Consider the following 57,389-nt stretch of genomic DNA (forward strand, 5'->3'; position numbering starts at 1 on the left):
ATCGAGACCAAGGGCGGCATCATGACCAAGCTGATCGAGCGCAACACCACGATCCCGACGAAGCGTTCGGAGATCTTCACCACGGCCGAGGACAACCAGCCGTCCGTGCAGATCCAGGTCTACCAGGGCGAGCGCGAGATCGCGGCGTACAACAAGAAGCTCGGGATGTTCGAGCTGACCGGTCTGCCGCCGGCGCCGCGCGGCGTCCCGCAGATCGAGGTCTCCTTCGACATCGACGCCAACGGCATCATGCACGTGACCGCCAAGGACCTGGGCACGGGCAAGGAGCAGAAGATGACCGTCACCGGCGGCTCCTCGCTGCCGAAGGACGAGGTCGACCGGATGCGTGAGGAGGCCGAGCGGTACGCGGAGGAGGACCACAAGCGCCGCGAGGCCGCCGAGACCCGCAACCAGGGCGAGCAGCTGGTCTACCAGACCGAGAAGTTCCTCAAGGACAACGAGGACAAGGTGCCCGCCGAGGTCAAGACCGAGGTCGAGACCGCCGTCGGCGAGCTGAAGGAGAAGCTCAAGGGCGAGGACACCGCCGAGATCCGCACCGCGTCGGAGAAGGTCGCGGCCGTCTCGCAGAAGCTGGGCCAGGCCATGTACGCCGACGCCCAGGCCGCCCAGGGCGCGGCCGGCGGCGAGGGCGCGCAGGCCGGCGGCCAGCAGCCCAAGGCCGAGGACGACGTCGTCGACGCCGAGATCGTCGACGACGAGAAGCCCAAGAAGGACGGTGCGGCGTGACGGAGGAGACCCCGGGCTTCGAGGAGAAGCCCGACGTCCCTTCCGATGCCGCTTCCGAAGACGCGGCACGGGCCGAGTCCGCCGACACGGCGGGCTCGGCCCCGGCCGGGGACGTCCAGGACGTAGCGCTCCAGGCCCAGCTGGACCAGGTGCGCACCGCGCTCAACGAGCGCACCGCCGACCTCCAGCGGCTCCAGGCGGAGTACCAGAACTACCGCCGCCGGGTGGAGCGCGACCGCGTGACGGTCAAGGAGGTCGCGGTCGCCAACCTGCTCTCCGAGCTGCTGCCGGTGCTCGACGACATCGGCCGGGCCCGGGAGCACGGCGAACTGGTCGGCGGCTTCAAGTCGGTCGGCGAGTCGCTGGAGACCGTGGTCGCCAAGCTCGGCCTGCAGCAGTTCGGCAAGGAGGGCGAGCCCTTCGACCCGACGATCCACGAAGCGCTGATGCACTCGTACGCGCCGGACGTCACGGAGACGACATGCGTCGCCATCCTGCAGCCCGGGTATCGCATCGGTGAGCGCACGATCCGCCCCGCGCGGGTCGCGGTCGCCGAGCCGCAGCCGGGCGCGCAGGGCGCCAAGTCCGCCTCCGACGAGGACGCCAAGGGTGCCAAGGGCGGCAAGGGAGCCAAGGGTGCCAAGGCTGCGGACAAGGAGAACGGTGGCCCGGACGAGGGCTGATGTACGGGCCGACGTGACGACCGCCCGGAAGGAGGGACGTCGGGGATGAGCACCAAGGACTTCGTCGAGAAGGACTACTACAAGGTCCTCGGCGTCCCGAAGGACGCCACCGAGGCGGAGATCAAGAAGGCGTACCGCAAGCTGGCCCGGGAGAACCACCCGGACGCCAACAAGGGCGACGCCAAGGCCGAGGAGCGCTTCAAGGAGATCTCCGAGGCCAACGACGTACTCGGCGACGCCAAGCGCCGCAAGGAGTACGACGAGGCCCGGGCGCTGTTCGGCAACGGCGGCTTCCGGGCCGGCCCCGGCGGGGGCGGGAGCTTCAACTTCGACCTCGGCGACCTCTTCGGGGGCGCCGGGGGCGCGGGCGGCTCCGGCGGTTTCGGCGGCGGGCTCGGGGACGTCTTCGGCGGCCTGTTCAACCGCGGCGGCGGCGCCGGCACCCGTACGCAGCCGCGCCGAGGCCAGGACATCGAGTCCGAGGTGACGCTCAGCTTCACCGAGGCGGTCGACGGGGCCACGGTCCCGCTGCGGATGTCCAGCCAGGCGCCCTGCAAGGCGTGCTCCGGCACCGGCGACAAAAACGGTACGCCTCGGGTCTGCCCGACCTGTGTCGGCACCGGCCAGGTCAGCCGGGGCGCGGGCGGCGGCTTCTCGCTCACCGACCCGTGCGCCGACTGCAAGGGCCGCGGCCTGATCGCCCAGGAGCCCTGCGAGGTCTGCAAGGGCAGCGGGCGCGCGTCCAGCGCCCGCACGATGCAGGTCCGCATCCCCGCGGGCGTCTCGGACGGGCAGCGCATCCGGCTGCGCGGCAAGGGCGGCCCCGGCGAGCACGGCGGTCCGGCCGGTGATCTGTACGTGGTCGTCCATGTGGGCGCCCACCCGGTCTTCGGCCGCAAGGGCGACAACCTCACCGTCACGGTGCCGGTCACCTTCCCGGAGGCCGCGCTCGGCGGCGAGATCAAGGTGCCGACGCTGGGCGGCCCGGCGGTCACGCTCAAGCTGCCGGCCGGCACGCCCAACGGACGCACGATGCGGGCCCGCGGCAAGGGCGCGGCCCGCAAGGACGGCACCCGCGGTGATCTGCTGGTCACCATAGAGGTCGTCGTTCCCGGGGACCTCGGCGACAAGGCGAAGGAAGCGCTGGAGTCCTATCGCGAGGCGACCGCGGGCCCCGACCCGCGGGCGGAGCTGTTCCAGGCCGCGAAGGGAGCATGAGATGGACAGCCGGGGCGGGCAGCGTCGTAACCCCTTTGAACTGACCGACGAATCGCCGGTGTACGTCATCTCCGTCGCGGCCCAGCTCTCCGGCCTGCACCCGCAGACCCTGCGGCAGTACGACCGCCTGGGCCTGGTCTCGCCCGACCGCACGGCCGGGCGGGGCCGGCGCTACTCCGCCCGCGACATCGAACTGCTGCGTACCGTCCAGCAGTTGTCGCAGGAGGAGGGCATCAACCTCGCCGGCATCAAGCGCATCATCGAGCTGGAGAACCAGGTCGCGGCCCTCCAGCAGCGGGTCGCCGAGCTGCAGGGCGCCCTGGAGGGCGCGGCCAGCGCGATGCGGCAGCGGGAGGCGGCGGTGCACGCCTCCTACCGTCGCGACCTGGTGCCGTATCAGGACGTGCAGCAGTCCAGTGCGCTGGTGGTCTGGCGGCCCAAGCGGTCCTCCGAGTAGGGCCGTTGCGGACGCGACGAAGGGCCGGGGTGGGCACACCACCCCGGCCCTTCGCCGTGCCGCCGGCGGTCAGCAGCCGTTGTACCCCGCTGTCGGCATCGACAGCCGCCGGTGCACCTGCGACTTCATCGCCAGGGTGTAGACCGGTTCGTCCAGGTCGGCGGTCTCCAGCCGGACCCCCGCGGCCGCGCACCGCGCGCCGAACTCCTCGGCGCCGTCGATGGCGTACTCCAGCGCCCGCCGGTTGGGCGTGACGAACACATCGACCAGGCCCTCTTCGACGTCGTGCCACAGCGCGCCGTGGTCGGCGCGCAGCTGGTGCAGGCTGAGCTGGCAGGTCAGGCGGTAGTCACGGGCCGCCGCCCACTGTTTGCACATGGCGTGCTGGCTGCGGTCGTCGACCAGGAACGGATCCTCGTCCAGTTCGGACAGCGGCATCAGGCAGGCGATCGCCGTCACTCGGACCGAGTTCATCGTGCCCTCCGGGGCGTGGCGACTGTGGGGGCGACGATACCCCCGCCGGAGGCCCGGGGTGGAGGGGCGACGCCGGGCGGCGAGGCATATCCGCAGGCGTGGCAGATCTTCCAGCCGTCCTGGTTCACGGCCAACTGGCCGCCGCAGCGGGGGCAGTTCTCCGCGGACGGGCGGGGGCGGACCGTCCGCCTGCGGGGGCGACGGCGCGGAACGGTCGTCGTGGTGCTGCCCAATGCCGACGCCATGCGGCCTCCAGCTGCCGTCTTTGTGCCCGGGACAGGTCCGTTGCCGCTCGTCGTTGCGCGGAGGTGTTCGGTTCCTGTCGTTCTTGAGTACCAGGTGGGCGCGCGTCGGCGGATCCACGGGGTCCGGTTTCGGCCAGGTCCGGACCTGGCCACGGCGGCGGGGAGTACGGGGCGTACGAGCTTTACGGGGCGGGGTGTCGGCAGAAGGGGCCGTGGCGGGCCTTCAGACCCGGCCGAGCGCCTTGGTCACCGCGATCTCGATCATGACGCGGTCGGGGTTGGGCTCCGGGGTCCGGCCGTACCGCTCGGCGTACCGGCGCACCGCGTCGGCCACCGTCACGGCGTCCGTCCGCACCCGGGCGACGCCCTCCAGGGTCGCCCAGCGGCCGCGGTCCACCTGGCAGACCGCCACCCGCGCCCCGTCGGCGCCGGCCGCGAGGATGTTCCTGACCTTGGTGCTGTCCTTGCGCGTGATGATCCGCGCGATCCGCTGCCCGGCGTCGTAGGTCACACCGACCGGGACGACGTGTGGGGTGCCGTCGGTCCGCAGGGTCGTGAGGGTCGGCATCTGGTACTCGCCCCAGAAGGCGAGGTACTCGGGGGAGAGGGCGGAGAGGTCGTGGGCCATGGGGGCCAGGGTAGTTGGCACGGTGCCCGGCCGGTCATGGCATCACAGGAAGTCGGCCGTCTCCAGGTCGAAGGAGAAGGGGGCGGGGAGGGGGAGGGGTGTGCCGAAGCGGACGGAGTGCCGCACCAGATAGTCGCCGTCGGACGGCCGGCTGTGGAGCGTGGCGGTGGCCCGTTCGCGGTCGATCAGCAGATAGAGCGGGACGGCCCCGAGGGCGTAGCTGCGGCACTTGGCGATCCGGTCGAGCTCCGGCCGGTCGCCGGTGATCTCGGCGACCATCCTGAGTTCTCCGTCTGGGCGCCACCACGGTGGTGCGCCCCGGAATTCCCGGCGGCCCACGACCGTCAGGTCAGGGATCAGGTGGTTGTCCGGGTGCGGGCCGTGCGAGGGCAGGACCAGGCCCTTGCGGGCGGAGATGCTGATCTCGGGGCACTCCCGTACCAGTTGCCTGGTGAGTTCGCTCCAGCAGTGCTCATGCCTGCCTTCCTGGGCCGTTGTCACCACCATCTCCCCCTCGACCAGCTGGGCCCTGATGACCTCCGGTGCTGCCGCGTCCAGCTCGTGGAAGATCTCCAGCAGGATGGCGGACTGCTGGTCGACGTCGTACGCCGTGCGCTCTGCGGTCATGAGCGTCAGCGTGCCGCGCGGCCGCCTGCCCTGCGGCGAAAGCGGCAAGGTTCACCCGCGGGAGAACCGGCATCCGAAAAGACATTGAGTGGAATAGACTCAACTTATCGCACGTTGGCAACGTCAGGATTGGATAGGGAGGCGCACCGAGCGCCGGATCGCACGAGGAGGAAAAGGCAGAGTGGACGCCGAGCTGACCAACAAGAGCCGGGAGGCGCTGAGCGCCGCCAGTGAGCGGGCGGTCGCCGCCGGGCACGCGGACATGACGTCCGCGCACCTGCTGCTCGCGCTGCTCGCCGGGCAGGACAACGAGAACGTCATGGACCTGCTGGCGGCCGTCGAGGCGGACGCCGCCCAGCTGCGGTCCGGTGCCGAGCGGCAGCTCGCCGGGCTGCCCAGCGTCCAGGGCTCGACCGTGGCCCCGCCGCAGCCGGACCGCGAGCTGCTCGCCGTCATCGCCGACGCCGCGCAGCGCGCCAAGGAGCTGGGCGACGCCTACATCTCCACCGAGCATCTGCTCGTCGGCATCGCCGCCAAGGGCGGCCGCACCGGTGAGCTGCTGGAGCAGCAGGGCGCCACCGCCAAGAAGCTGCTGGCCGCCTTCGAGGCGAGCCGCGGCACCCAGCGGGTGACCACCCCGGACCCGGAGGGCACGTACAAGGCGCTGGAGAAGTTCGGCACGGACTTCACCGCGGCGGCCCGCGAGGGCAAGCTCGACCCGGTCATCGGCCGGGACCAGGAGATCCGCCGCGTGGTGCAGGTGCTCTCCCGCCGGACCAAGAACAACCCCGTGCTGATCGGCGAGCCGGGCGTCGGCAAGACGGCCGTCGTCGAGGGGCTGGCCCAGCGGATCGTCAAGGGCGACGTCCCCGAGTCGCTGCGCGACAAGCGGCTGGTCGCCCTCGACCTGGGCGCGATGGTCGCCGGCGCGAAGTACCGCGGCGAGTTCGAGGAGCGGCTGAAGACCGTCCTGGCCGAGATCAAGGCCAGTGAGGGGCAGATCATCACGTTCATCGACGAGCTGCACACGGTCGTCGGCGCGGGCGCCGGCGGCGACTCGGCCATGGACGCGGGCAACATGCTCAAGCCGATGCTGGCCCGCGGCGAGCTGCGGATGGTCGGCGCGACCACCCTCGACGAGTACCGCGAGCGGATCGAGAAGGACCCGGCGCTGGAGCGGCGCTTCCAGCAGGTGCTGGTCGCCGAGCCGACCGTCGAGGACACGGTGGCGATCCTGCGCGGCCTCAAGGGGCGCTACGAGGCGCACCACAAGGTCCAGATCGCCGACTCCGCGCTGGTCGCCGCGGCCACCCTCTCCGACCGCTACATCACCTCCCGCTTCCTCCCCGACAAGGCCATCGACCTGGTCGACGAGGCGGCCTCCCGGCTCCGGATGGAGATCGACTCCTCCCCCGTCGAGATCGACGAGCTCCAGCGCGCCGTGGACCGCCTGAAGATGGAGGAGCTGGCGCTGCGCAATGAGACCGACGCCGGCTCGGTGGCGCGGCTGGAGAAGCTGCGCAAGGACCTCGCCGACAAGGAGGAGGAGCTGCGCGGCCTGACCGCTCGCTGGGAGAAGGAGAAGCAGAGCCTCAACCGCGTCGGCGAGCTCAAGGAGCGCCTCGACGACCTGCGCGGCCAGGCCGAGCGCGCCCAGCGCGACGGCGACTTCGACACCGCCTCCAAGCTGCTGTACGGGGAGATCCCGTCCCTGGAGCGGGAGCTGGAGGAGGCCGCCCGGGCGGAGGCCGAGCAGGAGGCGGCCAAGGGCACCGGCGCCGCCAAGGAGTCGATGGTCAAGGAGGAGGTCGGCCCGGACGACATCGCGGACGTGGTCGGCTCCTGGACGGGCATCCCGGCCGGGCGCCTGCTGGAGGGCGAGACCCAGAAGCTGCTGCGCATGGAGGAGGAGCTCGGCAAGCGGCTGGTCGGCCAGAGCGAGGCGGTCGCCGCCGTCTCCGACGCGGTGCGCCGCACCCGCGCCGGCATCGCCGACCCGGACCGGCCCACGGGTTCGTTCCTCTTCCTCGGCCCGACCGGCGTCGGCAAGACGGAGCTGGCCAAGGCGCTGGCGGACTTCCTCTTCGACGACGAGCGGGCGATGGTCCGGATCGACATGTCGGAGTACGGCGAGAAGCACAGCGTGGCCCGGCTGGTCGGCGCGCCCCCCGGTTACGTCGGCTACGAGGAGGGCGGCCAGCTCACCGAGGCGGTGCGCCGCCGCCCGTACAGCGTCGTGCTGCTCGACGAGGTGGAGAAGGCGCACCACGAGGTCTTCGACATCCTGCTGCAGGTGCTCGACGACGGCCGGCTCACCGACGGCCAGGGCCGCACCGTCGACTTCCGCAACACCATCCTCATCCTCACCTCCAACCTCGGCTCGAACTTCCTGATGGACCCGCTGCTGAAGGAGGAGCAGAAGAAGGAGAAGGTGCTTCAGACGGTCCGGTCCGCCTTCCGCCCCGAGTTCCTCAACCGCCTGGACGACCTGGTCGTCTTCCACCCGCTCGGCACCGAGCAGCTGCAGCGGATCGCCCGGATCCAGCTGGACCACCTCCAGCGCCGCCTGGGCGACCGCCGGCTCACCCTGGACGTCACCGACCGGGCGCTGGCCTGGCTCGCCTGGCTGGGAACGGAACCGGTCGTGGACGCGCCCGCCCCGGACCTCTCCTACGGCGCCCGTCCGCTGCGCCGCCTGATCCAGACGGCCATCGGCGACCAGCTGGCCCGCGCCATCCTGGCGGGCGACGTGCTCGACGGGGACACGGTCCGGGTGGACGTGGACACCGCCGGCGACGGCGAGCGCCTGTCGGTCGCGGCGGTCCGCGCCGCGGCCTGACGGCCTGACGGCCGGACGCCGCGCCGCCGCCCCCGCCTCCCCCCGTATGCGCCGCTCCGCCGTCCCGGGGTTGCCAGGACCGGGCGCGTATGGGGGAGGATGGCAGAGACCATACGAAGGGAATTCCACGGTGAGCATCGACCCGTCCTCGATTCCGAATTTCGGGGGCCAGCCCGAACCTCAGCCGTCGGGGCCTGAGGGTCCCGTCGTCCCCGACCAGGACCTGGTCAAGCAGCTCCTTGAGCAGATGGAGCTGAAGTACGTCGTCGACGAGGAGGGTGACCTCGCCGCCCCGTGGGAGCAGTTCCGCACGTACTTCATGTTCCGCGGTGAGGCGGAGCAGGAGATCTTCTCCGTCCGTACGTTCTACGACCGTGTCCACGGCATCGAAGAGAAGCTGAAGCTGCTGGAGGCGATCGACGACTGGAACCGTCGGACGCTCTGGCCGAAGGTGTACACCCACACCCACGACGACGGCAGTGTCCGTCTGATCGGTGAGGCATCGATGCTGGTCGGCACCGGTGTCTCGCTCGAACACTTTGTGTCGAGCACGGTCAGCTGGGTGCGTGCCTCGATCGAATTCGACAGGTGGCTCGTCGAGCAGCTCGGTCTGGAGGCCGAGATCGAAGGCGACGCCGACAAGCCGGGCGACGACGAGGACTGACTCCGTCCCGCACCCGGCTGCGCGGGCCCCGGTACCGATCCTTTCGGCACCGGGGCCCGCGTGTGGGTGCGGGCGGGGGCGGGCAGGGGCGACTGTTTCGCAGCTGAACGAGGTTTGATCGTCTTCTATCAGGCGCGGAACCATTGCGGCGCGTTTCTCGTCCGTATGCATGCGCATGTGCATGGCGGGCGCATGCGGAGCATGAGGGGGAGACCGGCCGGTGTCGATCGAGCTGCCTGGCGAACTTGTCTGGATCATGGACCTGATGGGTCTGGAATGGCCCGATATCGACGAGGACGAGCTACGTGCCTGGGCGGGCCATGTCCGCGAATTCGGCCAGGGGCTGAAGGAGAGCCACGACGGCACGGACTCCTTGGTGAAGGAGTTGTCGGAGGCGTACGAGGGCGCTTCCTACGAGGCGCTGCTCAGCCGTTGGGGACAGGCGTCCACCGGGCACATGACCGTGCTCACCAACGGCTGCGAGGTGCTGGCGACCGCCCTGGAGGCCGCGGCCGTGGGGGTCGTCGTGGCCAAGGGGGTCGTGATCGCCCAGCTGGTGGTCACGGCGGTCGAGATGATCGCGGCGGCCGAGGCGGCGGTGGCGACGCTGGGCATAGCCGCCGCCGCGGAGGCCGGGATCATCGAGGTCGGGAAGCGGCTCGTCCGCGCGGCCATCCAGGAGATCGAGGACCTGGTCATCGGCGAACTCGTCGCCACGGCCGTCGAACCACTGCAAACCGCTATCGAGGAGGCGGTGTCCGGCCTCGTCTTCAAGGGAGTCGAGGCGGCGCTGGGTCAGGGGGGCACGGCATGAGCGGGGGGTTCCGGGCGCACCCGGAGAAGCTGGCGAGCGCGGCCAAGCGCGCGCACGGGCATGCCGAGCAGGTGGAGCACCACTCGCGCAACCTCGATGCGCGTACACGGGGAAAGATGCTCGGCCGGGGGAAGTTCGGCCAGATCATCCAGCGCGCGGTCCGGCCGGTGATCGACTCGATGATCACCGACATGTCGAAGGCGATGGCCAAGGGGCACCGGTCGATCGGCCACGGCCTGGAGATCACCAGCAAGAACCTCGATGACGCCGAGCGGGCTGTCATGCGGAGCATGAAAAACCGCGGCACCTCGCTGGGAGAGCACGGGGTGGACCTCAAGCCGGGCCAGTCCGTTCCCGGGAGGAAAGGGCTGCGCGGCCTGTACCAGCGGCGAGTGGACGAACGGGTCCAGGAACTGGACCGACAGGGCCACGGTGTCGGCCGTCACCTGAATGTGACGGACCAGCAGCTCAAGGACCGGCTCGGAACACCGGTCATGCAGGGGCCTGCGCACGCGCAGACGGTGGGCAAGGACCGCCTTGGCTATGTGCAGGGAACCGGCAAGATCGACCCGCTGCACGGCCCTGACGCACGGAACAGACTGAGTCCGCCGGACCTCTACTACGACGCGGAGAAGGGGCCTCCGAACAGGCACAAGTGCGATGCGCACGCCACCGCTTTCAGCGACGGCGAGTCATTCATGTACGCCGAACAGCATGCGCGCAGCAGACTCGACCCGTCGAATCCGGGTCAACAGGTCATTGAATTCTCCCCGAGTGAGGCGTGGGGGCCTGGTTCACATGCCGGCCGGTTCCGTGGGTTTTATATCGACCCGGATAACCCGATGCGGCACGACGGTGCCATCAACTATCGGGAAGTCAATTTCAAAGACGCGACCATCAAGGCCATCTACAGGCCGGACGGGAATGGCGGTCATCGACTGCATACCATGTTCCCGGAAGCGTCCTACAAGCACAATCGCTCCAGGCATCAAGGTATATGATGGCTTGGGGCGTTCAACGGGGAGCGGAATGTGGTGACCGCGGTGCGCTGGACGGCATGGCAGATTCCTGGATGGCGTGAGGACGAGAGGCTGCGGACTTTCTATAAGAATGCCTTTCATCCTGAGCTGATCAATGACATCGACGGCTGGAAGGGCGGCGCGACGGACGGCAGTGAACACGCGCGGCGGCTGCGGGCCAGCCTGGAGTATCTGCTGGAACAGCAGCCTGCTGACGTCGGGACCTGGCAGAGCATGACCAGGTACGCGTTCCATTCGGAGGGCGAGCTGTACGGCTATCTCCTCGCGCTGTACGAGTTCTTCTACGGCGACCGCAGAGAACCGCCCGTAGCGCCAGATTGATGTCTTCGTTCCGAGAGGAATCTCCGTATATGCCCACCAGAGACGAACTTCCGCCCCGTACCGGCCCATGGGCCACCCGGTTCGATTCCGAAGAGGCGCTGATCCAGGCCGAGGACGCCCTGCGCCAGGCCGCCCTGGAAAACCATGACCTCGCGCCGATTCTGCCGTTCGAGGATGTTTACGGGCCCTGGGACAACTGCTTGGGGAAGGCGACCGCGATCGCCATTGATCCGCGTGAGCCATACGGTCCCGACGGGGAAATCAACTACGTCCACGGTGACTTTCTCACGCAAGGGCTGTTGTACGGCGTCTACCGGCCCGCCGCCGGCGTCGGCGAGGACGGGCCGTCGAGCGCCGACGAGCTGTGGAACACCACGCTCTATCCGTACCCGGGCGGCTATCCGTACCCGGACGGCGGCCCCATCGCGCCCACCGAGGTCCCGCTGGCCGACCTCGGCCTGGACGCTCCGGGCGTGGACCGGCGCTTTGTGCATTTCTGTGCCGGGATGCTCGGTGCGGAGGCGGTGGACGATCTCGGAATGCTGCGGGACACCTTCGACTCCGCATGGCCGGACTACCGCGAGACGATCAGTGCGGGGTTGCTCCACGTCGTACGGAACCGCCCGTTGTCGGTGGACAGTTGGTATGCGCTGACTTATGTGACGTTCCCCGATCAGCAGGAACTGACGTCCTATCTCGCACAGGTCTACGCGTACCTCTTCGACGAGTTCGACGCCATGCCGGTCGCTCCCCGGTAAGCCCGCGCAGTGAGCCCGCGCACGGGGCGGACGGCCCCGGCCGTACAGCCGGGCCGGGGCCGGGAGCACGACCGCTCCGGGTCAGAGCCGCTTCAGCCGGCTCGCCGCCTCCTCCAGGACGGCGGTGCTCTTGCAGAAGGCGAAGCGCACGAAGGGGGCGCCCTCGTCCTGGTGGTCGTAGAAGACGGCGTTGGGGATGGCGACGACGCCGGCGCGCTCGGGGAGGCTGCGGCAGAAGGCGAAACCGTCCCCCTCGTGGGACCGCGCGGCTCCCAGGGGGCGGATGTCGGTGGTGATGAAGTACGTGCCGGCCGGCCGGAAGACCCCGAAGCCGGCGTCGGCGAGGCCGGCGGCGAGGATGTCGCGCTTGGCGCGCAGATCGTCGCGGAGCCCGGTGAAGTAGGAGTCGGGCAGCGCCAGCGCCTCGGCCACGGCGTACTGGAACGGGCCGGCCGAGACGTAGGTGAGGAACTGCTTGGCCGAGCGGACGGCGCTGATCAGCGCGGGCGGCGCGGTGACCCAGCCGACCTTCCAGCCGGTGAACGAGAAGGTCTTGCCGGCCGAGCCGATGGTGACGGTCCGCTCCCGCATGCCGGGGAACGACGCGAGCGGCAGATGCTCGCCCTCGAAGACCAGGTGCTCGTAGACCTCGTCGGTGATCACCAGCAGGTCGTGCTCGACGGCCAGGGCGGCGATGGTGGCCAGCTCGTCCCGGGACAGGACGGTGCCGGTGGGGTTGTGCGGGGTGTTGAGGAGGATGAGGCGGGTGTCGTCGGTGATGGCGTCGCGCAGCTCGTCCAGATCGAGGCGGTAGGTGCCGGTCTCCGCCGACGGGCGCAGCGTGACCGGGACGCGCCGGCCGCCCGCCATCGCGATGCAGGCGGCGTACGAGTCGTAGTACGGCTCCAGCGCGATCACCTGGTCACCCGGTTCGAGGAGGGCGAGCAGCGACGCGGCGATGGCCTCGGTGGCGCCGGCGGTGACCAGGACCTCGGTGTCGGGGTCGTAGGAGACCCCCAGGTGCCCGTAGAAGCGCTGCTGGTGGGCGGCGACGGCGGTGCGCAGTTCCGGGACGCCGGGGGCGGGCGGGTACTGGTTGCCGCGGCCGTCCCGGAGGGCGCGCACCGCGGCCTCCCGGACCTCCTCCGGGCCGTCGGCGTCCGGGAAGCCCTGGCCGAGGTTGATCGAGCCGGTGCGTTGGGCGAGTGCCGACATCTCGGCGAAGATCGTGGTGCCGAAGGCGGCGAGGCGGCGGTTGAGCAGCGGTCGGTCCATGGGCGCCATCCTCCGCCGAACCTCTGGAGTTCCTCAACTGTGCTTTTGAGTCGGCGCGGTCCGGGCAGGAGCCCCGCAGCAAGGACGAGGACGGCCGCCGACCAGGGCGGCCGCGCGGCGCGGGACGGCGCCGCGGTGGCGTACGGGGCGATGCTCCTCCACTGCCTGAAGGGCGTGCGAGGCGCCCCCGCGCTTCGGGGGAAGGAAAGGAGTGTGCGGCAGTGCACATGGGGTTGGCGATGTTCGCGTTGATCGCGGTGGTCGTGCTGGCGGTGCTGGGAGTGGGGGCCGTGGTCGCGCGGGGCGGCAGCCGCAAGGGGAGCGGTGCGCGCGGGGGATACGGGCGCTCGCGCAGCACCAGTGGCGGCGGGGGCAGTTGGTGGGTGGCCGGCGGCGGCGACGCAGGTTCCGGTGCGGGCGGCGGACACCACCATCACCACTCGTGCGGCGGGGGCGGCGGCCACCACGGCGGCCACCACGGCGGGCACTCCTGCGGCGGGGGCTCCTCCTGCGGCGGCGGAGGCGGCTGCGGCGGAGGTTCCTGAGCGCGCGCCCGGGGCCGCCGAGCCGCCCCACCGGCACGCGTACGCCTGTGCCCACGACCGCGGGACGCACCCGCCCGCGGTCGTGGGCACCGCGCTTTTCACCGCTGCCCCGACCCGCTTTGCACGCTTTTCGGCGCCCCCGCGCGGCCACACATGCGGGTAGCTCATGCGGCCTTGCATATGCGCCCGGCGTGTGGCGTGAAACCGCCCAACAACCTTTGTGCGATGGGGTGTTGAACAGGTGAACTGCATGGCCCTCTAGGGATGGAAACCAGGGCGAAGATGGGTAAAAACGCTGTGTGCGCCACGCCATCCGTGATTCTCTCTCCCTTGAGAATCCCCCAGTTCTCGGACCTTCGCGTGGGCACGAGCCGGCAGGCAGTCATGCATCCCTGATCCCCATCTCGGGCGGGCCGGCCCACCATCCACTGCGTGCTTGCGGAGCCGACCCATGCTCACCACCTTGAAGACGGCTTACACCGATACCCGAGCATCCGACCTGGCCTGGGCCCTGGGCAGGGAACCCCTGCCGGCGCTGGCCGTACTGGACCTTCAACTCGACGACGCCCAGGTGCAGTTGAGGCTGCTCGGGGCTTCTCATCAGGTGCTGCTCGAAGAGGAGCACGGCACGTGTTCGGAGACCGTGGCCTGTATGCCGGGCAGCAGCACCCCGTTGCCGCTGGGCGTGGCCAAACGGCTGGGCGACTGGGAGTACGAGTTCGCCGCGCACGTCGAGACGCTCTCCCGCGGCTCGTTCGCGGGGCGCGCTCAGGAGCTGCTCGCCCTGGTCGCCGAGCATCCGCACGGCCTGGCCGGCACCTTCCCGGGCTCGCCGCACGCCTTCACCGCGATGCTGGCGCAGCGCCGGCAGGGGCAGGTGCGCTGGCGCACCTGGCACGCGTATCCGCAGGAAGGGCGGCTGGTGGCGACCCGTACGCGGGTGGGGGTGCGGGCGGCGGTCGCCGTCTGACGGCGGGCCCGCCGGACCTCTGCGCACCCCGGTCGTGACCGCTTCAACTGATGCGTACGGCACGCAGACTGCACTCGTGTGGGTGACATAGGGGCACCGAATCGTCACGTAGCGTTCATGTCATGATCGACCCGCCAGAGCCTCTCGTCGCCGGCTCGCCCGGGCCGTCGGAGGCCCTGACTCCGGCGCGGCTGCCGGTGCCGTCCGCGCTCGGCCGGCTGCTGGTGCTCGCCGCGGTCTTCGTCTGCGCCGCCTGCGGCCTGGTCTACGAGCTCGAACTGGTCGCGCTGGCCAGCTACTTGATCGGCGACTCGGTCACCCAGGCGTCGGTCGTGCTGTCCTTCATGGTCTTCGCGATGGGCGTCGGGGCGCTGCTGGCCAAGCGGCTGCGCTGCCGCGCCGCGATCGGCTTCGGCGCGGTGGAGGCCGTGCTGGCGCTGGTCGGCGGCGGCTCCGCGATGGCGCTCTACGCCTGCTTCGCCTGGCTGGGCCAGTCCCGTTCCGCGCTGGTCGGCTTCTCGCTCGGCATCGGTGTGCTGATCGGCGCCGAGATACCGCTGCTGATGACGCTGATCCAGCGGGTGCGCCGGCAGGACGCCGGCGGCGCGGTGGCCGACCTTTTCGCCGCGGACTATGTGGGCGCGCTCGTCGGCGGCCTGGCCTTCCCCTTCCTTCTGCTGCCCTGCCTGGGGCAGTTGACGGGCGCGCTGGTCACCGGCGCGGTCAATCTCCTCGCCGGCGCGGTGCTGGTGCTGTGGCTCTTCGGCCGCGATCTGACGACCCGTGCGCGGTGGGCGCTGGGCGCGGTCAATGTGCTGGTGCTCGCGCTGCTGGGCGCGGGCGTGGTGCTGGCCGGACCCTTCGAGCAGGCCGCGCGCCGGGCGGTGTACGGCGCGCCGGCCCGGATCGCGGAGCAGACCGGCGTCCAGGAGGTGGTGCTCACCGGTGGCATGGGCGGTGCGCCCGGGGGCGGGGCGGGCTCGGGGCGGGGGAGGAAAGGTTCCGGCAGTCCGCTGGAGCTGTTCCTCGACGGGCGGTTGAAGGTCGACTCGGGCGACGAGCGCGTCTACCACCAGGCGCTGGTGGGCCCCGCGATGGCCGGCGGCGCGCACGGCCGGGTGCTGGTCCTGGGCGGCGGTGACGGCCTGGCCGTGCGCGAACTGCTGCGCTACCGCTCCCTCCGGTCGGTGACGGTCGTCGAGATCGACCCGGAAGTGGTGCGGCTGGCGCGCACGGACCCGGGGCTGTCCGCCCTGAACCGCCATGCGCTCGGCGACCCCCGGGTGCGGGTGGTGACCGCCGACGCCTTCAACTGGCTGCGCGGGCAGGGGCGTTCGGCCGGCCGCCGGCCGGTGCGCTACGACGTGATCGTCTCCGACCTCCCCGACCCCGGGATCACCGCCAGCACCAAGCTCTACTCCCAGGAGTTCTACGGCCTCGCCGCGCGGATGCTGGCCCCCGGCGGACGGCTGGTGGTGCACGCCGGGCCCCCGCAGGCCCGGCCGCGGACGTACTGGACGGTGGAGGCGACGCTGCGCTCGGTGGGCCTGCGGACTCTGCCGTACCGGATCCCCATCCCCGGGCGCCGCTCGGGCTTCTCGGCCGGCCCGGACCGCTCGGCCGCCTCCTTCGCCCCGCCGAACGGGCCCGGTCCGGCCGCGCTCTCCGGCACACCGCAGTACTGGGGCTTCGTCCTCACCGCTCGCCGGCCGCCCTCCCTCGGCACCGCCCCGGACGCCCCGCCCACCGCTCTCTCCCTGGGCGCCCTGCGGACCGGCCGGCGAGACGAGGCCCGGGAGCGGATCCCCGGACTGCCGCCCTCGACGCTGATGCATCCGCGCTATCTCCAGTGAGCGCCGGGCCGCGCCCCGCGCCGGTCGGCCGGGGCGGGGAGCCGCATCCCGCACACCACGGACACCGACCGGGGGTCCCCGCGGTGCTGGTGAAGGAATTAGGCTCCCATGCCATGGAGCATGAGGTGTACGTGCCGTTTCCCGTCGGGACCGTGCGACAGGCGCTCACCGAACCGGAGCGGGTGGCGCGCTGCGTCCCAGGAGTCCAGCTCGACGCCGATGCCGCCCCGCACCGCCCCGAGGGCCGGCTGCGGCTGCGCATCGGAGGCTCCACCATCACCTATCGCGGCGCGCTGACGGTCGGCGGCGGTCCGGACGACGGCCGGGGGGACGGCGCGGCGGTCGCCCCGGTGACCATCGAGGCGAACGGCACCGAGACCCGGGGCGACGGGACCGTGGCGCTGACGCTGACCGTCCGGCCGACCCCGGCCGCCGAGCCCGGTCCCGGGACGACGCTGGTGTGCACCGGCACGGTCCGCAGCGAGGGACGGCTGGCCGCCGCCGACGGCCGGTCCGCCGCGGCCGCCGGCCGGCGCCTGCTGGACCGTTTCGCGGAGAACCTCGCGGCGGATCTGACGGACCGCCCGGTCACGGAGGCGCCGGAGGAGGCCCCCGGGCCGGTGGCGCCGGGCCTCTTCGACACCGAGGTCCCGCCCTCGTCCCTCGATCCGCTCGCCGACGTCGACGACGCCCTGGAGGAGGCCGCGTTCGGCGCCGAAGACGTCGAAGACGTCGAAGACGAGGACGGGCCGGGTGCCACCGGCGATCCGGAGGAGCTGTCCGGCGTCGTGCCCGCGGAGGCCGCGCACGCCCGCCGGACGATGATCGGGCGCAGCGCGGAGGAGGTGGACCACGCGCCGCCGCGCGGCCGGTACGCGCCGGTGCCCGCGCCGGAGCCCGGCGGCAGCTCGGTGCCGCTGCGCTGGGCGGCGCCCGCCGCCGCGGTGGTGCTGGCCTCGGCCGTGGTGGTCGGCCGGGTGCTGCGGCGGCGCCGCTGACGCGGCGGTCCGCCCACCGTCCGGATACCGGCGTGCGGCCGGGCACACCATTAGGGTCGCTTCCGTGAGCACCGAGAACACCACGCAGAGCGCGGCGCGGGAGCGCGGCGCGGACGGCGTACTCCTGTCCGCCGGGGACGCCGAACTGACCGTTCACCCGGACAACGGCTGCCGGATCGGCAGCCTGCGCGTCGGCGGCACGGAACTGCTGCGGCAGGGCGACAAGTACGGCTGCTTCCCGATGGTCCCGTGGTGCGGCCGGATCGACCAGGGACGGTTCCGCAACGGCGGCGAGCTGCACCAGATGCCGGTCAACTCCTCGCCGCACGCCATCCACGGCACCGGCCGCGACCTCCGCTGGCGCACCGCGCGCGCCGACGACACCGGGGCCGCCTTCACCTACGACCTGGCCGACCCCGCGGCCCCCTGGCCGTATCCGGGGACCGTCACCCAGGTCGTCGAGCTGGCCGAGGACGGCGGTTCGCTCACGCTGAGCATGGGCGTCGAGGCGGCCGGCGACTCCTTCCCGGCGCAGGCCGGCTGGCACCCGTGGTTCCTGCGCAACCTCGGCGAGGGCGGCGACGTCCGCATCGACTTCGCCCCCGAGTGGCAGGAGGAGCGGGGGCAGGACCACCTCCCGACCGGTCGTCGGATCACGCCGAAGCCCGGCCCCTGGGACGACTGCTTCGGGATGCCGCGCGGCGTCGAGGTGACGCTGACCTGGCCGGACCGGCTGGAGCTGACGGTCTCCAGCCGCGCCGAATGGGTCGTGGTCTACGACGAGCAGGAGGCGGCGGTCTGCGTGGAGCCGCAGTCCGGCCCGCCGAACGGGCTGAACACCGCCCCGCGCCTGGTCACCCCGATCGATCCGCTGGAGATCTCCACGACCTGGAGCTGGCGTGCCCTGTAGCCGCGGACGCCGTGGTGAGGGCGCTGTCCTAAGCTCGTGCGCATGACTGACGACGTGCGCGGCGAGCTGCTGCAGCAGATCAAGGACAAGGCCGTGGTGCACGGCAAGGTGACGCTCTCCTCCGGCAAGGAGGCCGACTACTACATCGACCTGCGCCGGATCACCCTCGACAGCCAGGCGGCGCCGCTGGTCGGTCAGCTGATGCTCGACCTCACCGCCGAGCTGGACTTCGACGCGGTCGGCGGTCTGACGCTCGGTGCCGACCCGGTGGCGACGTCGATGCTGCACGCCGCCGCCGCCCGCGGCCGCCGGCTGGACGCCTTCGTCGTCCGCAAGGCGCAGAAGGCCCACGGCATGCAGCGCCGGATCGAGGGCCCGGACATCACGGGCCGCCGGGTCCTGGTCGTCGAGGACACCTCCACCACCGGCGGCTCGCCGCTGACCGCCGTCGAGGCGGCGCGGGAGGCCGGCGCCGAGGTCGTTGCGGTGGCGACGATCGTCGACCGGGGCGCCGCCTCGGCCATCGCCGACGCCGGGCTCCCCTACCTCACCGGCTACCAGCTCGGCGACCTCGGCCTGGGCTGACGACCCGATCGGGTCGTTCTCGCCGATCTGTGGCATTGCCCACGGCCCGGTGTTTCACGTGAAACAGGGCAGTGTTTCACGTGAAACGCCGTCTGCCGTGGCACGGCACACCGCGTCCCGTACCCGGCCGGCGGCCGCACGGGCGATGTGGAGCAATCCAGTGAGTCTGGGAAGATGTGCCACGGCGAAGTCGTCGCCCCCTGGTCAGGGCCAAGAACGCACACCCCGCACACACAAGGAGCGGACAGATGCCCATCGCAACCCCTGAGGTCTACAACGAGATGCTGGACCGGGCGAAGGCAGGCAAGTTCGCCTACCCGGCCATCAACGTGACCTCCTCGCAGACCCTGCACGCTGCGCTGCGCGGTTTCGCCGAGGCCGAGAGCGACGGCATCATCCAGATTTCCACCGGTGGTGCGGAGTTCCTGGGCGGCCAGTACAGCAAGGACATGGTCACCGGTGCGGTGGCGCTGGCCGAGTTCGCGCACGTGGTCGCCGAGAAGTACGGCGTCAACATCGCCCTGCACACCGACCACTGCCCCAAGGACAAGCTGGACGGCTACGTCCGCCCGCTGATCGCGATCTCCGAGGAGCGCGTCAAGGCCGGCCGCAACCCGCTCTTCCAGTCGCACATGTGGGACGGCTCCGCCGAGACCCTCGTCGACAACCTCGCCATCGCGCAGGAGCTGCTGCCCCGCGCCGCCGCCGCCAAGATCATTCTTGAGGTCGAGATCACCCCGACCGGTGGCGAGGAGGACGGCGTCACCCACGAGATCAACGACGAGCTCTACACCACGGTCGAGGACGCGCTGCGCACCGCCGAGGCGCTGGGCCTGGGCGAGCAGGGCCGCTACCTCCTCGCCGCCTCCTTCGGCAACGTCCACGGCGTCTACAAGCCGGGCAACGTCGTGCTCCGCCCCGAGCTGCTGAAGGACCTCCAGGAGGGCGTCGGCGCGAAGTACGGCAAGGCGTCGCCGTTCGACTTCGTCTTCCACGGCGGCTCCGGCTCCACCGAGGAGGAGATCGCCACCGCGCTGGAGAACGGCGTGGTCAAGATGAACCTCGACACCGACACCCAGTACGCCTTCACCCGCCCGGTCGCGGACCACATGTTCCGCAACTACGACGGTGTGCTGAAGGTCGACGGCGAGGTCGGCAACAAGAAGACCTACGACCCGCGCACCTGGGGCAAGCAGGCCGAGGCCGGTATGGCCAAGCGCGTCACCGAGGCGTGCGCCAACCTGCGCTCCACGGGCACCAAGCTGAAGTAGCCGCCCGGCGGCTTCCCGGGCCCCGCAGCCGTACCGGTTTGCGGGGCCCTTCGCCGTCCGTGGGGCGGGCGCCCTTGGAACGGGGCATGCTCGCCGTATGGAGCAACCCGTCAGGAGTGAGCCGGGGCCGGTGCGGCTGGCCTCGCCGCAGGGCCGCTGGGTACTGACCACGACCGTCCTCGGCTCGGGCATGGCGATGCTCGACAGCACGGTCGTCAATGTCGCGCTGCCCCGGATCGGCGCGGACCTCAACGCGGACCTCGCGGTCCTCCAGTGGACCGTCACCGCCTACATGCTCACCCTCTCCTCGCTGATCCTGCTGGGCGGCTCACTGGGCGACCGGTACGGCCGGCGCCGGATCTTCGTCATCGGCGTCGTCTGGTTCGCGGTGGCCTCGCTGCTGTGCGGGCTGGCCCCGAACGCCGGGATGCTGGTCGCCTCCCGCGCGCTCCAGGGGATCGGCGGCGCCCTGCTCACCCCCGGCTCGCTCGCCCTCATCCAGGCCGTCTTCCACCACGACGACCGGGCCCGCGCCGTCGGCGCCTGGTCCGGCCTGGGCGGGGTGGCCGCGGCCGTCGGCCCGTTCGTCGGGGGCTGGCTGGTGGACGGCGCGGGCTGGCGCTGGGTGTTCTTCCTCAACGTGCCGCTGGCGGCGGCCTGCGTCCCGATCGCGCTGCGGCACGTCCCCGAGACCCGCGAGCGGCACACCGGCCGGGCCCGTGGCTTCGACGTCCCCGGGGCGGTCCTGGGCGCGCTGGCGCTGGCCGGCGTCAGTTACGCACTGATCGAGGCGCCGGGCCGCGGCGCCTCGCCCGCGGTGATCGTGCCCGCCGTGGTCGGTGTCCTGCTCGGCGCGGTCTTCCTCCACGTGGAACGGCGGCGCCCCGACCCGATGCTGCCCCCGGCGATCTTCACGATCCGCCAGTTCACCGCCGTCAACGCCGTGACCGTCTGCGTCTACGCCGCGTTCGGCGGCTTCTTCTTCCTCTCCGTGCTCCAGCTTCAGGTCGTCGTCGGCTACTCGGCCCTCCAGGCCGGCACCGCGCTGCTGCCCACGACGGTGCTGATGCTGCTGCTGTCGGCCCGCTCCGGCGAACTGGGCCAGCGGATCGGCCCGCGCATCCCGCTCACCGTCGGCCCGGTGCTCTGCGCGGCCGGCATGCTGCTGATGACCCGGGTCGGCCCGGGCGCCTCCTACCTCGCCGACGTGCTGCCCGCCCTGGTGGTCCTCGGCGCCGGCATGGTGACGCTGGTCGCCCCGCTCACCGCCACCGTACTGGCGTCCGTCGACGTCGACCGGGCCGGCCTGGCCAGCGGCATCAACAACGCCGCCGCCCGCGCCGCCGGCCTGGTCGCGGTGGCCGCCCTCCCCCTGCTCGCCGGCATGGGCCCCGAGACCTACCGCTCGTCCCCCGCCTTCGCCGCCGCCTTCCGCCGCGCCATGCCGCTGTCCGCCGCGATCCTGCTGGCCGGCGCCCTGATCGCCTGGCTGACCGTCCGCCGCGACATCCTCCATCCCGCGCAACCGGAAACCCCCGAACCCTGCCACGCCGAATGCACCTACCACTGCGGCGTGAACGCCCCACCCCTGGACCCCGGCACCCAGGACACCCTGACCCGCACCCGCCCCCGACGCGCATCCCCACCGCCCTCCAACCACCCACCCACGGGAGGTGACGGGGCGGAGGGGTAGGGGTGTGCCGGACGTAAAGCGAAGCAGTCCGGCACACCCCTACCCCTCCGCCCCGTCACCGCACCCAACAGCCCCGCGCCGCAGGCGCAAAAACATCCCACGGCGGGAAACCCGACGACGTGGGAAGCAACGCAGCAGAACGCCGCAGGCGCAAAGACACCCCACGGCGGGAAACCCGACGACGTAGGAGGCACCCCCAGCGCAGCGGAACGCCGCAGGCGCAAAAAAACACCCCACGGCGGGAAAGCCGACAACGTGGGATGCCGGCCAAGCGCAGCGGAAGGGCAGACTAGGAACCATGCCCATTCACGAAAACCTCCTCGGGGGCCCGCCCCCGACGCACCTGCCCGACGACCCGGAGCCCCGCGCGCTGCTCGCCTCGGGTGCCGCGCCCGCCGACGTCGCCGCGAAGTACCCGGCCTCCTCCCTGGCCTGGGCCCAGCTCGCCGACGACGCCTTCGAGGCCGGCCGGGTCGTCGAGTCGTACGCCTACGCCCGTACCGGCTACCACCGCGGCCTGGACGCGCTGCGCCGGGCCGGCTGGAAGGGCCACGGCCCGGTGCCGTTCGAGCACGAGCCCAACCGCGGCTTCCTCCGCGCGCTGCACGCCCTCGCCCGCGCCGCCCAGGCCATCGGCGAGCAGGAGGAGTACGAGCGCTGCTCGACCTTCCTCCGGGACTCGTCGCCGACCGCGGCCGACACGCTCTCCTGAGCCGCCGGGACCGCCCGCCCCGGCCCCGGGGCGGGCGGTCCCGGGGCCGGGCGCAAGATCGTGCCCGGCCCTTGCGCGGTGGTGGTGCAGCACCGATGATTTCAGTGGGCCGGGTCATCTCGCGCCCGAGGGGACCGGGGCTCCCGTGCCGACGAGGAAGGAGCGGACCGCTACCCGGTAGTTCGCACCTGAGGAGTCCCTCATGTCGCAACCGTCTCCCACCCGTTCCGCGCATCAGGCCCCGTCGCCGGACGCCGCGCCCCCCGAGGTGGAACCGCCGTTCGGCCCCGATCTGAGCATCGGCGCCGGCACCACCACCCCGTACGAGGACTACGTCCGCGCGAGCGTCCTCACCCATCTCCAGCAGCTCCAGTCCGACGACCCGGGCGAGATGGTCTTCCTGGTGACCACCCAGGTGATGGAGCTGTGGTTCACCGTCATCGTCCACGAGTGGCAGACCGCCGCCGACGCGCTGCGCCGGGACGACCTGCCGGTGGCGACGGACGCGCTGCGCCGTTCCACGTGGGAGCTGGAGGCGCTGAACGCCGCCTGGAAGCCGCTGGCCCGGCTGACGCCCGCACAGTTCAACGCCTACCGCGGCGCGCTCGGCGAGGGCAGCGGGTTCCAGTCCGCGATGTACCGGCGGCTGGAGTTCCTGCTCGGCGAGAAGTCCGCGTCGATGCTGGTGCCGCACCGCGGCTCCGCGGAGGACCACGCCGCGCTGGAGAAGGCGCTGCACGAACCGAGCCTGTACGACGAGGTGCTGCGGCTGCTGGCCCGCCGCGGCCACCCGGTCCCGGAGGCCGTCCTGCGGCGCGACGTGGCCGAGCGCTACGAACCGGACCCGGCCGTCGAGGAGGTCTGGGCCGCCGTTTTCGCCGGCTCGCAGGACTCCGAACTCGCCCGGCTCGGCGAGCTGTTGACCGATGTCGCGGAGCTGGTCTGGCGCTGGCGCAACGACCATCTGGTGGCGACCCGGCGGGCGATGGGCGCGAAAATGGGCACCGGCGGGTCCGCGGGGGTCGCCTGGCTGGAGAAGCGGGCCCGTAAGAACGTCTTCCCCGAGCTGTGGACGGCACGAAGCCATGTCTGAGAGCCGCGAGACCCCGCAGAGCCCCGGCCCCGGCACCGCCGGGGCCCGTACGGAGGCGGCCCGCGCCGCCGAACTCGACGCGGCCGGACCGCTCACCGCCACCCGCGACCGGTTCGTCCTCGACGACGCCACCAGCTATCTCGACGGCAACTCCCTCGGCGCGCTGCCCCGGTCGGTGCCCGGCCGGATCGCCGAGGTGATCGCACGCGAGTGGGGCGAACTGCGCATCCGGTCCTGGACCGAGGCCGGCTGGTGGACCGCGCCCGAGCGGATCGGCGAGAAGATCGCCCCGCTCGTCGGGGCGGCACCGGGCCAGGTGGTGGTCGGCGACTCCACCAGCGTCAACGTCTTCAAGGCGGTGACCGGCGGCATCCGGATGGCGGGGAAGGGCTGCACGGAGATCCTGGTCGACGCCACGACCTTCCCCACGGACGGCTATGTCGCCCGCTCCGCGGCCCGGATGGCCGGCCTCGCGGTCCGGCCGGTCGAGCCGGCCCGGATCGCCGACGAGGTCACCGAGCGGACCGCGCTGGCGCTGGTCAACCACGTCGACTACCGCACCGGCGAGCTCAACGACATGGCCCAGATCACCGCCGCGCTGCACTCCGCGGGCGCGCTGGCGGTCTGGGACCTGTGCCACAGCGCCGGCGCGCTGCCGGTCGCGCTGGACGCGTGCGGGGTGGACCTCGCGGTGGGCTGCACCTACAAGTACCTCAACGGCGGCCCCGGTTCGCCCGCGTACCTCTACATCCGGCAGAGCCTCCAGGAGCGGTTCGAGTCGCCGCTGCCGGGCTGGAACTCGCACGCCGACCCGTTCGGGATGGAGCCCGGCTTCACCCCGGCCGACGGTGTGCTGCGCGGCCGCGTCGGCACCCCCGACATCCTCTCGATGCTCGCCCTGGAGGCGGCGCTGGAGGCGTGGGAGGGCGTCACCGTCGAGGAGGTGCGGGCCAAGAGCCTGGCGCTGACCGACTTCTTCCTGGAGTGCGTCGCCGCGTATGTGCCGTCCGGGCGGGTCCGCTCGGTGACCCCGTCCGAGCACCGGCGACGCGGCAGCCAGATCTCGCTGGTGTGCCCGGGGGCCGGCGAGGTGATGGCGGAGCTGATCCGCCGCGGGGTGGTCGGCGACTTCCGTCCCCCGGACGTGCTGCGCTTCGGCTTCACCCCGCTCTACACCACCTTCGCGGACGCCGAGCGGGCGGCGTGGGTGCTCGGCGAGGTGCTGCGGGAGCGGTCCGCGGCGGGCGGCGGCGCCGGGTGACCGCGGCCGACGAGGAGGCGGCGCTGCTGGGGCTGGCCCCGGTGGCGCCGGCCCGCACGGTGGCGTACGGCCCGCACCCGGACCAGATCGTCGACTTCCACGGGACGTGGCCCGGGACCGGGCCCCTCGTCGTCCTGCTGCACGGCGGGTTCTGGCGGGCCGCGTACGACCGGTGCCACCTCTCGCCGTGCGCGGCGGAGCTGGCCCGGCACGGGCTGCCGGTCGCGCTGGCCGAGTACCGCAGGGTCGGCGCGGGCGGCGGCGCGCCGCAAACCTTCGAGGACGTCCCGGCGGCCGTGGCGGCCGCGGCCGACGCGGGGACGCGGCCCGGGGCGCCGCCCCGCGAGATCGTGCTCGTCGGGCACTCGGCGGGCGGCCATCTCGCGCTGCTCGCCGCCGCCCGCCCCGGCCCGCCGGTGACCCGGGTCGTCGCGGTGGCCCCGGTCGCCGATCTGGCCCGCGCCCATGAGCTGGGCCTGAGCGACGGCGCGGTGGCCGGGCTGCTCGGCGCCGGCCCCGGCTTCGCCGGCCGGCTGGCCGACGCCGACCCGGTCCGCCACCCGCCCGCCGGCGTCCCCGTCACGCTGCTGCACGGCACCGACGACCCGGACGTCCCGCCGGAGCTCTCCCGCCGCTACGCCGCCGCCCACCCCGCCGCGACCACGCTGCGCGAACTGCCCGGCACCGGCCACTACGCCCCGATCACGCCCGGCACCGACGCCTTCCGCACGCTGCTGGAACTGCTCCGTGGCGGCGGACCGGGCACCACGGAGGCCGCCGCGGAACCGCCCGGTGCCGGCCGCCCCGCGTAGTGCCCGGCCCGCGTAGTACTTGAGACGGACCCCGGCAGATCCGCTTCGGTGGGGACGCCCCGAGGGCCCGGCCCTGCTTACCGTGGTGTACGTGAACGAGACCACCCAGACACCGGGCGACCTGCACTCCGAGGCGCGGATAGCCCACGGAGTGCTGCACACCCTGCGCCAGGACCTGTTCGCCGGTGCCTTCGCCCTCCGCCCGCTGCCGCCGCTGGACGACGCCAAGCTGGCGCGGCGGCTGTCCTGGCTGCCGGGGCGCGCCCGCCGCTGTGCCCGCTGGCTCCCGCACGGCGCCGTCGGCTTCCTCGCGGCCTGCATCTTCATGGGCTCCGTCGGCTCCGGTTACGACGCCGGCGCGACGCGTCAGCTGCTGGACGTCGTCCTCGCGCTGATGATGGCGGTGCCGCCGGTGCTGGTGCTGTTCCGGCCGGTGGGCGCCTTCTGGCTGTCGCTGGCGGCGTTCTTCGTGGCGGCGGTCGGCTCCCGGTTCTTCTCGCCGTACGCCAGCGTCTGGAGCTCCGTCTTCGTCGTCCACCTCGCGGTGATGACGCTGGTGGTGCTGCGCACCCGGCCGCGGCTGGCGGTGGAGATGTGGGGGGTCACCTTCGGGCTGGGGGCGGTGGTCTCGGTGCTCGTCCGCAGCGGCGCCCTGGGCGACATGCCGCCGGTGGCGTTCTTCTCCGGGGTGGTGCTGGTCTCGGCCGCCGCGGTCCGGGCCTGGCGGGAGGAGCGCCGGCAGGTCGTGGAGACCCGCAGCGTCACCGCCGAGGAGCGCTCCCGCCGCACCCTGCTGGAGGAGCGCGCGCTGATCGCCCGGGAACTGCACGACGTGGTCGCGCATCATATGTCGGTGATCGCCATCCAGGCCGAGGCCGCGCCCTACCGCGTCGCCGATCCGCCGCCCGAGCTCGCCAAGTCCTTCGCCACCATCCGGGAGAACGCCGTCGCCGCGCTCACCGAGCTCCGCCGCATCCTCGGCGTGGTCCGTTCCGAGGACCCGGACGCCTTCGCCGAGCGCGACCCGGAGGCCCCGCAGCCGACGCTGGCCAGCCTGGACGCGCTGCTGGAGAGCGTCCGGGGCGCGGGGCTGACCGTCGAGGCGCTGATCACCGGGTCGGCCCGGCCGCTGCCGCAGGGCGTGGAGCTGTCGGCGTACCGGATCGTGCAGGAGGCGTTGAGCAACGCGCTGCGGCACTCGCCGGGCGCGGAGGCGCGGGTGGAGATCTCCTACGTCCTGGGCGGGCTGGGGCTGCGGATCGTCAACGGCGCCCCGAGCCGGCTCGCCAAGCCGTCGCCGGGCGCCGGCCACGGACTGCTCGGCATGCGGGAGCGGGTGCAGATGCTCGGCGGTGAGATGACGGCCGACCACACCGCGGACGGCGGCTTCGAGGTCGCGGCCTTCCTGCCGGTGACGAACACCGCGGGCGAGCCCGCCGGGGGCGGGAGCGGGGCATGATCCGGGTACTGATCGTCGACGACCAGGTGATGGTCCGCGAGGGCTTCTCCGTGCTGCTCAACGCGATGCCGGACATCGAGGTCGTCGGCGAGGCCGTCGACGGCCGGCAGGCGGTGGAGCAGGTCTCGCTCCTCAAGCCGGACGTGGTCCTGATGGACATCCGGATGCCGGAGATGAACGGCCTGGAGGCGACCCGCGAGATCGTCGCCGCCGACGCGGACGCCAAGGTGCTGGTGCTGACCACCTTCGACCTGGACGAGTACGTCTACCAGGCGCTGCGGTCCGGGGCCAGCGGCTTCCTGCTCAAGGACGCCTCGGCCGGCCAGCTCGCCGAGGGCGTGCGGATCGTCGCCGCCGGGGAGGCGCTGCTCGCCCCGACCGTCACCAAGCGGCTGATCAACGAGTTCTCCCGGCTGGGCTCGCCGCGCGCCCCGGCCCAGGAGCGCATCGGCGATCTGACGGAGCGGGAGACCGAGGTCCTGGTGCTGGTGGCGCAGGGCCTGTCCAACGGTGAGATCGCCGCGCATCTCGTCGTCGCCGAGTCGACGGTGAAGACGCACGTCAGCCGGATCCTGGTGAAGCTGGGACTGCGCGACCGGACCCAGGCGGCGGTCTTCGCCTACGAGGCGCGGCTGGTGACGCCGGGCGGCTGACGGCGCCCCCGCCCCGGCTGTCCACACCCTGTGGACGGCGGGCCGCGGATCGCGGAGTGCGCCGCCGGAGTCCGCTACGGCTCCGGCGGCGCACGACGGGGCGGCCCCGGGTCAGCCGATGTCGCGGCGGCGGAGGCCGGCGAGACCGGCGGAGATCAGGACCACCGTGAGGGCCGTCAGCCAGAGGAAGGGCGCGGCCGTCACCGCCCCGCCGGGCAGCTTGGGCAGATGCCCGAACGGCGAGAGGTCCAGCGCCCACTGGGGGAGCTGCAGCACCGGCCCGAGCCAGCCGACGGCGAGGCAGCCGCCGGTCAGTGCCCAGACCGCACCGGTCGCGCGGGGGAGCAGGCCGAGGACGGTGGTCGCCGCCGCGGCGAGCGTCCACACCGCCGGGACCTGGGCGAGCGCGGCGGCCAGCACCCGGCCGGTGCCGCCGGCGACGTCGCCGGCCGAGGCGCCGTAGGCGATCCCCAGGGTCAGGCCGCCGGCGGCCAGCACCACGGCGGTGCCGGCCAGCGCGAGGGCCAGGTGGCCGGCCGCCCAGCGCAGCCGGCCCACCGCGCCGGCCAGGACCGGCTCGGCCCGCCCGCCGGTCTCCTCGGCGCGCATCCGCAGCACCGCGCCGACGGCGTAGAGCGCCGCGATCATGCCGAGCAGGCCGGTGAGCGAGGCCAGGAAGGCGTCCGCCAGGGACTGCTGGCCGCCGAGCCGCTCGAAGATCTCCCGGGTCCGCTGATTGCCGCCGGCCAGGCTCGTGGCCCCCTTGACGATCCCGCCGAACACCGCACCGGCGAGCGCGAAACCGGCCGTCCAGCCCGCCAGGGCCGTCCGCTGGAGCCGCCACGCCAGGCCGCCGGGGCCACCGAGCGACCGGGGTGCCCGGGCGGGGCCGGGGCGGGCCGGCAGGAAGCTCATGCCGATGTCGCGGCGGGCGGTCAGGGCGTAGGCCGCCGCCGTCGCCAGCGCCGTCGCGGCGGCCGGCAGCAGCATCACCCACCAGCGCTCGCCGGCGTAGGCGCGCAGATTCTGCGCCCAGCCGACGGGGGAGAGCCAGGTGAGCGCGGAGCCGGCGCCGCTCCCGGGGGAGCCGCCACCGTCGGCGGCGGCGTCGCCGGCGGCGCGCAGCGCGAAGGCGGCACCCAGGACCGCGCCGGTCAGCCCCTTGGCCAGCCGGGCGCTCTCGGTGAGCTGGGCGGCGATGGCGGCGAGCGCGGCGAAGAGCAGGCCGGTGCCGCCGATCGCGACGCCCAGGGCGAGCGACCCGACCGCCGGCAGTCCGGCCGCGGTCAGTCCGGCGGCGGTCAGCGCCGCGACGCCGGCGTCGGCGAGCAGCGCCGCGAGCAGGGCCGCGGTCAGCGGGGCCCACCGGCCCACCATGGCGGCGGAGAGCAGCTCCTGACGGCCGGTCTCCTCCTCTTCCCGGGTGTGCCGGACGACGATCAGCAGGCTCATCACGGCCGCCAGCACCGCACCGAGCCCGGCCATCCGCCAGGCGACCAGGCCGCCGAGGGAGTCGCCGAAGACCGGCCCGTACAGCGCGCGCAGCGAGCCGCTGGCATTCATCGACGCGGCCAGTCCGGCGCGCTCGGCGGCGGTGGCGTAGAGCGACGCGAAGGCCGGTCCCATGGCGGTGACGGACAGGCCGAGGACCAGCACCCAGGCCGGGATCATCAGCCGGTCGCGGCGCAGGGCCAGCCGCAGCAGGGTGCCGGTGCCGGCCAGATGACGCGGGCGGCCGGGGCGGACGGCGGCCGGTGCGGCCAGGGCGCTCATCGGCTGACCGTCCCTCCGGCGCGGGCGCCGTCCCGCTGGCGGGCGTCGGGGCGCAGGTCGTCCTGATAGTGCCGCAGGAACAGCTCCTCCAGGGTGGGCGGGGTGCTGGTGAGGCTGCGCAGGCCGGCCGCGCCGAGCGGGCCGAGCACCGCGCCGAGCCGGTCGGTGTCGGCCTGGAGCCGGACCCGGCAGCCGCCGCCCCGGAGCGGCTGGACGGCGAGGCCGTGCACACCGGCCAGCCCGTCGAGTCCGGTCGGCGGGCCGGCCAGCTCGGCGACGACGGTCGTGCGGGTCAGATGGCGCAGCTCCCCCAGCGATCCGGACTCGACGGTGCGGCCCTTGCGGATGATGCTGACGCGGTCGCAGAGCGCCTCGACCTCGGACAGCACATGGCTGGAGAGCAGGACCGTGCGGCCGCGGTCGCGCTCCTCGGCCACGCAGCTCTGAAAGACCTCCTCCATCAGCGGGTCCAGCCCGGAGGTGGGCTCGTCGAGGATCAGCAGATCGACGTCGGAGGCGAAGGCGGCGACCAGGGCGACCTTCTGGCGGTTGCCCTTGGAGTAGGTGCGCCCCTTCTTGGTGGGGTCGAGCTCGAAGCGCTCCAGCAGCTCGCTCCGCCGATCGGCGTCCAGTCCCCCCGCCCGTCGCCCACCACCACCCGTCCACGGGAGGCGCTTCGCGCCGCTGCCTTGATGTCGCCCGCCACCACCCGTCCACGGGAGGCGCTTCGCGCCGCTGCCTTGATGCAGCCGCCCGTACAGGTCGATGACCTCGCCGCCGGAGAGATTGCGCCACAGGGTGACGTCACCGGGGACGTAGGCGACGCGGCGGTGGATCTCGACGGCGTCCTGCCAGGGGTCCCTGCCGAGGACCTGCGCGGTGCCGCGGTCGGCGCGCAGCAGGCCCAGCAGGACGCGGAGGGTGGTGGACTTGCCCGCGCCGTTGGGCCCGAGGAAGCCGTGCACCTCGCCGGCCTCGACGCGGAGGTCGAGGCCGTCCAGTGCGCGGGTCCGGCCGAAGGACTTGGCCAGGCCGGACACCTGGATCGCGGGGAAGGAGTGCGCCTTCGTCATGATTCCGAAGGTACGCTACCTTCATAAATTTGTGAAGTTAAAAAACCGTATAAAGTTGAGGAAACGGCGCTGAACAGGGGAGATGATGCGGACATGAGCGAGCAGCGAGAGCGGGAAACGAGCGCGACGGCGGGCCGCGACGACGCGGCGGTGCTGACGTTCGTCGAGCGCTTCGCGGCGCAGATGGTCGACGCCGGCATGCAGCGGATGCCGGCCCGGGTCTTCTCCTGTCTGCTGGCCTCCGACTCCGGCGTCCTGACCTCCGCAGAGCTGGGCGAGCGGCTCCAGGTCAGCCCGGCGGCGGTCTCCGGCGCGATCCGCTATCTCTCCCAGGTCGGCATGGTCAGCCGCGAGCGCGAGCCCGGCTCCCGCCGCGACCGCTACCGCGTCCACAGCGACCAGTGGTACGAGGCCCTGACCCGCCGGGACAGCGTCCTGACCCGCTGGGAGGACGTGCTGCGCGAGGGCGTGGACAGCCTCGGGGCGGAGAGCGCCGCCGGCCGCCGCCTCGGCGAGACCCTGGCCTTCACGGAGTTCATGCAGCAGGAGCTCATGGGCATGATGCAACGCTGGCGCGAGCACCTCGAAGAGCTCCGCACGCAGGAGCAGGAGGGCGGCCCGGCCCCGGAGACCCGGCAGGAGAACGGCGCGGCGCGGCGCTGACGTCAGGCCCCGGCCACCGTCCGCCCGCCCGGGGCGCCGGGCCCCGCCTCACCCCTGCCGCGGCAGCCGCAGCCGCCAGGCCCCCGGCTGCACCGTCCACGTCCGGGTCCGCACCGGCCCGCCGACGAGCGCGTCCGCCCGGTAGTGGAAGTCCGCCCCGGACACCGTCACGGCCCGCGCCCGGACCCGCACCGGCCGCTCCCCGCCCGGCCAGTGCACGATCACCTCGGCCCCGTGGTCGCGGTCCGCGGCGCCCGGCACCACCGACACCCCGCGCACCGGCCGGTCCAGATCCGCCAGCAGCGCCCCGTCCGCCTCGATCCGCAGGCGCAGCCGCTGCGCCGGCACCCGCGCCCGCCGTACGGTCGCGGGCGCGGCCAGCAGCGACAGCGCCGTACGGGCGGTGCGGGCCGCCGGCCGCCACCAGGCGCGGAGGCCGTCCCCCGGATCCACCGCGTCGGGGTCCGCGCCCCCGCGGGCCGCGGCCCGCTCCGGGCACCCGGCCGCCTCCGGCACCGTCCGCCCGGCGCGCTCCCTCACGGCCCCGTACACCGCGTACTCCGGCAGCCCCCCGTCCGTCTCTCCGCACGGGATCCGCAGCCCGCCCAGCACGATGCCGTCGCTGTCGTCCGTGAGCAGGTCCATCGGCCGCTCCCCGCCGTCCAGGACGGTCCGCGCGGCGGCCACCGCGTCCGTGGGGACGCCCAGTGTCCGGCTCAGCGCCACCGTCTCCGGCGTGCCCACCGGGACCAGCGACAGCGGCACCCCGGACAGCTCGCGCTCCCTGTGGAGCAGGCCCACCGCCCGCAGCAGCGCCCGGTCGTCACCCACCACCACGGGATGGCGCCGGCCGCGCCGGGACAGCGCCTGGAGGAATTCCTCCGGCCCCTCCGGCAGGCAGATCTTCGCCCCCGCGCCGGCGCACAGGACGTCCTTCGCGATGCGCACGGATTCGCCGTCCGTCCTGCGGGCGACCGGGTCGATGACCACAAGCAGGGGGCACCCCCGAACGGAGTCCGCGGGAGAGTGCCCAGAAGACTGCGCCGACACCTCGGTCCTTCCTCAGGTAGCATCTCGGTGCAAGAGCCCCTTGCGCTATTGCGCCAGGGGCTTCGTCTATTCCGGGGCACCGGTCCGACGGCTCCGGCGACGACGTACGCGTGACCACGCGTGCGCCGCGCCATCCACGCACGTTGGACATGCCCCGCCCGGAAGGGGTGTACGCCTGTGCCCGCACTTGTGCTGCTCGGTGCTCAGTGGGGTGATGAGGGCAAGGGAAAGGCCACCGACCTGCTCGGTGGATCCGTGGACTACGTGGTGCGCTACCAGGGCGGCAACAACGCCGGCCACACGGTCGTCGTCGGCGACCAGAAGTACGCACTGCACCTCCTCCCTTCCGGAATCCTCTCGCCGGGGTGCACCCCGGTCATCGGCAACGGCGTCGTCGTGGACCCGGCGGTCCTGCTCTCCGAGCTGAGCGGGCTCAACGACCGCGGCGTCGACACGTCCAAGCTGTTGATCAGCGGTAACGCCCACCTGATCACGCCGTACAACATCACCGTCGACAAGGTGACGGAACGCTTCCTCGGCAAGCGGAAGATCGGCACCACCGGCCGCGGCATCGGCCCGACCTACGCCGACAAGATCAACCGCACCGGCATCCGCGTCCAGGACCTCTACGACGAGTCGATCCTGACGCAGAAGGTCGAGGCGGCCCTCGACGTCAAGAACCAGCTGCTCACCAAGCTCTACAACCGCCGCGCCATCGAGGCCGGGCAGGTCGTCGAGGAGCTGCTGGGCTACGCCGGCAAGATCAAGGGCTATGTCGCCGACACCACCCTGATCCTCAACCAGGCGCTGGACGACGACAAGGTCGTGCTCTTCGAGGGCGGGCAGGGCACCCTGCTCGACATCGACCACGGCACGTACCCCTTCGTCACCTCCTCGAACCCGACCGCGGGCGGCGCCTGCACGGGCGCGGGCGTCGGCCCCACGAAGATCAGCCGGGTCATCGGCATCCTCAAGGCGTACACCACCCGCGTGGGCGCCGGCCCGTTCCCGACGGAGCTGTTCGACGAGGACGGCGAGGCGCTGCGCCGGATCGGCGGCGAGCGCGGCGTCACCACCGGCCGGGACCGCCGCTGCGGCTGGTTCGACGCGGTGATCGCCCGCTACGCCACCCGCGTCAACGGCCTGACGGACTTCTTCCTCACCAAGCTCGACGTCCTCACCGGCTGGGAGCAGATCCCGGTCTGCGTGGCCTACGAGATCGACGGCGAGCGCGTCGAGGAACTCCCCTACAGCCAGACCGACTTCCACCACGCGAAGCCGGTCTACGAGATGCTGCCGGGCTGGTCCGAGGACATCACCCAGGCCAAGACCTTCGCCGACCTGCCGAAGAACGCCCAGGCGTACGTCAGGGCGCTGGAGGAGATGTCGGGCGCCCCGATCTCCGCGATCGGCGTCGGCCCCGGTCGGGACGAGACGATCGAGATCAACTCGTTCCTGTCCTGAGCCGGGTCGTTCCCGGGGTGACGGCGAAGGCCCGGTGCCTTCGCCGTCACCCCGTTTTCGTGTACAGCAGCGGCGCCAGGCCGCCCGCGTCGTCGAAGGTGCGCCGGAGCCCGCCGGCCATCAGCTCCAGGGTGCTGGGGGAACCGGCCCGGCAGGTGTCGGGCGGTCCGGAGACCACGGTGGACGGGCCGAGCCGCACCGGCGGGCCGGCGCTCTTCAGGGTCGCCGTGAACCGGCAGTCGTACGTGGGGCCGGTGGCCTGCATACGGAGCACGGTCTCCCCGGGCTTCCCCTGGACGAGGGTGAAGCGGCGGACGTCCAGGCCGGAGTCGCCCACCGTCGTCGACCAGACGCCCAGATAGCCGGCCGGGATGCCGCCCGGCGGGGTCGTGGGGGCCGGGGCCTTCTCGGTGGCGGCGGCGCTGCCGTCAGAGCCGCCCAGCAGCGCGTACGCGCTGGCGGCGGCCGTCCCGGCCAGCACCAGACCGGCCGCGAGCAGCAGCATCCGGCCGGTGCGGCGGCGTGCCGGGGCCGCACCGGCCCGCGGGGCGACGGTGGCGGACGCCGGCCCGGCCGGGGCCGCGGCGGGCGCCCCGTGGGGGTGGACGGCGGTCGGCGGCGCCGCCGTGCGCTCCGCGCCGTGCTGCGGGTCCTCGGCCTCCAGCAGCTCCACGGCGTGCCGCCCCAGGCGGGCGACCAGCGCCCCCGGGAGCCAGGGTTCGTCGTCGGCCGCCCCGCCGGGCAGACCGCCCTCCGCCCGTGCCGCCAGCTCCTCGGGGGCCGGCCGCCGCGCGGGGTCCTTGGTCAGACAGTCCGCGACCAGGCCGCGCAGTCCCTCGGGGAGGCCGGTCAGGTCCGGCTCCTCCTGGGCGATGCGGTACATCATCGCGTGCGGCAGCGTCGTCTCGGTGCCGAACGGCTGGCGGCCGGTGGCCGCGTAGACCAGCACCGAGCCGAGCGAGAAGACGTCGCAGGCCGGGCCGAGCGGCTCGCCGCGGACCTGCTCGGGCGCCATGAAGCCGGGGGAGCCGACCGCTGAGCCGGTGTGCGTCACCGTGCTCGTGCCGAGGCCCTCCAGGGCCCGGGCGATGCCGAAGTCGATGACCCGCGGGCCGTCGAGGGTGAGCAGGACGTTGGACGGTTTGAGGTCGCGGTGGACGATGCCGGCGGCGTGGACGGAGCGCAGCGCGCGGGCGAGCCCGGCGGCCAGGATCCGCACCGTGCGCTCCGGCAGCGGGCCGCCTCCGCCGACGGCCTGCTGGAGGGAGGGGCCGGCGATGTAGCCGGTGGCCAGCCAGGGCGTCTCGGCCTCGGTGTCCGCGTCCAGGACGGGCGCGGTCCACTCCCCGCCGACCTTCCGGGCGGCCCGCACCTCGCGGCGGAAGCGGGCCCGGAACTCCTCCTGGTCGGCCAGTTCCGTGCGCACCAACTTGACCGCGACGGTCCGGCCGCGGTCCGAACGGGCCAGGAAGACCCGGCCCATGCCGCCCTCGCCGAGCCGTCCGAGCAGGCGGTAGTCGCCGATCCGCCGGGGGTCGTGGGCCCCGAGCGGTGCCAGTCCGCCGAGCGGTGCCGGTCCCCCGACCCGTCCGGCCGGACCCCGCTGCCTCGCCTGTGCCATTGCTCCGCCGCCCCCTTCGCCCGGCCCGCCCGCCTCCGCCTGCGGGAGCGGCCGCTCGTCCGCGGTGAGGATATCGATGCCGTGCGCACGGCCGGTGGGGCGGTATTCGGCCAAGGCGCGCGCCTCAGAGGCGGATCGCGCCGGCGCCGTCCGTCAGGGAGCGGCCGCCCGCCGCGGGCATGCGGGCAGGTGGGGTGACATTTCGTCAAGAGCCCGGCGCTGCCCGGGAGATGGCGGAGCGGATGTCTGATTCCGCGTCCCGGAACTTCCCGGGGTTATCGATCGTAAAGAAAGGAGAAAAACCGCAGAGAGCGACGACAGGACCCGCACGATCCCCCGTCCCCCTTCCGCAAGGAGACCGTGTGATACCCGCCGTACGAGCCATCGCACGCGCCGCCATGGCCGCCCGCCCCGTCCCGCTGGCCGAGGTCCAGGCGCGCGCCGAACTCCTCGCGCGCTTCAGCACCACGTACCTCGTCCCGGTCGACGTCTTCGCCGCCTTCGCGGCCGAACTCACCGACCGCCACCGCCCCGGCGGCCCGTTCACCGCGCTGTGCATCAACGGCCGCCGCTGGTTCCGCTACCGCTCCGTCTACTACGACACCCCCGACCTGCGCTCCTTCCACGACCACCGGCAGGGCACCGCGCTGTGCTTCACGATCCGCGAACGGCTCTACGCGGACACCGGAGAGCGGCAGTTCGAGGTCGAGCTCAAGGGCGAGCACGGCCGCACGGTCAAGCACCGGCGGCCCCTGATGCCCGGCGACCCGGCCCTCGGCGCGGCCCCGCGCGACTTCCTCGCCACCGTGCTCGACCGCTCCTACGGCATCCAGGCCCCCACCGAACTGGGCCGCTCCGTCGAGACCGACCACCAGCGCGCCACCTTCGTCGCCGACGGCCAGCGCGTCACCTGCGACGCCGCGCTCGTCTGCCGCGACCCGGAGACCGGCCGCTCCGTACGGGCCGACGGCGGTCTGGTCGTCGTCGAGACCAAGACCGCCGGCCGGCTCACCGAGGCCGACCGGCTGCTGGCCGGATACGGCGTCCCGGCCGCCGACTTCACCAAGTACTGCGGCGGGCTGTCGGCGCTCCGCCCGCACCTCCACGCCAACCACTGGCGCGGCCCGGTCCGGACCGCCTTCCCCGCGGCGGCCTGAGCAGTGCGCGGGGCGGTACGCCCTGAACGCCGCGGATCCTGACGGTGCCCGGGGGCAGGTACCCCACCCCCGGGCATCCCTGGAGTTTCCTCCAGGACCGTAGACATTCTGTCCGCGCGCGTGGTGAGCGCCATACACAGTGTCGGTACCGGCCGACGGAACGTGATCCCTAGGCTGGGGGCCGTCCGCCGCGCCGTCCGGCGGCGGAACCGAGCGACCCGATCCGAGGTACTGACCGTGACCACGCCGCTTCCCGACCCTGCCGCCGGGGCCGCCGTCAAGGCCGCCGACCGTGCGCACGTCTTCCACTCCTGGTCCGCCCAGGGCCTGATCGATCCGCTGCCGGTCGCCGGCGCGGAGGGCTCGTACTTCTGGGACTACGACGGCAACCGCTACCTCGACTTCTCCTCCCAGCTGGTCAACACCAACATCGGCCACCAGCACCCCAAGGTCGTCGCGGCCATCCAGGAGCAGGCCGGCAAACTGTGCACGCTCGCCCCCGGCTTCGCGGTGGACGTCCGCTCCGAGGCCGCCCGGCTGGTCGCCGAGCGCACCCCCGGCGACCTCGACAAGATCTTCTTCACCAACGGCGGCGCCGAGGCGGTGGAGAACGCCGTCCGGATGGCCCGGCTGCACACCGGCCGCCCCAAGGTGCTCTCCACCTACCGCTCGTACCACGGCGCCACCGCCGCCGCGATCAACCTCACCGGCGACCCCCGCCGCTGGCCCTCCGACACCGGCGCGGCCGGCGTCGTCCACTTCTGGGGCCCCTTCCTCTACCGCTCGCCGTTCCACGCCGAGAACGAAGCCCAGGAGTGCGAGCGCGCCCTGGCCCACCTGGAACAGACCATCGCCTTCGAGGGCCCCGGGTCGATCGCCGCGATCATCCTGGAGACCGTGCCCGGCACCGCCGGCATCATGGTCCCGCCGCCCGGCTACCTCGCCGGCGTCCGCGAGATCTGCGACCGCCACGGCATCGTCTTCATCCTCGACGAGGTGATGGCGGGCTTCGGCCGCACCGGCCACTGGTTCGCCGCCGACCACTTCGGCGTCACCCCCGACCTGCTGACCTTCGCCAAGGGCGTCAACTCCGGCTACGTCCCGCTGGGCGGCGTGGCCATCAGCGCCGAGATCGCCGCCACCTTCGACCGGCGGCCCTACCCCGGCGGCCTGACCTACTCCGGTCACCCGCTGGCCTGCGCCTCCGCCGTCGCCACGATCAACGCGATGGCCGAGGAGCGGATCGTGGAGAACGCCGCGGAGATCGGCGAGAAGGTCATCGGCCCGGCGCTGCGCGAGATGGCCGAGCGGCACCCCTCCGTCGGCGAGGTCCGCGGCCTGGGCGTCTTCTGGGCCCTCGACCTGGTCCGCGACAAGGAGACCCGCGAGCCGCTGGTGCCCTACAACGCGGCCGGCGCCGACAACGCCCCGATGGCCGAGTTCGCCGCGGCCTGCAAGCGCGGCGGCCTGTGGCCGTTCGTGAACATGAACCGCACCCACGTCGTCCCGGCCTGCACCATCACCGAGGCCGAGGCCAAGGAGGGCCTCGCCGCCCTCGACGAGGCCCTGGCGGTGGCGGACGCGCACACCGCCTGAGCGCCCCGCCGGACGGCAGCCGCGCGGCCCTCGCCTATCGTGGGCGGGGGCCGCGCCGCCTGGTTTCACGTGAAACCGCGCCACCCGCCTCGCCTATGGTGAGGAGGGCCGCTCCCGACGCGGCCATGGACGTCGGAGGAGACGCACCGCATGGCCCCGGGCCCGGACAGCTCAGTGATACGGCGCAGCACCCTGCGCGAGCAGATCGCCGACGCGCTGCGCGACGAGATCCTGGCCGGCCGGCTGCCCTCCGGCCACCCCTTCACCGTCAAGGAGATCGCCGACCAGTACGGCGTCTCCGCGACACCGGTGCGCGAGGCGCTGCTCGACCTGTGCGCCCAGGGCCTGCTCGACGTCGAACAGCATCGCGGCTTCAAGGTCCACGCCTTCACCACCGACGACTTCCGCGCCATGGTCGAGGCCCGCACCCTGATCATCGAGGGCATCTTCCGCAGCAACGCCGAACGGGCCCTGCTGGCCACCCCCGCCGAGGTGCTGATCTCCATCCGCCGCCGCGCCGAGGAGGCCGAACGCGCCGCCCGGGCCGGCGACCTGGACGTACTCATCGGCTACGACCTGCGGTTCTGGCGCGAGCTGAGCGGCATCGTCCAGAACGCCTACATCAGCGACTTCCTGGACCGGATCCGCGTCCAGACCTGGATGTTCACGGTGCCGCTGCTGCGCCGCGAGCCGCACCTCAAGGGCCGCCTCTGGCACGGCCACAGCGAACTGGCCGACGCCCTGCTGCGGCACGACCTGCCGGACGCCCAGCGGCTGATCGCCGACTACAACGCGCACTCCCTCGCCCTCGTGGGAACGGCCGGGTAGCACTACGCTGTCCCGACCATCGGCCGCATAGGGGCCGTCCTTCGTGGCCGTACGTGCGCCGGTGCCCCCGTCCCCGACCGGAAGCGAGCCCTCACCCGTGGCATGTGATCTGTGGCTGGTACCCCTCGTCGACGTGCTGTGCCACAGCCCCGACAACCCGTTCTCCGAAGAGATCGCCGCCTACAACGACGCCCTGGTGGGCGCCGGCCTGCCGGAGATCCCGGTCTTCAGCTACATGCCGGGCCTCTCCGGTGACGTGGCGCCGGTCGCCGGCTTCGACTACGACGCCCTGCACTTCCTGCGCCGCGCCTACCTGCTGCGGCTGTGCGGCCTGGAGGTGACCCCGGTCGGCGAACTCGGCGGCGACTACGAGCAGTTGCTGGAGATGTTCGAGACCACCGCACAGCAGTCCCACCTGGTCTGGCACTACGACCACGCGGGCGCCTACGTCCCGGTCGACTTCCCGCACCCGCTCGCCACCGAGGAACTGCTGGCCGGCGGCGGCCCGTTGGGCTCCTCCCACGGGTTGCTGCGGGACCTCGAACTGGTCGCCCCGGCGCTGGGCATCGACCCGGCCAACCCGCCGGCCGCCCCCGCACCGCCGGCCGGCCCCACCTCCCTGGAGGAGCGGGCCGCCGCCGCCCCCCTGGACGACGGCCCGTTCGCCCGGGAACGGCACGTCTGGCTCGGACTGCACGCCGCCGCCACCCGGAGCCTGGGCCAGGGCTCCATGATCGTCTTCAGCTGAACGGGCCGGGCCGGCGGGGCGGCGCGCCCCGGCCCCGCCGGCCCGTGCTCAGCGCGGCGCCTCCGGCGGCCGCTGCCGCGGCATGTTCGGCCGCGTACCGGGCTGCCGCGGATACCGCCCCTGCTGCCCCGGGCCCTCCTGCCGCGCCGCCGACCACGGCAGTACCGCATGCGTGGCCTGCGGCACCGGAGCCGACCGGAACGCCACCATCCAGTCCGCCGTCTCGGTGCGCACCAGCTCCCCGACGTCCTCGTTGAACCGCCGCAGCACGCCCAGGCAGCGCTCCGCCGCCTCGCTCGCGGTCCCCTCGGCCGGCCCCAGCACCTCCCGCACGCTCTCCGCCGCCCAGTCGAACTGCAGCGCCTCCAGCCGCCGGTGGATCGCCTGCGCGGTGGCCAGGTCCCGCATCCAGCCCGCGGTCAGCCCGAAGTACCGGTCGCAGCCCACGCACACCGCCGCCACCAGCAGCGTCAGCGCGCCCCACGGCGCCCCGTGCTCCCAGACGCCGGCGAGGTCGAGCAGCGGCAGCGTCCCGCTCGCGGTCACCCCGGCGGCGGCCCCCAGCCGCAGCGCCCGCGCCCCGCGGCGCTTGGTCAGCCGGTCGCGCAGATACCAGTCGGCGGTGCGCAGCGCGCCCTCCTCGCTCCAGAGGTACAGCGCGTCCAGCCGGCTGCCCGGTTCCCCCCAGTCGCCGTGCGGGAACGCCCGGCCCACGAGATCGCCGCGGCCGCGGAGCGGGCCGGCGGGGCGCCGCTCGGGCCGGCCGTGGTTCCGGTGCCGGTCCGGGGACCGCCCGCGGCCCCGGTCGGCCCCGCCCTCGCCCCGAGGGGGCCCCTCGGGCTGCATCTCCGGCTGACTCACCCGTGCGCTCCCTCGTACGCGGATCCGTGGGGTGCGCGCATGGCCTGCGGATCGTCTGCGCACCGCCCCCTTCCTACCGCCGAACGGCTGGCCTCTGTCCCAAGATCGCCCGTTTTCCGCCCGGAAGTGGTGGGGGATCCGGTATAGGACGTCCGCGGATCTCACCCGAAAGAGTTGCCGCCGTGCGGGCGGACGACGAGGGCGCCGCCGCCGATGCCGGCGCCGACGGACCGGCGGTTTCCGGCCGGGGCCCGCCCTTGTGCGATCGGGGCACGCCCGGCGGCCGCCCGCTTGGTGCGTTCGTCTAGGCTGCACACCGTGAAGGTCCTCGTCATCGGCGGCGGCGCCCGCGAACACGCCCTGTGCCGCTCTCTGTCCCTCGACCCCGACGTCACCGCGCTGCACTGCGCTCCCGGCAACGCCGGCATCGCCGAGGTGGCCGAACTGCACGGGGTCGACGCCCTCGACGGCCGGGCGGTGGCCGACCTCGCCGCGCGCCTGGAGGCCGATCTCGTCGTCGTCGGCCCGGAGGCGCCGCTGGTGGCGGGCGTCGCGGACGCGGTGCGCGAGCGCGGCATCCCGGCCTTCGGCCCGTCGGCGCGGGCCGCCGAGCTGGAGGGCTCCAAGGCGTTCGCCAAGGACGTGATGGCAGCCGCGGGCGTGCCCACCGCCCGCAGCTACGTCTGCGCCACCCCGGAGGAGATCGACGCCGCCCTGGACGCCTTCGGCGCACCGTACGTCGTCAAGGACGACGGGCTGGCGGCCGGCAAGGGCGTCGTCGTCACCGAGGACCTCGCGACCGCCCGCGCCCACGCGCTGGCGTGCGACCGCGTGGTGATCGAGGAGTTCCTCGACGGCCCGGAGGTCTCGCTCTTCGCCGTCACCGACGGCGAGGCCGTCGTCCCGCTCCAGCCCGCCCAGGACTTCAAGCGCGCCCACGACGGCGACGCGGGCCCCAACACCGGCGGCATGGGCGCCTACAGCCCGCTGCCCTGGGCCGACCCCGAGCTGGTCGACGAGGTGCTGCGGACCGTCCTGCAGCCCACCGTCGACGAGCTGCGGCGGCGCGGCACCCCCTTCTCCGGACTGCTCTACGCGGGCCTGGCGATCACCTCCCGCGGGGTCCGGGTGATCGAGTTCAACGCGCGCTTCGGCGACCCGGAGACCCAGGTCGTGCTGGCCCGTCTGAAGACCCCGCTGGCCGGTCTGCTGCACGCCGCCGCCACCGGCACCCTGGCGGCCTGCCCGCCGCTGCGCTGGCACGACGGCGCCGCGGTCACCGTCGTCATCGCCTCCCACAACTACCCGGGCACCCCGCGCACCGGCGACCCGATCGAGGGCCTGGCCGAGGTCGCCGAACAGGACGCCCCCGACGCCTACGTGCTGCACGCCGGCACCCGGCGCGACGCGTCCGGCGCGGTGCTCAGCGCGGGCGGCCGGGTGCTGTCCGTCACGGCCACCGGCGCCGACCTGGCCACCGCCCGGGAGCGCGCCTACCGCGCCGTCGGCCGGATCTCCCTGGACGGCTCGCACCACCGCACCGACATCGCCGCGAAGGCGGCGGCGGGGGAGTAGGGGCGCAGGGGGCGGCGCCCGACCGGCTCGTCCGTCGTCCGCGACAAGCCCCGCCTCCACCACGACCGAGGCATATGTCCGCCTCCCGGATCTCTGGACCTTTGGATCTCCGGTGACGCGCGCGGGCATATGCCTCGGTCGCGCTCCGGGGGACGTGACGCCGGTCGAGAAGCGGTCCAGATCCGCTCCCTTCCGGTCCATGGCTTTACCCAAAGCCATTCCATCGAGTGACCGCGCGGGTATCCGGCTGACGAACCCGGAACCCCCAACTAGGGTGCCGCGCAAGCGTCCTGCGGTCAGCGGTACCGGCAGCAGGGGGCGCGGCGTCCGCCGCTCCGGTGGGGCCGGTGCCCGCACCGGGGCGAGAGTCCCGGCGGGCGTCCGGCAACTGGCCCACCGACATTGCGATGTCAGTGGCCGGTGCCACAGTGGGTGGGGAGTGAGCTCGCTCGCTCGTCCGCACACCGCACGACCGTCGTCCGTCCGTCCCGTGTTCTCCGTCCCGCTCCGTCAGGACCGCTGGGGGTGTACAGGCTCGTGGCAAGTCCGGAAACAGGCGTCCTGGTGGCGCGTGCCCGCGCCCTCGCGGTGCTCCGCGTCCGCGGTGCGGCGCTGGCGGTTGCCCTGCTGCCGGCCGCGGCCGCCGTGGTCCTCCTCGTGGGCGGCGCCACCGGGCGGCTCGGCACCGAAGGCGGCTGGGCGGTCGCCCGCTGGGCGGTCGGTGGGCTCACCGTGGCGAGCCTCCTGCTGGCCGCGCTGGTCGCCGCGGTCGTCGTCCGCGCCCGGCCCGCGCTCAGCCCCTCCGTGCCGATCGCCGAGGACGCCGCCCCGGATCTCTACCGCCTGGTCCGCGACCTCGCCGACCGCCTCGACGTCCCCGCCCCCTCGGCGATAGCGCTCACCCCCGACTGCGACAGCTGGCTGGAGGACCGCACGCACCGCGCGCACGGCCCGCCGCGTCCCGCCGGGCGACTCGGCCGCCGGGCGCCCCAGGCCCCGGTCCTGGTCATCGGCTCGCCGTTCCTGTGGTGGATGCGGGTCGCCGAGCTGCGCGCCCTGCTGGCCCCCGTGGTCGCCGGCACCGGCCCGTCCGCGCATCCGGACATAGCCGCCGCCCGTCGCTTCATCCGCGGCCTGGATGCGGCCGCCGCGGTCGCCACCCGCGCCCGCGATCCGCTGCGCGCCCTCCCGCTCCGCTTCGTCGGCCGGGTCGCCCGGCTGCTGCTGCGCGCCGCCCGCGAGCACGCCACACTCATGGAGCGCGGGGTCGCGGCCGCCGCTTCCGAGCGCGCCCAGGGCGTCGACTACGGCCTGCGGATCGTCGCCCAGGAACAGGTCGGCCTGGCCTACGCGGGCTGGGACCGCCTGCTGACGAGGGTCGCGCTGCCCGCCTGGCGACTGGGCCGCTGGCCCTCCCGGCTGGACGCCGGTGTGGTCTCCGCGCTCACCGAGCTCTCCCGCCGCGACCGCCTCGCCGAGGGGTTCGCCTCCCGTCTGGGCGAGCGGCCCGCCTGCGACCTCCTGGAGGAGCCCGGCACCATCGACCGCGCCGCCTCCCTGCTCGCCGCCCGACTCTTCCACGGCGGCCCGGCCGAGCCCGGCCCGGACTGGTCACCGGTCGGCTGGCAGCAGTACCCGCAGGAGATCGTGGACCGCAAGTGGCGCCTGGAGGCGGCCCGGCTGCACCGCGTCCTCGACGCCCTCCCGCCGACCGGCCCGCACGATCCCGGCCGGGCGGCCCCGGACCGCCCCGCCGCCCCCGCGGACGCTCCCGCCGTCGCCCCGCCCCTCACCTACGCCGGCGCCCGTAGCCGTACGCCCGCCGCGCACCACCCCGCGGGCCTGACCCGCGCCCTCGACGCCGAGCGGGCAGCGCAGCCCCCCGCCGCCGAGCCCGCCCCGTCCGCGGCTGCCCCGCCCCCCGCCCCGACCCTGGAACGGGTCATCGACCGCCTGGCTCACGACACCGGCGCCGGCGATCTGCTCGCCGCCCGGCTCGGCGCCGAGGTCGCCCGCGAGGAGCGCGAGGAAGCCGCCCGCCAGGCCGCCCGGGACCGTTCCGCGCAGCCCGGCGGCACCGCCACCGCCGGCGTCGTATGGGGCGACGGCCCGCCCGACGGCCTCCCGCTCTTCCCCCTCCAACCACCCCGCACGGCCCGCGAACTCCTCGCCGACCACGTCACGGCGATGGTCTGCTGCGCCGCCGTGGACACCGCCGGCGCCGCCCCCGGCCTGGACTGGCTCGACGGCCCGGCCCTCCTCGTGGACGGCACCCGCCGCTCCGACCTCGGCCGCCCGGTCCTCAGCCTGGTCGACGACGGCGACGCCGAACCGCTCCGCGGCTGGCTGCACCGGATCGGCGTCCGCCCGGAGAAGCCGGTCCGGCTGGCCTGACCCCGGGGCCTGTCGCCCACCGAGGCGGCTGAGTGTTCCCTTCCAGTCCGTGCTTCGGGCCAAGGGCGCCTAAATTCACGACGAAGGGTGACGAAGTGAGTGCGTAATGTGATGTGCTGGGGGATGGGTAAGGCCCGGTCGGCCGCGGCCATGGGGGACGCGGGAGGGGAGTGGAAGGTGGCGACGGAACAGATCAGGCGCTGGGAATCGGGCGCCCTCGCCCACGCGGTCACGGATCCGTTCGGGCAGGGCCCGCTGCCCTGGCTGCGCGGCAGCGAGACCTACTTCGACTCCGGCCGGATCATCCCCTGGTACGTCGACCCCGCCGTCGCCCACGGCGACCTGCGGCTGCCCGCACCCCGAAAACACAACGGCCCCCGCACCGCCGACGACGTCCACCGCCAGATCAAGGGCTTCACCGTCCCCGGCGCGGTGGCCCCCGGCGAGGCCATCGACTTCCGGATCTCGGTCGACCCGCCGCAGCCCTTCAGCATCGACGTCTACCGCATCGGCCACTACGCCGGCGCCGGCGCCGCCAAGATCACCACCAGCCCCCGCCTCGCCGGCATCGTCCAGCCCACCCCGCTGCTCGTCGACCGCACCGTCTCCTGCCACCACTGGTGGCTGTCCTGGCGCCTCCAGGTCCCCGCGTACTGGCAGCTCGGCGCCTACGTGGCCGTCCTGACCACCGCCGACGGCCGCTACCGCTCCCACATCCCCTTCACGGTCCGCAACGACCAGCCCGCCGACCTCCTCCTGCTGCTCCCCGACATCACCTGGCAGGCGTACAACCTCTACCCCGAGGACGGCCGCACCGGCGCCAGCCTCTACCACGCCTGGGACGAGAAGGGCGCCCTTCTGGGCGAGGGGGACGCCGCCACCACCGTCTCCTTCGACCGCCCCTACGCCGGCGCCGGCCTCCCCCTCCACGTCGGCCACGCCTACGACTTCATCCGCTGGGCCGAGCGCTACGGCTACGACCTCGCCTACGCCGACGCCCGCGACCTGCACGCCGGCCGGGTCGACGCCACCCGCTACCGCGGCGTGGTCTTCCCCGGCCACGACGAGTACTGGACGGTGCCCATGCGCCGCACGGTCGAGGCCGCCCGGGACGCCGGCACCTCCCTGGTCTTCCTCTCCGCCAACACCATGTACTGGCAGGTGGAGCTCTCCCCCTCGCCGGCCGGCCCCGACTCCCTGCTCACCTGCCGCAAACGCCAGGGCCCCGGCCGCCCCGCCCTCTGGCGCGAACTGGGCAATCCCGAGCAGCGGTTGATGGGCATCCAGTACGCCGGCCGGGTCCCCGAGCCGGCCCCCCTGGTCGTGCGCAACGCCGACCACTGGCTGTGGGAGGCCACCGGCGCCCACGAGGGCGACGAACTCCCCGGCCTGGTCGCCGGCGAGGCCGACCGCTACTTCCCGCGCACCAGCCTCCCCGCCCACACCCGCCGCATCCTGCTCTCGCACTCCCCGTACCGCGACGGCGAGGGCGTCCGCCGCCATCAGGAGACCTCGCTGTACCGCGCGCCCAGCGGCGCCCTGGTCTTCTCGTCCGGCACCTTCGCCTGGTCCCCGGCCCTGGACCGCCCCGGCCACATCGACCAGCGCGTCCAGCGCGCCACGGCCAACCTCCTCGACCGCATCTGCAAGCGCGACTGAGCCCCGCCGCGCCCCGGCTAGCGCGCCGCGAACTCCCCCAGCTCCCGCGCCAGCGCCACCGTCAGCGCCCGGAAGATCCGCACCTCCGGATTCGGGTCGCCGGACCGCGTCACCAGCACGCTCTGCGCGCTCGGCGCGTCCAGCACCGGCACGAACACCGTCCCCGGCCAGGGGTAGTAGCGGGCGAAGGACTTCAGCCCGGACCCCGCGCCGCGCCCCGCCGCCACGCTCGTCAGCACGTCGTGCGGGTTCAGCGCGCAGTCCGGCGCCCGCCGCTCGCCGTCCTGGAAGTAGAGGTAGTCGACGAACGGCCGCGGGGTGCGCGCCGGCAGCCGCAGGAACGGCAGATCGATGACGTCCGCGATCCGCACGCCCTCCCGGGCCGCGTCCGCCAGCGGCGAGCGCGCGGAGACCGCCACGATCCGCTGCTCGGTCGTCAGGACGTCCACCTCGATGCCCTCGGCCCGCACCAGCGGCCGGACGAACGCCACGTCCACCCGGTCCTCGCGCAGCGCGCTGCAGTGCTCCGTGAAATTCAGCTGCACCAGCGTCACCGGCACGTCCGGCCGGGCCCGGCGGAAGGCGTTCACCGCGGCCGGGGTCACCTCCGCCGACCCGTGGCTCATCACCCCGACGCGCAGCCCGCGCCCCGGTGCCGGCCGGCCCTGGGCGGCCTCGGCCACGTCCTCCACCGCGGCGTTCGCGGCCGCCAGCAGCGTCCGGGCGTGCGACACCAGCCGCCGCCCGGCGACCGTCGGCACCACCGGGCCCCGCCCGCGGTCCAGCAGCCGCGTCCCGAACTCCCGCTCCAACTGCTGCACATGCTGGGTGACCGCGGCCGGCGACAGGAACAGCCGGGTCGCGGCCCGCCCGAAGTGCTGCTCCTCGACCACCGCCAGGAACGAAGAGAGCCGGCGCAGATCCATACGCGCCACGATAAGCCGGGACCGCGGCCCCGTCCGCGGGCCGTTCACGATTCCTGAACGGAGGCGGCGCGCCCGCCCGCCCGCGCCGTACAACCTCCCTCATGCCCCTGTCACACACCCCGACGGTCCAGGCCGGCACCCCGGCCGCCACCGCGGCCCCGGCCCCGGCCAGCCGCCACTGGCTCCGCGCCGGCTGGCTGATGACCGCCTCCGGGTGGAGCGCCAACCAGTACTCCTCCCTCCTCGGCGCCTACCGCGCCCACCTCGGTCTGACCGCCGCCACCACCACCGCCCTCTTCGCCGTCTACGTCCTCGGCCTGATCCCGGCCCTCCTCCTGGGCGGCCCGCTCGCCGACCGCCTCGGCCGCCGCCGGGTCGCCCTGGCCGGCCTGGGCGTCTCGGCCCTGGCCACCTGCCTGCTGATGACCGGCCCGGCCGCCCCCGCGCTGCTGTGGCCCGGCCGCTTCCTCACCGGCATCGGCGCGGGCACCCTGCTCACCGCCGGCAGCGTCTGGATCAAGGAGCTCTCCACCCCGCCGTACGGCACCGCCCCCACCCCCGGCGCCGCCGCCCGCCGCTCCGGCCTCTTCCTCTCCGCGGGCTTCGCCACCGGCGGCCTGGCCGCCTCCCTCATAGCCCAGTGGGCCCCGCACCCGATGGTGCTGGCCTACGTCCCGCACCTCGCCCTGTCCGCGGTCGCCGCACTGAGCGCCGCCCGGGCCCCCGAGACCACCCCGGCCCGGACCCCGCACCCGGCGGCCCCCGAGCCCGCCGTCCCCGCCCACCGCATCCCCTTCCGCCGCCTCGTCGTCCCGGTGGCCCCCTGGGTCTTCGCCGGCCCCGCCCTCGCCTTCGCGGTCCTCCCCGGCCTCGTCGACGCCCGCCTGCACGGCTGGCAGACCGTCTACGCGGGGATCGTCACCGCCGTCACGCCCGGCGCCGGCCTCCTGGTCGCCCCGCTCGCCCGCCGGCTGACCGCCCGGCACCGCCTCGCCACCGCCGTGGCCGGCCTGCTCGTCACCGCCGCCGGGCTGCTCCTCGGTGCGCTCGCCGCGGCCCACGCCCAGCCGGTGACCGCCCTGCTCGCCGCCGCCCTGCTCGGCGCCGGCTACGGCCTCTGCGTCGCCTACGGCCTCACCGAGGTCGCCGCGCTGGCGCCGCCGCACCACCTCGCCCGCCTCACCGCGCGGTTCTGGGCCGTCTGCTACCTGGGCTTCCTCACGCCCTACGGGGCCACCGTGCTCAGCGGCGCGTTCGCCCCGCCGGCGATCCTCACCGGCGTCGCCGTCCTGGCCCTGCTCACCCTCGCCGCGCTGCTCCGCCCCGGAGCCCGGCACTCCGCTTCGCTCTCCTGAGAAAGGGCCGCCCTCCCGCCGACCCCGACCCTGCGGCGCAGCCGCCGCCCCGCATACGGGAGAATCACCCTGACTCCTGGATCAACCTACGCGGAGGCAGCGTGTCCGGATTTGTAGAAAAGCCCGAGCCCGTGCAGGTCCCGGGACTCACCCACCTGCACACCGGCAAGGTGCGCGACCTCTACCAGAACGCCGACGGCGACCTCGTCATGGTCGCCAGCGACCGCATCTCCGCCTACGACTGGGTGCTCCCCACCGAGATCCCGGACAAGGGCCGGGTGCTGACCCGGCTCTCCCTGTGGTGGTTCGACCAGCTCGCGGACCTGGTCCCGCACCACGTCCTGTCCACCGAGGTCCCCGAGGGCGCCCCCGCCGACTGGGCCGGCCGCACCCTGGTGTGCCACTCGCTCTCGATGGTCCCGGTCGAGTGCGTCGCCCGCGGCTACCTCACCGGCTCCGGCCTCGCCGAGTACCGCCGGTCCCGTACGGTCTGCGGGCTGGCGCTCCCCGAGGGCCTGACCGACGGCTCCGAGCTCCCCGCGCCGATCTTCACCCCGGCCACCAAGGCCGCCGTCGGCGACCACGACGAGAACGTCTCCTACGAGGAGGTCGCCCACCAGGTCGGCGCCGAGACCGCCGCCGAGCTCCGCCGGCTGACCCTCGCGGTCTACGGCCGGGCCCGCGACATCGCCCGCGAGCGCGGCCTGATCCTCGCCGACACCAAGTTCGAGTTCGGCTTCCGCGCGCAGCGGCTCACCCTGGCCGACGAGGTCCTCACCCCCGACTCCTCGCGCTTCTGGCCCGCCGACCAGTGGCAGCCGGGCCGCCCCCAGCCGTCCTTCGACAAGCAGTTCGTCCGCGACTGGCTGGCCTCGCCCGCCGCGGACTGGGACCGCACCGGCGAGCAGCCCCCGCCGCCGCTCCCGCAGGAGATCGTCGACCGCACCCGCGCCAAGTACCTGGAGGCGTACGAGCGCCTCACCGGCCACCCCTGGGCCTGATTCCCACCCCGGCCCACACAAAAGGCCCCGATCGCATCGACCGGGGCCTTTTCTCTGAGCGGACGACGAGGCTCGAACTCGCGACCTCAACCTTGGCAAGGTTGCGCTCTACCAACTGAGCTACGTCCGCATGCTCCGTGCCGGGCGTCCGTTTCCAGTCGCCACCGCGCGGTGCGAGCCCCACTATAGCCAACTTCCCGCCCGTCGTTGCACGCCTTCGCACACCGGTCCCCGCCGCCGCACCTCGCCACTGCCCCCGCCCGGAGCTCCGGCCTGCCCCGTCCGCCGCCCCGCCCCCGGCGCAACTCGCCTCCGGAGCAGTGGCGTTCGCCGCCACCTCGCACCCCCGCCCCGCCGACGGCACCACCCGCCCGCGGCCCGGCCTTCACCCGCCGCCCGCCCCGGCCCATGTGGCCATCGCCACACGCCGGCAGACCCCGCCACCGCCGGCCCGTCCGCGCGCCCGCCCCACCCCGGACTCAGCCGTCCGCCAGGGTCGCTATTTCCCGTGGAAAGCCGCCCCGCACCACCGCGGTACCCCACCACGCAACCACCCAAGATCCCCGAACGCAGCGGACCGAACCGCCCGCAAGATCCCGGACCGAACGGCCCGCCATTTCGGCCGGGAAAACGACAAAGGCCCCGATCACGAAGACCGGGGCCTTTTCTCTGAGCGGACGACGAGGCTCGAACTCGCGACCTCAACCTTGGCAAGGTTGCGCTCTACCAACTGAGCTACGTCCGCAGGCATCCACTCGGCTTTCACCCAGTGGCGCGACAGCTACTCTACCTGATCCTTTGGACCGGCTGAACTGTCAGAGCGGGTGACAGGGATTGCACACTGCGCCTCCCCCTTGGAAAGGGGGCGCTCTACTACTGAGCTACACCCGCGTGACTCCTCGGGGTTCGGCCTTTCGGCCTCGCCCCTCGGCGTGCTCCAGACTCTAGCTGATCAGTGGGGGTGCTGTGCAACTCGGCGGTGTGCGGGCCCGGGGATGCCGGCAAGTCGGTTAGTGGTTGGCCGCGTTGAAGGCTTCGTAGACCTTCTTGGGGATCCGGCCGCGCGGCGGGACGTCCATCTGGTGCGAGCGGGCCCAGGCGCGCACCGCCGCCGGGTCGGGGGTCACCGCGGTCCGGTGGAAGGTCTTGCCGGACTTCGCCCGCTTGCGGCCGGCCTCCACGAACGGAGCGAGGGCGCCGCGCAGTTTCTTCGCATTGGCGGGATTGAGGTCGATCTCGTACGACTTCCCGTCCAAACCGAAGATGACCGTCTCTGCGGCTTCTCCTCCGTCGATGTCATCGGAGAGCGTCACTACTACGCGCTGCGCCACGGATATCGGTCCTTTCATGGAGCTACCCCTTGTTGACATGGGGTGATGCTCCGGATCCGGCTGATTGGGATCAATGCTTTTTCATTTGTACAGCGATGGGCATTGCATTGTGAAGCCCATTTAATTTCGTCAGCGTGTCCTGCCGCAATCTGGCCCCCCGTTCTTTTCGGAGATTTTTCCTGGCGGGCACTCCCGCCGATACCGGCCCGTGATCGGGGCCGTCGCATATCTATGCGCGTAGATTTTCGAACACGGTACTGTGAGGTCACCGCCTTACGCACCACACCACCGGGAGTGCCAGTGGCACGCGTCGTAGTCGACGTCATGCTCAAGCCGGAGATCCTCGACCCGCAGGGGCAGGCGGTGCAGCGCGCACTGCCACGCCTGGGATTCGAGGGGATCGCCGACGTCCGTCAGGGCAAGCGTTTCGAACTTGAGGTGGAGGGCCCGGTCGACGAGGCCGCCCTCGCCCGTATCCACGAGATGGCCGAGACCTTCCTGGCCAACACCGTCATCGAGGACTTCACCGTCCGGGTCGACGAAGCCGTGCGGGCCGAGTCATGACGGCCCACCCGTCACCCACCACCACCCGTGACGGAGGCCCTTCGGGCCGCGGCAACATCCGGGTCGGAGTCGTCACCTTTCCCGGCACGCTCGACGACCGCGACACCCAGCGCGCGGTCCGGGCGGCCGGGGCCGAGGCGGTGCCGCTGTGGCACCGCGACAAGGACCTCCACCAGGTCGACGCCGTGGTCCTGCCCGGCGGCTTCTCGTACGGGGACTACCTGCGGGCCGGGGCGATCTCCCGGTTCTCGCCGGTGATGGAGACCGTGATCGAACAGGCCCGGGCTGGGATGCCGGTCCTGGGCATCTGCAACGGCTTCCAGGTCCTCACCGAGACCCACCTGCTGCCCGGCGCGATGCTGCGCAACAACCACCTGCATTTCATCTGCCGCGACCAGAAGCTGCGGGTGGAGAACGCCGCCACGGCCTGGACCACCGACTACGCGCCGGGCCAGGAGATCAGCATTCCGCTGAAGAACATCGACGGCCGCTATGTCGCCGACGAACGCACGCTGGACATGCTGGAGGCCGAGGGCCGGGTGGCGTTCCGCTACGTCACCGACGGCCCGGCCGCCGACGGCTACGGAAACCCCAACGGTTCGCTCCGCGACATCGCCGGCATCACCAATGAGGCGGGCAACGTCGTCGGCCTGATGCCGCACCCCGAGCACGCCGTCGAGCCGCTGATCGGCACCGGCCGCACCGACGGGCTCGGATTCTTCACCTCGATCCTGAAGAAGCTGGTCAACGCATGAGCCTGGACACCGTCAAGCACGCCACCGAGACGCCCGGCGCCGACCAGCCCTGGGCCGAACTCGGCCTCAAGGAGGACGAGTACGCGCGGATCCGGGAGATCCTGGGCCGCCGCCCCACCGGCGCGGAGCTGGCCATGTACTCCGTGATGTGGTCGGAGCACTGCTCGTACAAGTCGAGCAAGGTCCATCTGAAGCAGTTCGGCGAGAAGGCCCCGGAGAACGATGCCCTCCTCGTCGGCATCGGCGAGAACGCCGGTGTCGTGGACGTCGGCCAGGGCTACGCGGTCACCTTCAAGGTCGAGTCGCACAACCACCCCTCGTACATCGAGCCCTACCAGGGCGCGGCCACCGGCATCGGCGGCATCGTCCGCGACATCCTGGCCATGGGCGCCCGCCCGGTCGCGGTGATGGACCCGCTGCGGTTCGGCGCGGCCGACCACCCCGACACCAAGCGGGTGCTCCCGGGCGTGGTCGCGGGCATCGGCGGCTACGGCAACTGCCTGGGCCTGCCCAACATCGGCGGCGAGGTCGTCTTCGACCCCTGCTATCAGGGCAACCCGCTGGTCAACGCGCTCTGCGTGGGCGTGATGAAGCACGAGGACATCCACCTCGCCAAGGCGTCCGGAGCCGGCAACAAGGTCATCCTCTACGGCGCCCGGACCGGCGGCGACGGCATCGGCGGCGTCTCGGTGCTGGCCTCCGAGACGTTCGACTCCACGGGACCGGCCAAGCGGCCCGCCGTCCAGGTCGGCGACCCGTTCCAGGAGAAGCTGCTCATCGAGTGCACCCTGGAGATCTTCCGGGAGAAGCTGGTCGCCGGCATCCAGGACCTCGGCGGCGCCGGGCTGTCCTGCGCCACCAGCGAGCTGGCCAGCGCCGGCTCCGGCGGTATGCGGGTCGAGCTGGACACCGTTCCGCTGCGCGACTCCTCGCTCTCGCCCGAGGAGATCCTCATGAGCGAGTCGCAGGAAAGAATGTGCGCGATCGTCGAGCCGGACAAGGTCGACCGCTTCCTGGAGATCTGCGAGAAGTGGGACGTCATCGCCACCGTCATCGGTGAGGTGACGGACGGCTCGCGGCTGGAGATCTTCTGGCACGGCGAGCAGATCGTCGACGTCCCGCCGCGCTCGGTCGCTCACGAGGGCCCGACCTACCACCGCCCGTACGCCCGCCCGGAGTGGCAGGACGCCCTCCAGGCCGACGACGCGGCGAAGCTGCCCCGCCCGGCGGACGCCGACGGGCTCCGCGCCCAGGTGCTCCGCCTGGTCGGCTCGCCCAACCAGGCGTCCAAGGCGTGGATCACCGACCAGTACGACCGCTTCGTCCAGGGCAACACCGTGCTGGCGCAGCCCGAGGACTCCGGCATGGTCCGGATCGACGAGGAGACCAACCTCGGCGTCGCGGTCGCCACCGACGGCAACGGCCGGTACACCAAGCTCGACCCGTACGCGGGCGCGCAGTTGGCGCTGGCCGAGGCGTACCGCAACGTGGCCGCCACCGGCGCCCGGCCGCTGGCCGTCTCCGACTGCCTGAACTTCGGCTCGCCCGAGGACCCGGCGGTGATGTGGCAGTTCGCCGAGGCCACCCGCGGTCTCGCCGACGCCTGTCAGGTGCTGGGCACGCCGGTCACCGGCGGCAATGTCTCGCTCTACAACCAGACCGGTGAGGCGGCGATCCACCCGACCCCGGTGGTCGCGGTGCTCGGCGTCATCGACGACGTCACCCGCCGCACCCCGGTCGGCTTCGCGGAGGAGGGCCAGCTGCTCTACCTCCTCGGCGACACCCGCGAGGAGCTGGGCGGTTCGGCCTGGTCGCAGGTGGTCCACGACCACCTGGGCGGGCTGCCGCCCCAGGTCGACCTGGAGCGCGAGCGGCTGCTGGCGGAGATCCTGATCTCGGCCTCCCGCGACGGCATGATCGACGCCGCGCACGACCTCTCCGACGGCGGCCTGGTCCAGGCCGTGGTCGAGTCGTGCCTGCACGGCGGCAAGGGCGCCCGCCTGGTCGTCCCGGACGCGCTGGACCCGTTCGTCTTCCTCTTCTCGGAGTCGGCGGGCCGGGCGATCGTCTCGGTGCCGCGCAGCGAGGAGCTCCGCTTCACCGACATGTGCGGTGCGCGGGGGCTGCCGGCCACCCGGATCGGCGTCGTCGACGGCGAAGCGCTCGTGGTCCAGGGGCAGTTCACGCTTTCGCTGGCCGAGCTGGGGGAGGCCCACGAGGCCACCTTCCCGGGGCTGATCGCCTAGCGCGCCCCGTCGACCGACCGTGCCGGAACGGCCCGCCAGGAGTACCTGGCGGGCCGTTCCGCCGTTTCCGCCACCGCGCGAGCGGCGGGTTCCTCCCTTCTCCTCTTGCTCGTAATTACGTAATTCCGTAATCTGCTGTCGTGGATCTGGAGCAGCGGGTGGCCGAGCTGGAGCGTCGCCTGGCTGAGCTGGAGGCGGCTCTCGGGGAGGGCGGCGCCCGGCCCGCCGGGCCGACGCCCGCTCCCTCGCCCGTGCGGGACCCCGGTGACGCGCTGTGGGCGCTGAACGGGTTGAAGGAGCAGTTCGCCGGCCTGGGTGCGGTCAACGGGGGCGTGATGTTCACCGGCGCTGTACGGACGCCGGCCGGGCTGCGCTACGAGTGGCAGTACGGCCTGCCCACCGACACCGTCCTGGACGGTGACTGGGCGGCGGCCGCCGAGTCCTTCGCGGCGCTCGGCCAGCCCGTGCGGCTGCGACTGCTGCGCGAGATCCTCGGCGGTCGCTGCACCGCCGCGGAACTCACCGCGCTCGACGGCATGGGCACGTCCGGCCAGATCTACCACCACCTGCGGCAGTTGACCGCCGCCGGCTGGCTGCAGACGGCCGCCCGCGGCCGCTACGAGGTGCCGGTCGAGCGGGTCGTGCCGCTGCTGGTGATGTTGATTGCCGCCGGACGATGACGCCCGGCCGACTCTTGGGGAGGACCACGTGTACGACAACCGCGCTCTCTGGCCCGCTGCCATAGCGCTCACCGCGCTGGGCACCGCGCTCTTCGCCTTCGCGATGCAGCTCCACCTGGCCTACGAGGAGACGTATGTGGAGGGGCTCTCCTACTTCGCCGGCACGGCGTGGGGCCTGGCCCTGATCGTCGGGGCGTACGCCTGGGGCGGCCGCCGCCTCAGCAGCAGCTGACGGTCGCCGGCCCGCTCCCGGACGTCCGCGGCCGGGACACCCGGGCGGCACCCTGACCGTCCCCGGAATCCCGGGCCGGCTGTCAGTGGTGCCGCCTAGGCTTGCCATATGTCACCTGCCACGCGCACACCGCGCGCCCGCCGCTACGACCCGGCCAGGACCCGCGCCGCCGTGACGGCCCAGTACGCCCATGTCCGGCGGGTCGTAGGGGAGTTGACGCCGGAGGAGCTGGCGCTGCCCACCCGGCTCGGCGACTGGACGGTGCGGGAGCTGGCCGCGCATCTGTCCATGGCCGTCGGCAGCGTGGCACGTGCGCTGCGGCAGCCGGCCCCGGCCGCGGCGGAGGTCACCCTGCTGGAGTGGCCGTCGGTGAGCGCGCAGTACGCCGCCGGGGTGGCGGAGTCCGTCCATCGGCCGGCGGCCGAGCAGGACCCGGTGGAACTGCTGGAGCGCACCGCCGAGGAGTACGCCGAGGCGGTGGCGCCCGAGCCGGACGACCGGGTCGTCCCGACCCGTCCCGGGGCGATGCTGCTCGCCGACTACCTCGTCACCCGCTGTGTCGAACTCGTCGTGCACACCGACGATCTGGCCGCCGCCCTCGGCCGGGAGATCCCCTTCGACCGGCACGCCCTGGCCACCACCACCCGGCTGCTGGCCGACGCGCTGGCCGCCCGGGCGCCCGGCGGTTCGGTCGAGGTCCGGGTGCCGCCGTTCGCCGTGGTGCAGTGCGTCGAGGGCCCCCGGCACACCCGTGGCACCCCGCCCAACGTCGTCGAGACCGACCCGCTGACGTGGATACGGCTGGCCACCGGCCGCACGGGCTGGGCCGAGGCGGTGGCCGCGGCCACGGTCGGCGCCAGCGGTGAACGCGCCGACCTCGGCGCCCTGCTGCCCGTCATGAGCTGAGCGGGCCGCGGACCGCCCGCGACCCCGCGTCACCGTCCACCGAGCCCGTCAGAAGGCCGATCGGCGCGACGTCGCGCATCTCACACCGCCGCTGCGCCGAACATTGCCACCCGGCCGAGGCCGACGTGGCGGCGCCGCCCGACGTACCCCGCGCGGGCGGCGCACCCCGTGGGACGCCAGGCGCCCCAAGGGCTGCGGGGCCCGCATGGCCGAAAAACGCCGTCGGAAGGTCATGGCCATGTCAGGCGCATCAGCTCCCCGTTCATGCACTCCTCCAGCCGCCCGGCCATCCCCGGTTCGGATGAATGCGCGACCTGGCCTAGACTCTGGGACGTGCCACGTGGTGACGGACGACTCAACCACGACCTGCTCCCCGGTGAGAAGGGCCCCCAGGACGCCTGCGGCGTCTTCGGTGTCTGGGCCCCGGGAGAAGAGGTCGCCAAACTCACCTACTTCGGGCTGTACGCGCTGCAGCACCGTGGACAGGAGTCCGCGGGCATCGCGGTGAGCAACGGCTCCCAGATCCTCGTCTTCAAGGACATGGGCCTGGTTTCCCAGGTCTTCGACGAGACCTCCCTCAGTTCCCTCCAGGGCCACATCGCCGTGGGCCATGCCCGCTACTCCACCACCGGTGCCTCGGTGTGGGAGAACGCCCAGCCGACGTTCCGCGCCACCGCGCACGGATCGATCGCGCTCGGCCACAACGGCAATCTGGTCAACACCGCCGAGCTGGCCGAGATGGTCGCCGCGCTGCCCCGCGAGGGCGGCCGGGCCACCCAGGTCGCGGCGACCAACGACACCGACCTCGTCACGGCCCTGCTGGCCGGCCAGGTCGACGAGGACGGCAAGCCGCTGACCGTCGAGGAGGCCGCACCGCGCGTCCTCCCGAAGGTCCGGGGCGCCTTCTCGCTGTGCTTCATGGACGAGCACACCCTCTACGCCGCCCGCGACCCGCAGGGCATCCGCCCGCTGGTCCTCGGCCGGCTGGAGCGCGGCTGGGTGGTCGCCTCCGAGTCCGCCGCCCTGGACATCGTCGGCGCCAGCTTCATCCGGGAGATCGAGCCCGGCGAGCTGATCGCCGTCGACGAGAACGGCCTGCGCAGCTCGCGCTTCGCCGAGGCCCGCCCCAAGGGCTGCGTCTTCGAGTACGTCTACCTCGCCCGCCCGGACACCGACATCGCCGGTCGCAACGTCTACCTCTCCCGGGTGGAGATGGGCCGCAAGCTGGCCGCCGAGGCGCCCGCCGACGCGGATCTGGTGATAGCGACCCCGGAATCCGGCACCCCGGCGGCCGTCGGCTACGCCGAGGCCAGCGGCATTCCCTAC

At 73.2% G+C, this 57,389-nt stretch carries 54 protein-coding genes and 3 tRNA genes (1 of these 57 running past the window's edge); 42 read left to right on the forward strand and 15 right to left on the reverse strand.

The genetic code is table 11. The annotated features are described in order from the left end of the window. The 4 genes from B073_RS0117410 to B073_RS0117425 form a co-directional block, all read left to right on the forward strand. Positions 1-747: Hsp70 family protein (locus tag B073_RS0117410; protein ID WP_018539366.1), on the forward strand; the 747-nt coding region annotated here is incomplete at its 5' end. Further along, on the forward strand, positions 744-1,430 hold the full coding sequence (gene grpE, locus B073_RS0117415) for a nucleotide exchange factor GrpE (RefSeq protein ID WP_018539367.1): 687 nt from the start codon (positions 744-746) through the stop codon (positions 1,428-1,430). The genes B073_RS0117410 and grpE, both read left to right, overlap by 4 nt. Before the next feature lie 45 nt (positions 1,431-1,475). After that, the gene (gene dnaJ, locus B073_RS0117420; protein ID WP_018539368.1) at positions 1,476-2,648 is read left to right on the forward strand and encodes a molecular chaperone DnaJ; all 1,173 of its coding nucleotides are present in this window, start codon (positions 1,476-1,478) and stop codon (positions 2,646-2,648) included. 1 nt (position 2,649) lies between these two features. Next, complete coding sequence (locus B073_RS0117425) at positions 2,650-3,105, forward strand: heat shock protein transcriptional repressor HspR (RefSeq protein WP_026247484.1); 456 nt, start codon at positions 2,650-2,652, stop codon at positions 3,103-3,105. 69 nt (positions 3,106-3,174) lie between these two features. Here B073_RS0117425 and B073_RS0117430 read toward each other — a convergent pair whose 3' ends face one another. The 3 genes from B073_RS0117430 to B073_RS0117440 form a co-directional block, all read right to left on the reverse strand. Further along, positions 3,175-3,579 (reverse strand): hypothetical protein, encoded by a 405-nt coding sequence (locus tag B073_RS0117430; protein WP_018539370.1) that lies wholly within the window; start codon positions 3,577-3,579, stop codon positions 3,175-3,177. 468 nt (positions 3,580-4,047) lie between these two features. After that, positions 4,048-4,452 (reverse strand): pyridoxamine 5'-phosphate oxidase family protein, encoded by a 405-nt coding sequence (locus B073_RS0117435; protein ID WP_018539371.1) that lies wholly within the window; start codon positions 4,450-4,452, stop codon positions 4,048-4,050. A gap of 42 nt (positions 4,453-4,494) precedes the next feature. After that, entirely contained in the window at positions 4,495-5,079 is a 585-nt protein-coding gene (locus tag B073_RS0117440; RefSeq protein WP_018539372.1) for a Uma2 family endonuclease, read from the reverse strand. A gap of 181 nt (positions 5,080-5,260) precedes the next feature. Here B073_RS0117440 and clpB point away from each other — a divergent pair, with 181 nt between their 5' ends. The 6 genes from clpB (at position 5,261) to B073_RS0117465 (ending at position 11,515) form a co-directional block, all read left to right on the forward strand. Continuing rightward, positions 5,261-7,918, forward strand: a complete 2,658-nt coding sequence (gene clpB / locus B073_RS0117445; protein ID WP_018539373.1) for an ATP-dependent chaperone ClpB — start codon at positions 5,261-5,263, stop codon at positions 7,916-7,918. Positions 7,919-8,048: 130 nt separating this feature from the next. Continuing rightward, complete coding sequence (locus B073_RS0117450) at positions 8,049-8,582, forward strand: YbjN domain-containing protein (protein ID WP_018539374.1); 534 nt, start codon at positions 8,049-8,051, stop codon at positions 8,580-8,582. Positions 8,583-8,802: 220 nt separating this feature from the next. Then, on the forward strand, positions 8,803-9,396 hold the full coding sequence (locus B073_RS40260) for a hypothetical protein (RefSeq protein ID WP_018539375.1): 594 nt from the start codon (positions 8,803-8,805) through the stop codon (positions 9,394-9,396). Beyond that, positions 9,393-10,397: a hypothetical protein gene (locus B073_RS42825; RefSeq protein ID WP_018539376.1), complete on the forward strand. Its 1,005-nt coding sequence runs from the start codon at positions 9,393-9,395 to the stop codon at positions 10,395-10,397. Before B073_RS40260 ends, B073_RS42825 begins: the two co-directional genes overlap by 4 nt. A 30-nt stretch (positions 10,398-10,427) precedes the next feature. Then, positions 10,428-10,757 (forward strand): hypothetical protein, encoded by a 330-nt coding sequence (locus tag B073_RS0117460; RefSeq protein WP_158690148.1) that lies wholly within the window; start codon positions 10,428-10,430, stop codon positions 10,755-10,757. Between the two features lie 29 nt (positions 10,758-10,786). Then, positions 10,787-11,515 (forward strand): hypothetical protein, encoded by a 729-nt coding sequence (locus B073_RS0117465; protein ID WP_018539378.1) that lies wholly within the window; start codon positions 10,787-10,789, stop codon positions 11,513-11,515. An 81-nt stretch (positions 11,516-11,596) separates the two neighbouring features. Here B073_RS0117465 and B073_RS0117470 read toward each other — a convergent pair whose 3' ends face one another. Continuing rightward, positions 11,597-12,790 carry a pyridoxal phosphate-dependent aminotransferase gene (locus tag B073_RS0117470; RefSeq protein ID WP_018539379.1) on the reverse strand — a complete coding sequence of 398 codons (1,194 nt, stop codon included), beginning with the start codon at positions 12,788-12,790 and terminating at the stop codon, positions 11,597-11,599. A 227-nt stretch (positions 12,791-13,017) separates the two neighbouring features. On the opposite strand from B073_RS0117470, the gene B073_RS47190 reads away from it, so the two are divergent. The 14 genes from B073_RS47190 (at position 13,018) to B073_RS0117540 (ending at position 27,605) form a co-directional block, all read left to right on the forward strand. Further along, positions 13,018-13,335: a hypothetical protein gene (locus B073_RS47190; protein ID WP_420706443.1), complete on the forward strand. Its 318-nt coding sequence runs from the start codon at positions 13,018-13,020 to the stop codon at positions 13,333-13,335. A gap of 451 nt (positions 13,336-13,786) precedes the next feature. Further along, a complete protein-coding gene (locus tag B073_RS0117480; protein WP_018539381.1) occupies positions 13,787-14,305 on the forward strand; it encodes a DUF2617 family protein in 519 nt (172 codons plus the stop codon). Positions 14,306-14,427: 122 nt separating this feature from the next. Further along, complete coding sequence (locus B073_RS0117485; protein ID WP_018539382.1) at positions 14,428-16,158, forward strand: polyamine aminopropyltransferase; 1,731 nt, start codon at positions 14,428-14,430, stop codon at positions 16,156-16,158. A 113-nt stretch (positions 16,159-16,271) separates the two neighbouring features. Then, positions 16,272-17,156: an SRPBCC domain-containing protein gene (locus B073_RS0117490; RefSeq protein ID WP_018539383.1), complete on the forward strand. Its 885-nt coding sequence runs from the start codon at positions 16,272-16,274 to the stop codon at positions 17,154-17,156. 64 nt (positions 17,157-17,220) lie between these two features. Continuing rightward, positions 17,221-18,066, forward strand: coding sequence for an aldose 1-epimerase (locus B073_RS0117495; RefSeq protein WP_018539384.1), 846 nt, complete (start codon positions 17,221-17,223; stop codon positions 18,064-18,066). Positions 18,067-18,108: 42 nt separating this feature from the next. Then, on the forward strand, positions 18,109-18,651 hold the full coding sequence (gene pyrE / locus B073_RS0117500; RefSeq protein ID WP_018539385.1) for an orotate phosphoribosyltransferase: 543 nt from the start codon (positions 18,109-18,111) through the stop codon (positions 18,649-18,651). Positions 18,652-18,899: 248 nt separating this feature from the next. Further along, positions 18,900-19,922 (forward strand): class II fructose-bisphosphate aldolase, encoded by a 1,023-nt coding sequence (fbaA, locus tag B073_RS0117505; RefSeq protein WP_018539386.1) that lies wholly within the window; start codon positions 18,900-18,902, stop codon positions 19,920-19,922. Positions 19,923-20,019: 97 nt separating this feature from the next. Then, positions 20,020-21,615, forward strand: coding sequence for an MFS transporter (locus B073_RS40265; protein ID WP_037811980.1), 1,596 nt, complete (start codon positions 20,020-20,022; stop codon positions 21,613-21,615). 298 nt (positions 21,616-21,913) lie between these two features. Then, positions 21,914-22,327 carry a DUF3151 domain-containing protein gene (locus tag B073_RS0117515; protein ID WP_018539388.1) on the forward strand — a complete coding sequence of 138 codons (414 nt, stop codon included), beginning with the start codon at positions 21,914-21,916 and terminating at the stop codon, positions 22,325-22,327. Positions 22,328-22,529: 202 nt separating this feature from the next. Then, entirely contained in the window at positions 22,530-23,420 is an 891-nt protein-coding gene (locus B073_RS0117520; protein ID WP_018539389.1) for a tryptophan 2,3-dioxygenase family protein, read from the forward strand. Further along, a complete protein-coding gene (kynU, locus tag B073_RS0117525; RefSeq protein WP_018539390.1) occupies positions 23,413-24,681 on the forward strand; it encodes a kynureninase in 1,269 nt (422 codons plus the stop codon). The genes B073_RS0117520 and kynU overlap by 8 nt, the downstream gene beginning before the upstream one ends. After that, positions 24,678-25,493, forward strand: a complete 816-nt coding sequence (locus tag B073_RS0117530) for an alpha/beta hydrolase family protein (protein ID WP_018539391.1) — start codon at positions 24,678-24,680, stop codon at positions 25,491-25,493. The genes kynU and B073_RS0117530 overlap by 4 nt, the downstream gene beginning before the upstream one ends. Before the next feature lie 85 nt (positions 25,494-25,578). Continuing rightward, positions 25,579-26,952 carry a histidine kinase gene (locus B073_RS0117535; protein ID WP_018539392.1) on the forward strand — a complete coding sequence of 458 codons (1,374 nt, stop codon included), beginning with the start codon at positions 25,579-25,581 and terminating at the stop codon, positions 26,950-26,952. Continuing rightward, positions 26,949-27,605, forward strand: a complete 657-nt coding sequence (locus B073_RS0117540) for a response regulator (RefSeq protein WP_018539393.1) — start codon at positions 26,949-26,951, stop codon at positions 27,603-27,605. Before B073_RS0117535 ends, B073_RS0117540 begins: the two co-directional genes overlap by 4 nt. Before the next feature lie 111 nt (positions 27,606-27,716). On the opposite strand, the gene B073_RS0117545 is transcribed toward B073_RS0117540, so the two are convergent. Continuing rightward, positions 27,717-29,378, reverse strand: a complete 1,662-nt coding sequence (locus B073_RS0117545) for an ABC transporter permease (RefSeq protein ID WP_018539394.1) — start codon at positions 29,376-29,378, stop codon at positions 27,717-27,719. Then, entirely contained in the window at positions 29,375-30,451 is a 1,077-nt protein-coding gene (locus B073_RS0117550) for an ABC transporter ATP-binding protein (RefSeq protein WP_018539395.1), read from the reverse strand. Before B073_RS0117550 ends, B073_RS0117545 begins: the two co-directional genes overlap by 4 nt. 93 nt (positions 30,452-30,544) lie before the next feature. Here B073_RS0117550 and B073_RS0117555 point away from each other — a divergent pair, with 93 nt between their 5' ends. Further along, positions 30,545-31,114 carry a GbsR/MarR family transcriptional regulator gene (locus B073_RS0117555; protein WP_018539396.1) on the forward strand — a complete coding sequence of 190 codons (570 nt, stop codon included), beginning with the start codon at positions 30,545-30,547 and terminating at the stop codon, positions 31,112-31,114. A gap of 48 nt (positions 31,115-31,162) precedes the next feature. On the opposite strand, the gene B073_RS0117560 is transcribed toward B073_RS0117555, so the two are convergent. Beyond that, entirely contained in the window at positions 31,163-32,104 is a 942-nt protein-coding gene (locus tag B073_RS0117560; RefSeq protein WP_018539397.1) for a hypothetical protein, read from the reverse strand. Positions 32,105-32,341: 237 nt separating this feature from the next. Between B073_RS0117560 and B073_RS0117565 the strand changes: the two genes are divergently transcribed. Next, on the forward strand, positions 32,342-33,628 hold the full coding sequence (locus B073_RS0117565; RefSeq protein WP_026247486.1) for an adenylosuccinate synthase: 1,287 nt from the start codon (positions 32,342-32,344) through the stop codon (positions 33,626-33,628). 46 nt (positions 33,629-33,674) lie between these two features. Here B073_RS0117565 and B073_RS0117570 read toward each other — a convergent pair whose 3' ends face one another. Further along, a complete protein-coding gene (locus B073_RS0117570) occupies positions 33,675-35,363 on the reverse strand; it encodes a serine/threonine-protein kinase (protein WP_018539399.1) in 1,689 nt (562 codons plus the stop codon). 248 nt (positions 35,364-35,611) lie between these two features. Here B073_RS0117570 and B073_RS0117575 point away from each other — a divergent pair, with 248 nt between their 5' ends. The 4 genes from B073_RS0117575 to B073_RS0117590 all read left to right on the forward strand — a co-directional run bounded on the left by B073_RS0117575 (position 35,612) and on the right by B073_RS0117590 (position 39,578). Further along, on the forward strand, positions 35,612-36,406 hold the full coding sequence (locus B073_RS0117575; protein WP_018539400.1) for a VTC domain-containing protein: 795 nt from the start codon (positions 35,612-35,614) through the stop codon (positions 36,404-36,406). 237 nt (positions 36,407-36,643) lie between these two features. Further along, positions 36,644-38,002 carry an aspartate aminotransferase family protein gene (locus tag B073_RS0117580; protein WP_018539401.1) on the forward strand — a complete coding sequence of 453 codons (1,359 nt, stop codon included), beginning with the start codon at positions 36,644-36,646 and terminating at the stop codon, positions 38,000-38,002. A 150-nt stretch (positions 38,003-38,152) separates the two neighbouring features. Continuing rightward, on the forward strand, positions 38,153-38,830 hold the full coding sequence (locus B073_RS0117585; protein WP_018539402.1) for a GntR family transcriptional regulator: 678 nt from the start codon (positions 38,153-38,155) through the stop codon (positions 38,828-38,830). 97 nt (positions 38,831-38,927) lie between these two features. Beyond that, positions 38,928-39,578 (forward strand): hypothetical protein, encoded by a 651-nt coding sequence (locus B073_RS0117590; protein WP_018539403.1) that lies wholly within the window; start codon positions 38,928-38,930, stop codon positions 39,576-39,578. A 48-nt stretch (positions 39,579-39,626) separates the two neighbouring features. On the opposite strand, the gene B073_RS0117595 is transcribed toward B073_RS0117590, so the two are convergent. Continuing rightward, positions 39,627-40,439 carry an SLATT domain-containing protein gene (locus B073_RS0117595; RefSeq protein WP_018539404.1) on the reverse strand — a complete coding sequence of 271 codons (813 nt, stop codon included), beginning with the start codon at positions 40,437-40,439 and terminating at the stop codon, positions 39,627-39,629. A 161-nt stretch (positions 40,440-40,600) separates the two neighbouring features. Continuing rightward, positions 40,601-40,756 carry a hypothetical protein gene (locus tag B073_RS46450; protein WP_018539405.1) on the reverse strand — a complete coding sequence of 52 codons (156 nt, stop codon included), beginning with the start codon at positions 40,754-40,756 and terminating at the stop codon, positions 40,601-40,603. Between the two features lies 1 nt (position 40,757). Between B073_RS46450 and purD the strand changes: the two genes are divergently transcribed. From purD to B073_RS0117615, 3 genes are all read left to right on the forward strand, one after another. Then, a complete protein-coding gene (gene purD, locus B073_RS0117605) occupies positions 40,758-42,014 on the forward strand; it encodes a phosphoribosylamine--glycine ligase (protein WP_018539406.1) in 1,257 nt (418 codons plus the stop codon). Between the two features lie 537 nt (positions 42,015-42,551). Next, positions 42,552-44,408: a hypothetical protein gene (locus tag B073_RS0117610; protein WP_234025113.1), complete on the forward strand. Its 1,857-nt coding sequence runs from the start codon at positions 42,552-42,554 to the stop codon at positions 44,406-44,408. 177 nt (positions 44,409-44,585) lie between these two features. Beyond that, a complete protein-coding gene (locus B073_RS0117615; RefSeq protein ID WP_026247487.1) occupies positions 44,586-46,067 on the forward strand; it encodes a N,N-dimethylformamidase beta subunit family domain-containing protein in 1,482 nt (493 codons plus the stop codon). 17 nt (positions 46,068-46,084) lie between these two features. Here the strand turns inward: B073_RS0117615 and B073_RS0117620 are convergent, their stop codons facing one another. Further along, the gene (locus tag B073_RS0117620; RefSeq protein WP_018539409.1) at positions 46,085-46,993 is read right to left on the reverse strand and encodes a LysR family transcriptional regulator; all 909 of its coding nucleotides are present in this window, start codon (positions 46,991-46,993) and stop codon (positions 46,085-46,087) included. 101 nt (positions 46,994-47,094) lie between these two features. On the opposite strand from B073_RS0117620, the gene B073_RS0117625 reads away from it, so the two are divergent. After that, the gene (locus tag B073_RS0117625; RefSeq protein WP_018539410.1) at positions 47,095-48,348 is read left to right on the forward strand and encodes an MFS transporter; all 1,254 of its coding nucleotides are present in this window, start codon (positions 47,095-47,097) and stop codon (positions 48,346-48,348) included. Positions 48,349-48,449: 101 nt separating this feature from the next. Further along, entirely contained in the window at positions 48,450-49,349 is a 900-nt protein-coding gene (locus B073_RS0117630; protein ID WP_026247488.1) for a phosphoribosylaminoimidazolesuccinocarboxamide synthase, read from the forward strand. A gap of 57 nt (positions 49,350-49,406) precedes the next feature. Here the strand turns inward: B073_RS0117630 and B073_RS0117635 are convergent. The 4 genes from B073_RS0117635 to B073_RS0117650 all read right to left on the reverse strand — a co-directional run bounded on the left by B073_RS0117635 (position 49,407) and on the right by B073_RS0117650 (position 50,680). After that, positions 49,407-49,479: transfer RNA gene (locus B073_RS0117635), tRNA-Gly, on the reverse strand. Positions 49,480-50,021: 542 nt separating this feature from the next. Further along, a tRNA-Gly gene (locus B073_RS0117640) sits at positions 50,022-50,094 on the reverse strand. Positions 50,095-50,168: 74 nt separating this feature from the next. Then, a tRNA-Gly gene (locus B073_RS0117645) sits at positions 50,169-50,240 on the reverse strand. Between the two features lie 119 nt (positions 50,241-50,359). After that, positions 50,360-50,680, reverse strand: coding sequence for a histone-like nucleoid-structuring protein Lsr2 (locus B073_RS0117650; protein WP_016573039.1), 321 nt, complete (start codon positions 50,678-50,680; stop codon positions 50,360-50,362). A gap of 300 nt (positions 50,681-50,980) precedes the next feature. On the opposite strand from B073_RS0117650, the gene purS reads away from it, so the two are divergent. From purS to purF, 7 genes are all read left to right on the forward strand, one after another. Beyond that, complete coding sequence (purS, locus tag B073_RS0117655) at positions 50,981-51,244, forward strand: phosphoribosylformylglycinamidine synthase subunit PurS (protein ID WP_018539413.1); 264 nt, start codon at positions 50,981-50,983, stop codon at positions 51,242-51,244. Continuing rightward, entirely contained in the window at positions 51,241-51,999 is a 759-nt protein-coding gene (gene purQ / locus B073_RS0117660; protein ID WP_018539414.1) for a phosphoribosylformylglycinamidine synthase subunit PurQ, read from the forward strand. The genes purS and purQ overlap by 4 nt, the downstream gene beginning before the upstream one ends. Continuing rightward, entirely contained in the window at positions 51,996-54,245 is a 2,250-nt protein-coding gene (purL, locus tag B073_RS0117665) for a phosphoribosylformylglycinamidine synthase subunit PurL (RefSeq protein ID WP_018539415.1), read from the forward strand. Before purQ ends, purL begins: the two co-directional genes overlap by 4 nt. A gap of 140 nt (positions 54,246-54,385) precedes the next feature. Continuing rightward, positions 54,386-54,925 carry an ArsR/SmtB family transcription factor gene (locus tag B073_RS0117670; RefSeq protein WP_199788163.1) on the forward strand — a complete coding sequence of 180 codons (540 nt, stop codon included), beginning with the start codon at positions 54,386-54,388 and terminating at the stop codon, positions 54,923-54,925. A gap of 28 nt (positions 54,926-54,953) precedes the next feature. After that, positions 54,954-55,157 carry a hypothetical protein gene (locus B073_RS0117675; RefSeq protein WP_018539417.1) on the forward strand — a complete coding sequence of 68 codons (204 nt, stop codon included), beginning with the start codon at positions 54,954-54,956 and terminating at the stop codon, positions 55,155-55,157. Positions 55,158-55,265: 108 nt separating this feature from the next. Beyond that, entirely contained in the window at positions 55,266-56,063 is a 798-nt protein-coding gene (locus tag B073_RS0117680; protein WP_026247490.1) for a maleylpyruvate isomerase family mycothiol-dependent enzyme, read from the forward strand. A 333-nt stretch (positions 56,064-56,396) separates the two neighbouring features. After that, positions 56,397-57,389 carry the 5' portion of an amidophosphoribosyltransferase gene (gene purF, locus B073_RS0117685; RefSeq protein WP_018539419.1) on the forward strand. 567 nt of this gene lie beyond the right edge of the window, so the window shows 993 of its 1,560 coding nt (coding positions 1-993); it begins with the start codon at positions 56,397-56,399; its stop codon lies beyond the right edge, outside the window.

The organism is Streptomyces sp. MspMP-M5 (assembly GCF_000373585.1).
Taxonomy (GTDB): Bacteria; Actinomycetota; Actinomycetes; order Streptomycetales; family Streptomycetaceae; genus Streptomyces.

Coding starts and splice junctions, on each gene's coding strand:
- B073_RS0117435 (WP_018539371.1), bottom strand. CDS start 4,452: ATGGCCCACGACCTCTCCGCCCTCTCCCCCGAGTACCTCGCCTTCTGG.
- pyrE (WP_018539385.1), top strand. CDS start 18,109: ATGACTGACGACGTGCGCGGCGAGCTGCTGCAGCAGATCAAGGACAAG.
- B073_RS47190 (WP_420706443.1), top strand. CDS start 13,018: ATGGGGTTGGCGATGTTCGCGTTGATCGCGGTGGTCGTGCTGGCGGTG.
- B073_RS0117465 (WP_018539378.1), top strand. CDS start 10,787: ATGCCCACCAGAGACGAACTTCCGCCCCGTACCGGCCCATGGGCCACC.
- B073_RS0117680 (WP_026247490.1), top strand. CDS start 55,266: ATGTCACCTGCCACGCGCACACCGCGCGCCCGCCGCTACGACCCGGCC.
- kynU (WP_018539390.1), top strand. CDS start 23,413: ATGTCTGAGAGCCGCGAGACCCCGCAGAGCCCCGGCCCCGGCACCGCC.
- B073_RS0117515 (WP_018539388.1), top strand. CDS start 21,914: ATGCCCATTCACGAAAACCTCCTCGGGGGCCCGCCCCCGACGCACCTG.
- B073_RS0117430 (WP_018539370.1), bottom strand. CDS start 3,579: ATGAACTCGGTCCGAGTGACGGCGATCGCCTGCCTGATGCCGCTGTCC.
- B073_RS0117545 (WP_018539394.1), bottom strand. CDS start 29,378: ATGAGCGCCCTGGCCGCACCGGCCGCCGTCCGCCCCGGCCGCCCGCGT.
- B073_RS0117620 (WP_018539409.1), bottom strand. CDS start 46,993: ATGGATCTGCGCCGGCTCTCTTCGTTCCTGGCGGTGGTCGAGGAGCAG.
- B073_RS0117480 (WP_018539381.1), top strand. CDS start 13,787: ATGCTCACCACCTTGAAGACGGCTTACACCGATACCCGAGCATCCGAC.
- B073_RS0117485 (WP_018539382.1), top strand. CDS start 14,428: ATGATCGACCCGCCAGAGCCTCTCGTCGCCGGCTCGCCCGGGCCGTCG.
- B073_RS0117555 (WP_018539396.1), top strand. CDS start 30,545: ATGAGCGAGCAGCGAGAGCGGGAAACGAGCGCGACGGCGGGCCGCGAC.
- B073_RS0117540 (WP_018539393.1), top strand. CDS start 26,949: ATGATCCGGGTACTGATCGTCGACGACCAGGTGATGGTCCGCGAGGGC.
- fbaA (WP_018539386.1), top strand. CDS start 18,900: ATGCCCATCGCAACCCCTGAGGTCTACAACGAGATGCTGGACCGGGCG.
- B073_RS42825 (WP_018539376.1), top strand. CDS start 9,393: ATGAGCGGGGGGTTCCGGGCGCACCCGGAGAAGCTGGCGAGCGCGGCC.
- B073_RS40265 (WP_037811980.1), top strand. CDS start 20,020: ATGGAGCAACCCGTCAGGAGTGAGCCGGGGCCGGTGCGGCTGGCCTCG.
- B073_RS0117490 (WP_018539383.1), top strand. CDS start 16,272: ATGGAGCATGAGGTGTACGTGCCGTTTCCCGTCGGGACCGTGCGACAG.
- purQ (WP_018539414.1), top strand. CDS start 51,241: ATGACGGCCCACCCGTCACCCACCACCACCCGTGACGGAGGCCCTTCG.
- B073_RS0117520 (WP_018539389.1), top strand. CDS start 22,530: ATGTCGCAACCGTCTCCCACCCGTTCCGCGCATCAGGCCCCGTCGCCG.
- B073_RS0117425 (WP_026247484.1), top strand. CDS start 2,650: ATGGACAGCCGGGGCGGGCAGCGTCGTAACCCCTTTGAACTGACCGAC.
- B073_RS0117440 (WP_018539372.1), bottom strand. CDS start 5,079: ATGACCGCAGAGCGCACGGCGTACGACGTCGACCAGCAGTCCGCCATC.
- B073_RS0117585 (WP_018539402.1), top strand. CDS start 38,153: ATGGCCCCGGGCCCGGACAGCTCAGTGATACGGCGCAGCACCCTGCGC.
- dnaJ (WP_018539368.1), top strand. CDS start 1,476: ATGAGCACCAAGGACTTCGTCGAGAAGGACTACTACAAGGTCCTCGGC.
- B073_RS0117625 (WP_018539410.1), top strand. CDS start 47,095: ATGCCCCTGTCACACACCCCGACGGTCCAGGCCGGCACCCCGGCCGCC.
- purL (WP_018539415.1), top strand. CDS start 51,996: ATGAGCCTGGACACCGTCAAGCACGCCACCGAGACGCCCGGCGCCGAC.
- B073_RS0117550 (WP_018539395.1), bottom strand. CDS start 30,451: ATGACGAAGGCGCACTCCTTCCCCGCGATCCAGGTGTCCGGCCTGGCC.
- B073_RS0117470 (WP_018539379.1), bottom strand. CDS start 12,790: ATGGACCGACCGCTGCTCAACCGCCGCCTCGCCGCCTTCGGCACCACG.